Source organism: Streptomyces sp. WAC00040 (assembly GCF_056835925.1).
The window spans coordinates 4,142,417-4,187,461 of the sequence record NZ_JAKQZE010000001.1 but is presented as its reverse complement, the minus strand read 5'-3'; the positions used below and the strand labels follow the sequence as shown (position 1 = coordinate 4,187,461).

At 71.8% G+C, this 45,045-nt stretch carries 36 protein-coding genes and 4 pseudogenes (1 of these 40 running past the window's edge); 21 read left to right on the top strand and 19 right to left on the bottom strand.

Translation table 11 applies throughout. The features are described 5' to 3' along the window. Window positions 1-233 precede the first annotated feature (233 nt). A complete protein-coding gene (locus MDN94_RS19180) occupies window positions 234-1,547 on the bottom strand; it encodes a S1 family peptidase (RefSeq protein ID WP_482726955.1) in 1,314 nt (437 codons plus the stop codon). A gap of 151 nt (window positions 1,548-1,698) precedes the next feature. After that, complete coding sequence (locus tag MDN94_RS19175; protein ID WP_482726954.1) at window positions 1,699-2,229, bottom strand: hypothetical protein; 531 nt, start codon at window positions 2,227-2,229, stop codon at window positions 1,699-1,701. A gap of 172 nt (window positions 2,230-2,401) precedes the next feature. Between MDN94_RS19175 and MDN94_RS19170 the strand changes: the two genes are divergently transcribed. Continuing rightward, complete coding sequence (locus MDN94_RS19170) at window positions 2,402-3,244, top strand: polysaccharide deacetylase family protein (protein WP_482726953.1); 843 nt, start codon at window positions 2,402-2,404, stop codon at window positions 3,242-3,244. 90 nt (window positions 3,245-3,334) lie between these two features. Beyond that, entirely contained in the window at window positions 3,335-4,225 is an 891-nt protein-coding gene (locus tag MDN94_RS19165) for a DMT family transporter (protein ID WP_482726952.1), read from the top strand. A 7-nt stretch (window positions 4,226-4,232) separates the two neighbouring features. Here MDN94_RS19165 and MDN94_RS19160 read toward each other — a convergent pair whose 3' ends face one another. The 5 genes and pseudogenes from MDN94_RS19160 to MDN94_RS19140 all read right to left on the bottom strand — a co-directional run bounded on the left by MDN94_RS19160 (window position 4,233) and on the right by MDN94_RS19140 (window position 7,957). Then, window positions 4,233-5,351 carry an AI-2E family transporter gene (locus MDN94_RS19160; protein ID WP_482726951.1) on the bottom strand — a complete coding sequence of 373 codons (1,119 nt, stop codon included), beginning with the start codon at window positions 5,349-5,351 and terminating at the stop codon, window positions 4,233-4,235. 161 nt (window positions 5,352-5,512) lie between these two features. Continuing rightward, the gene (locus MDN94_RS19155) at window positions 5,513-5,710 is read right to left on the bottom strand and encodes a hypothetical protein (RefSeq protein WP_482726950.1); all 198 of its coding nucleotides are present in this window, start codon (window positions 5,708-5,710) and stop codon (window positions 5,513-5,515) included. 10 nt (window positions 5,711-5,720) lie between these two features. Then, a pseudogene (locus tag MDN94_RS19150) lies at window positions 5,721-6,370 on the bottom strand (ABC transporter). Continuing rightward, window positions 6,367-7,235 (bottom strand): annotated as a pseudogene (locus MDN94_RS19145) (ATP-binding cassette domain-containing protein). The pseudogenes MDN94_RS19150 and MDN94_RS19145 overlap by 4 nt, the downstream one beginning before the upstream one ends. A 44-nt stretch (window positions 7,236-7,279) precedes the next feature. Beyond that, window positions 7,280-7,957 carry an AIM24 family protein gene (locus MDN94_RS19140; protein ID WP_482726949.1) on the bottom strand — a complete coding sequence of 226 codons (678 nt, stop codon included), beginning with the start codon at window positions 7,955-7,957 and terminating at the stop codon, window positions 7,280-7,282. Between the two features lie 71 nt (window positions 7,958-8,028). On the opposite strand from MDN94_RS19140, the gene MDN94_RS19135 reads away from it, so the two are divergent. The 8 genes and pseudogenes from MDN94_RS19135 (at window position 8,029) to MDN94_RS19100 (ending at window position 17,176) form a co-directional block, all read left to right on the top strand. After that, on the top strand, window positions 8,029-8,931 hold the full coding sequence (locus MDN94_RS19135) for an aminoacyl-tRNA hydrolase (protein WP_482726948.1): 903 nt from the start codon (window positions 8,029-8,031) through the stop codon (window positions 8,929-8,931). A gap of 96 nt (window positions 8,932-9,027) precedes the next feature. Then, on the top strand, window positions 9,028-10,461 hold the full coding sequence (locus tag MDN94_RS19130; RefSeq protein ID WP_482726947.1) for a hypothetical protein: 1,434 nt from the start codon (window positions 9,028-9,030) through the stop codon (window positions 10,459-10,461). Window positions 10,462-10,661: 200 nt separating this feature from the next. After that, window positions 10,662-10,988 (top strand): annotated as a pseudogene (locus MDN94_RS19125) (helix-turn-helix domain-containing protein); the annotation flags it as partial. A gap of 238 nt (window positions 10,989-11,226) precedes the next feature. Then, window positions 11,227-11,637 carry an excalibur calcium-binding domain-containing protein gene (locus tag MDN94_RS19120; protein ID WP_482726946.1) on the top strand — a complete coding sequence of 137 codons (411 nt, stop codon included), beginning with the start codon at window positions 11,227-11,229 and terminating at the stop codon, window positions 11,635-11,637. A gap of 305 nt (window positions 11,638-11,942) precedes the next feature. Next, window positions 11,943-12,731 (top strand): DUF4142 domain-containing protein, encoded by a 789-nt coding sequence (locus MDN94_RS19115; protein ID WP_482726945.1) that lies wholly within the window; start codon window positions 11,943-11,945, stop codon window positions 12,729-12,731. 146 nt (window positions 12,732-12,877) lie between these two features. After that, window positions 12,878-14,482 (top strand): MbnB/TglH/ChrH family RiPP precursor modification enzyme, encoded by a 1,605-nt coding sequence (locus MDN94_RS19110; RefSeq protein ID WP_482726944.1) that lies wholly within the window; start codon window positions 12,878-12,880, stop codon window positions 14,480-14,482. A 5-nt stretch (window positions 14,483-14,487) separates the two neighbouring features. Then, window positions 14,488-15,447, top strand: a complete 960-nt coding sequence (locus MDN94_RS19105; protein ID WP_482726943.1) for a TIGR04222 domain-containing membrane protein — start codon at window positions 14,488-14,490, stop codon at window positions 15,445-15,447. A 127-nt stretch (window positions 15,448-15,574) separates the two neighbouring features. After that, the gene (locus tag MDN94_RS19100; protein ID WP_482726942.1) at window positions 15,575-17,176 is read left to right on the top strand and encodes an alpha/beta hydrolase; all 1,602 of its coding nucleotides are present in this window, start codon (window positions 15,575-15,577) and stop codon (window positions 17,174-17,176) included. 79 nt (window positions 17,177-17,255) lie between these two features. Here MDN94_RS19100 and hemQ read toward each other — a convergent pair whose 3' ends face one another. Next, complete coding sequence (gene hemQ, locus MDN94_RS19095; RefSeq protein WP_189471656.1) at window positions 17,256-17,969, bottom strand: hydrogen peroxide-dependent heme synthase; 714 nt, start codon at window positions 17,967-17,969, stop codon at window positions 17,256-17,258. Between the two features lie 4 nt (window positions 17,970-17,973). Beyond that, window positions 17,974-19,401, bottom strand: coding sequence for a protoporphyrinogen oxidase (gene hemG, locus MDN94_RS19090; RefSeq protein WP_482726941.1), 1,428 nt, complete (start codon window positions 19,399-19,401; stop codon window positions 17,974-17,976). A 129-nt stretch (window positions 19,402-19,530) separates the two neighbouring features. Between hemG and MDN94_RS19085 the strand changes: the two genes are divergently transcribed. The 3 genes from MDN94_RS19085 to MDN94_RS19075 are packed head-to-tail and all read left to right on the top strand — an operon-like array spanning window position 19,531 to window position 22,273. After that, entirely contained in the window at window positions 19,531-20,490 is a 960-nt protein-coding gene (locus MDN94_RS19085) for a DUF4349 domain-containing protein (protein ID WP_482726940.1), read from the top strand. 28 nt (window positions 20,491-20,518) lie between these two features. Further along, complete coding sequence (locus MDN94_RS19080) at window positions 20,519-21,898, top strand: FAD-dependent oxidoreductase (RefSeq protein ID WP_482726939.1); 1,380 nt, start codon at window positions 20,519-20,521, stop codon at window positions 21,896-21,898. Between the two features lie 6 nt (window positions 21,899-21,904). Beyond that, complete coding sequence (locus MDN94_RS19075; protein ID WP_482726938.1) at window positions 21,905-22,273, top strand: hypothetical protein; 369 nt, start codon at window positions 21,905-21,907, stop codon at window positions 22,271-22,273. Between the two features lie 58 nt (window positions 22,274-22,331). Here the strand turns inward: MDN94_RS19075 and hemE are convergent, their stop codons facing one another. Then, window positions 22,332-23,393, bottom strand: a complete 1,062-nt coding sequence (gene hemE / locus MDN94_RS19070; RefSeq protein ID WP_482726937.1) for a uroporphyrinogen decarboxylase — start codon at window positions 23,391-23,393, stop codon at window positions 22,332-22,334. 92 nt (window positions 23,394-23,485) lie between these two features. On the opposite strand from hemE, the gene MDN94_RS19065 reads away from it, so the two are divergent. From MDN94_RS19065 to MDN94_RS19055, 3 genes are all read left to right on the top strand, one after another. After that, the gene (locus tag MDN94_RS19065) at window positions 23,486-24,181 is read left to right on the top strand and encodes a DUF3000 domain-containing protein (protein WP_482726936.1); all 696 of its coding nucleotides are present in this window, start codon (window positions 23,486-23,488) and stop codon (window positions 24,179-24,181) included. Between the two features lie 266 nt (window positions 24,182-24,447). After that, window positions 24,448-25,110 carry a helix-turn-helix transcriptional regulator gene (locus tag MDN94_RS19060; RefSeq protein WP_482726935.1) on the top strand — a complete coding sequence of 221 codons (663 nt, stop codon included), beginning with the start codon at window positions 24,448-24,450 and terminating at the stop codon, window positions 25,108-25,110. A 79-nt stretch (window positions 25,111-25,189) separates the two neighbouring features. Then, the gene (locus MDN94_RS19055; RefSeq protein ID WP_482726934.1) at window positions 25,190-26,476 is read left to right on the top strand and encodes an HRDC domain-containing protein; all 1,287 of its coding nucleotides are present in this window, start codon (window positions 25,190-25,192) and stop codon (window positions 26,474-26,476) included. On the opposite strand, the gene MDN94_RS19050 is transcribed toward MDN94_RS19055, so the two are convergent. Then, window positions 26,457-27,311 carry a LysR family transcriptional regulator gene (locus MDN94_RS19050; protein ID WP_482726933.1) on the bottom strand — a complete coding sequence of 285 codons (855 nt, stop codon included), beginning with the start codon at window positions 27,309-27,311 and terminating at the stop codon, window positions 26,457-26,459. The two genes, MDN94_RS19055 and MDN94_RS19050, sit on opposite strands and share 20 nt — an antisense overlap. An 11-nt stretch (window positions 27,312-27,322) precedes the next feature. On the opposite strand from MDN94_RS19050, the pseudogene MDN94_RS19045 reads away from it, so the two are divergent. The 3 genes and pseudogenes from MDN94_RS19045 to MDN94_RS19035 form a co-directional block, all read left to right on the top strand. After that, window positions 27,323-27,514 (top strand): annotated as a pseudogene (locus MDN94_RS19045) (DUF4440 domain-containing protein); the annotation flags it as partial. 198 nt (window positions 27,515-27,712) lie between these two features. Further along, complete coding sequence (locus tag MDN94_RS19040; RefSeq protein WP_453459305.1) at window positions 27,713-28,939, top strand: thiolase family protein; 1,227 nt, start codon at window positions 27,713-27,715, stop codon at window positions 28,937-28,939. Then, the gene (locus MDN94_RS19035; RefSeq protein WP_482726932.1) at window positions 28,936-31,065 is read left to right on the top strand and encodes a 3-hydroxyacyl-CoA dehydrogenase NAD-binding domain-containing protein; all 2,130 of its coding nucleotides are present in this window, start codon (window positions 28,936-28,938) and stop codon (window positions 31,063-31,065) included. The genes MDN94_RS19040 and MDN94_RS19035 overlap by 4 nt, the downstream gene beginning before the upstream one ends. Window positions 31,066-31,157: 92 nt before the next feature. Here the strand turns inward: MDN94_RS19035 and MDN94_RS19030 are convergent, their stop codons facing one another. The 5 genes from MDN94_RS19030 to MDN94_RS19010 form a co-directional block, all read right to left on the bottom strand. Further along, entirely contained in the window at window positions 31,158-32,549 is a 1,392-nt protein-coding gene (locus MDN94_RS19030) for a hypothetical protein (protein ID WP_482726931.1), read from the bottom strand. Between the two features lie 8 nt (window positions 32,550-32,557). Further along, the gene (locus MDN94_RS19025; protein WP_482726930.1) at window positions 32,558-35,422 is read right to left on the bottom strand and encodes a stealth conserved region 3 domain-containing protein; all 2,865 of its coding nucleotides are present in this window, start codon (window positions 35,420-35,422) and stop codon (window positions 32,558-32,560) included. 10 nt (window positions 35,423-35,432) lie between these two features. Next, window positions 35,433-36,377 carry a hypothetical protein gene (locus tag MDN94_RS19020; protein ID WP_482726929.1) on the bottom strand — a complete coding sequence of 315 codons (945 nt, stop codon included), beginning with the start codon at window positions 36,375-36,377 and terminating at the stop codon, window positions 35,433-35,435. Continuing rightward, window positions 36,374-38,170 (bottom strand): stealth family protein, encoded by a 1,797-nt coding sequence (locus MDN94_RS19015; RefSeq protein WP_482726928.1) that lies wholly within the window; start codon window positions 38,168-38,170, stop codon window positions 36,374-36,376. Before MDN94_RS19015 ends, MDN94_RS19020 begins: the two co-directional genes overlap by 4 nt. Before the next feature lie 167 nt (window positions 38,171-38,337). Beyond that, window positions 38,338-39,408: a DUF8189 domain-containing protein gene (locus tag MDN94_RS19010; RefSeq protein WP_482726927.1), complete on the bottom strand. Its 1,071-nt coding sequence runs from the start codon at window positions 39,406-39,408 to the stop codon at window positions 38,338-38,340. A gap of 246 nt (window positions 39,409-39,654) precedes the next feature. Between MDN94_RS19010 and MDN94_RS19005 the strand changes: the two genes are divergently transcribed. After that, a complete protein-coding gene (locus tag MDN94_RS19005; protein WP_482726926.1) occupies window positions 39,655-40,710 on the top strand; it encodes an LCP family protein in 1,056 nt (351 codons plus the stop codon). Between the two features lie 168 nt (window positions 40,711-40,878). Here the strand turns inward: MDN94_RS19005 and MDN94_RS19000 are convergent, their stop codons facing one another. Then, window positions 40,879-41,961, bottom strand: coding sequence for a DUF8189 domain-containing protein (locus MDN94_RS19000; protein WP_482726925.1), 1,083 nt, complete (start codon window positions 41,959-41,961; stop codon window positions 40,879-40,881). Between the two features lie 122 nt (window positions 41,962-42,083). On the opposite strand from MDN94_RS19000, the gene MDN94_RS18995 reads away from it, so the two are divergent. Further along, complete coding sequence (locus MDN94_RS18995) at window positions 42,084-42,485, top strand: NYN domain-containing protein (protein WP_482727113.1); 402 nt, start codon at window positions 42,084-42,086, stop codon at window positions 42,483-42,485. 36 nt (window positions 42,486-42,521) lie between these two features. Here the strand turns inward: MDN94_RS18995 and MDN94_RS18990 are convergent, their stop codons facing one another. Both MDN94_RS18990 and dxs read right to left on the bottom strand, forming a co-directional pair. Further along, a complete protein-coding gene (locus MDN94_RS18990) occupies window positions 42,522-44,033 on the bottom strand; it encodes an amino acid permease (protein WP_482726924.1) in 1,512 nt (503 codons plus the stop codon). A gap of 197 nt (window positions 44,034-44,230) precedes the next feature. Then, window positions 44,231-45,045 carry the final stretch of a 1-deoxy-D-xylulose-5-phosphate synthase gene (gene dxs / locus MDN94_RS18985; protein WP_482726923.1) on the bottom strand. The gene runs 1,099 nt beyond the window's last position, so 815 of the gene's 1,914 nt are visible here — the last part of the coding sequence; its start codon lies beyond the right edge, outside the window; its stop codon occupies window positions 44,231-44,233.

Sequence of the window (45,045 nt, the reverse complement as noted above, 5' to 3'; positions counted from 1 at the left end):
GGGGGGGGGGGGGGGGGGGGGGGGGGGGGGGGGGGGGGGGAGGTGGGGGGGGGGGGGGGGGGGGGTGGGCCCCGCGGGGGGGGGGGGGGGGGCGCGGGGGGGGGGGGGGGGCCCGGGGCGGGGGGGGGGGGGGCCGGGGGGGGGGGGGGGGGGGGCGCCCCCGCCCCGGGCGGGGGGGGGGACGGTCCGCCGACGGGGGGAGGGAGAACCGCCGGCGGGGCAGTGACTACGGGTCAGTTGCCGTCGGAGCCTCCCTGCTGCTGGTCCTGGCCCTGCTGATCCTGGGCGTCCTGATCCTGACCGTCCTGCTGCTGTTCCTGGTCCTGACCTCCCTGGTTTTGGCCGTCCTGCTGCTGGCCCTGGTCCTGACCGTCCTGGCCCTGACCGTCCTGGCCCTGACCGTCCTGCTCGGCCGCGCCGCCGCCGTCGCCCGTGGTGATCTCCGCGCCGACCGCCGCGAGCGCCGTCGTCACCGGCTGGAAGAACGTCTCGCCGCCCGACGTGCAGTCACCGCTGCCGCCCGAGGTCAGGCCGATCGCGGCACCGTCGCGGGTGAACAGGGCGCCGCCGCTGTCACCCGGCTCCGCACACACGTTCGTCTGGATGAGGCCGGTGACCGTGCCCTCCGGGTAGTTCACGGTGGCGTTCAGACCGGTGACCTGACCGCTGTTCAGGCCCGTGGTGCTGCCCATGCGGAACACTTCCTGGCCGACCGCCGCGTCGTCGGCACCCACGATGTCGAGGGTCTGACCGTTGCCGAGGTCGACCGTGCCGGGGGCGTCGGTGGCAGGGTCGTCGTACGTGACGAGTGCGAAGTCGCCCTCGCCGGGGAACGTCGCCGCCTGCACCGTACCGATGGGTGCGCCGTCCGCTTCCTCGGACCACTGGTCGTCCGCGACGCCGCAGTGTCCGGCGGTGAGGAAGCCGGGCTGACCGTCGCCCGTGGTCACGTTGAAGCCGAGGGAACAGCGCGACCCGCCTCCGAAGATGGCGTCGCCCCCTTCGAGGAAGGGCTTGAACTCACCCGCCGACCTCTTGATCCGGGCCATCCCGGAACCGAGGGACTTCACGGTCGATTCCAGACGGTTCCAGCCGTCGCCCGCGACCGTGCGGTCGGCCGTGACCAGGAGCTGGTTGGTCCTGGGATCGACGGCCCAGGCCGTGCCCGGGACCGCGGCCTTACGGGCCAGGGTGTCCGCTGCCGCCTTGAGCTGCCCCATGCTGTTCTCGACGGGCCGCGCGACGGCTCCGGCCTCGTTGACCTGGACGATGACGTTGTTGCTGTCACCGACTACGTTGACGACGACCTGCTGCTTCTGCGCGTCGTAGTACGCACCTGCATACGCGTCACCGAGCTGGGGGCCCAGTTCCGACACAAGGTCCTGGGCGGCCGCGGCGCTCAGGGTTCTCGGGTCGGCCTCCGGCCCGGAACCGGAGCCGGACTGCGATGCGTTGGCGTGCGGCAGCAGCACGGCGGCCGCGGCGATGCCCACCGCCCCGGCTCCTGCAAGCACGGCCTTTCGCTTGGGTATTCGCCTGTGACTCAACTCGCCGCCTCCTGCGGGGATACGGAATCCGGTTGTCGACGACAGACCGGGGGACGCGTCCGACCGTTGATACGGATGAGGCGTGAGTTGTACTCATCGCGATCGCGAAATCGCTGCCTGACTTGTCGTCAGAAGATGCCGGAGGTAAGGCTCATGAGGGCAGCCGGGTGCCGCACCGACTGCAGTAGCGTGCGCCGGGTTCGTCCGCGGGACGATCGCACTCGGGGCAGATGCGGCCGAGCATGCAGGCCGGCTCTCCGCCGGGTGTCTCGCGGGCCGCGGCCGTACCGGCACCGCCGGACGTCTCACGGTTCGCGGTCACGTTGCCGATGGACAGGCCCGGCCGGCGCCGGTGCGCCGTGACGTAGACGAGGCCGTCCGGCCCGGCCGCGACGGAGCGTTCCATGCCGTGCGGCAGCCAGGCCACACATCCCGGTCCGAGCTCCTGCCGCACGCCCCGGGTCACGAGTTCGCCGCTGCCGTGGACAACGCAGAGCAGCACGTCGAGGTCCGGTTCGACATGACCGGGGCGCCGGGTGCCGGGCGGGAGCCGTACGAGATTGGCGTCCAGTTGCCGGGCCGCCGGCGTCAGCCGCCACACGGCACCGCCACGGTCGTCCGGCACGGCGAGCGCGTCCGCCGCCGTGGCGAGCACACCGGCCGTCAGGGGCTGCTCTGCCATGCCGTTCCTCCAGAGCACGCGGGCCAACAGTCGCTCGCATGATTGCACAGTGCAATCCAGGTCGCGGAACCCTGCCCGGCGACCGGACCGAACGGGCATCCTCCGGACGACGCACCCGGACGCCGGGCCCTGGTGACCGTACGCAGAGGCACCGATCACTTACTTTTCGTAAATGATCAGATTTGTCCGTAAAGTTACAGGTTTGACGGTCGCCGGCACTGTACTCGTCGGCTGCGGCTCTTCCGGCGCCCCCGTCCCCGCACCGACGTCGTCGCCGCCGCGCCCTGCTCCCTCCGCCCCCCGTCACAGCGCTCCGACGATGGCCCCCGGGCCCGGCGGCCACACCCCGGTGTTCATGCGCGCCAAGGCGGACGAGGGCACCGCGGACAGGACCGTCGCGCTCACCTTCGACGCCGACATGACCGCCGGTCAGGGCCCGCGCGCCAAACGCGGCGAACGGTTCGACAACCCTGCCCTGATCGAGGCCCTGCGGATCCTGAAGGTCCCCTCGACGGTCTTCATGACGGGCCGCTGGGCCGAGGAGTATCCCGCCCAGGCGAAGTCCATCGGCTCCGACCCCTTGTTCGAGCTCGCGAACCACTCCTACAGCCACCACGCCTTCAGCTCCCCGTGCTACGGCCTCCCCGAGATCGGCGCGCAGGACATGCTCACCGATGTCCGGCGGGCCTTCGCCGCGTTCGAGAAGGCCGGCGCCCGCAACGTCGTGCCGTACTTCCGTTTCCCCGGAGGCTGTTACGACGACGCGGCGCTACGGGCGCTGGCTCCGGCCGGGGTCACCGCGGTGCAGTGGGACGTCGTCAGCGGTGACGCCTTCGCCACCGACGCCGACGCCGTCGCCGAGCAGGTACTCGGCGGGGTGCGACCCGGCTCGCTCGTCGTCATGCACTGCACCCGGAGCGCCGCTCCCGTCACCGAGGAGGCCGTCCGCAGGATCGTCCCGGAACTACGCCGCCGCGGCTACCGGTTCGTCAAGGTCTCCGAGCTGATGCGATAGCCGTCCCCCGGCCGCCCGCCGCATGCCGACCGACGGCGACGGCCACCGAAACCCCCACCGCGACCCCGGCACCCTACGGAGGCCGATCACGTGCACACCCTGCTCCCTGTACTGTTCGCGCTCGGCGCGGCGCTGAGCAACGCGTTCGCCACCGTGCTCCAGCGCAAGGCCGCCCTCGACGTGCCCCGCTCCGAGGGCCTGCGCGCCGGCCTCATGCTCGATCTGCTGCACCGGCCCGTCTGGCTGCTGGGCATGCTCGCCGTCGTCGTCGCGGGCCTGTGCCAGGCGGTGGCGCTCGGGACCGGACCGCTGACGATCGTTCAGCCGCTGTTCGTGCTCGAGCTGCCGCTCGCCCTGATCCTCGCGACGCTGATTCTGCACGGCAGCCTTTCGCGCGCCGGCTGGGTGGCGGTCGCCGCCGTGGTGACGGGCCTGGGCGTCGCCCTCGCCGCCGCGTCGCCCTCCGGCGACCGCACCTCTGTACCCCTGGACCGCTGGATCGTCGCCCTCGCCGTGTGCGGCGGGGCCGTCATCGCGCTCACCGCCGCCGCGCTGCGCCGCCCCGAGGGCCGTGCCCGCGCGGCCTGCTTCGGCTCAGCCACCGCGATCAGCTACGCGCTCACCGCGGCCCTGATGAAGTCGGCGGTGCACACGCTGGACGACCACGGCATCGGCGCTTTCTTCACGGCCTGGCAGACGTACGCGTTCGCGGCGACCGGCGGGTTCGCACTCTTCCTGCTGGAGAACGCGATGCAGGCCGGTCCGCTGGTCGCGTCGCAGCCCGCGCTCACCCTCGGCGACGCGGCGGTGAGCCTCAGCCTCGGCATGCTCCTGTACGAGGAGGACATCCGCACCGGCTGGTGGCTCATCCCGCAGGCCCTCGGCGTGACACTGGTCGTGGCGGGCGTCCTCTCCCTGGCCCGGATGCCGCTCGCCCGTTCGCTGGTCGCGTCCGGCGAACCGGAACGGGCGGCGCCCTGACGGCCGGTCAGCCGCCTTTCCCGAAAGCGTCGTCCCCGGCCGGCCTCAGCGCCTGCCGGACCGACCACAGGACGGCCACCAGCGGCACGGCGGCGACCGCGCCCACCACCCCCGCCGCGACGGCGCCGCCGACGACCGACAGCGCGACGACCACCGGATGCAGCCGGACGGCCCAGCTCATCACGATGGGATGCAGCAGGTGTCCCTCGATCTGCCCGATCACGACGATGAGCGCGACGACCACGGCCGCCGTCAACGGGCCCTTGGCCGCGAGAGCCACCACCGCGGCCACCGCGAGAGCTACCGGGGAGCCGACGAGCGGGATGAACGCCGCGAAGAACTCCAGCAGGGCGAGCGGCAGCGCCAGCGGGACACCGAGGGCGAACAGGGCGATGCCGACCAGGATCGCGTTGGTGGCGGCCACCAGGAGGATGCCGTGCGTGTAGCCGGTGAAGGTCCGCCAGGCGGCCCGCCCCGCCACCGTGGCGCGCCGGCGGGCGTTCGACGGCAACTGACCGCAGAACCATCCCCACTGGCGGTCTCCGGAGTGGATGAAGAAGACCGAGCAGAACAGCGCGAGGGCGATCACCGTCAGCACTTCGACCAGTGTGCGGCCACCGCTCATCGCCTCGCTGATGACGGTGGACCGGTGGCTGGAGAGCCACTGGCCGATGCGGGACTGGATGTCGGTGAGCGCCTCGGGATCGACACGGAACGGTGGCCGCTCCAGCCAGTTCTCGATCCTTTCGATACCGGTACGGAACTCCCGCACCAGAGTCGTCCGCTCCCGCGCGACCGCCTCGCCGACCAGGGCGAGCAGCCCCAGGACGAGCGCGATGGCGGCGAGCAGCGAGACGGCGACGGCGAGCGGGCGCGGCAGTACGCGTGCCACCAGGTCGGCCACCGGCCGGAGCACGGCGGTGACGACGAAACCCAGGAAGACGGCCACGGCGATCTCGTGGAACCGGCCGAGCACGGCGAACACGCTGTAGACGGCGGCGGCCACGACGAGGATCCGCCATGCGTACGCGGCGGCCGTCCGCAGGGCCTCGGGCACCCGCTGCGGGGCTGTGGGCTCTTCCGGGGGGCGCTGCTGCAGGTCGGGCGGCCTTGGTGGCATGCACATCGGCGTACCACCGGAAGGGCCCGGTACCACGCTCGCGACGCCTTGTTCCCCCGAAGGCACCCCCGAGCCCTGCTGCCCGCGAGGGCACCACGCACCACCGACCGCCCCGCCGGCAAGCGGGCGCTCGGGCCGGCGGTCAGGGGAGTTCGCGGGTCACGCGGTCAGCCGGAGCATGCCGTGCGCTCCGCCTCCCGCCACTCGCACACCGGACACAGCGTCGCGCCCTTGACCGTCTCGGGATACTCGGTCGGCGCACGGCACAGGACGCATTCGGCGAAGGGCACCTCGGCCGGGGTCCGGGCCTCCTGCCCTGCCGCCTCCCTCTCCGGGGTCTCGCAGTACGGCTCATACTCGTCCATGCATTCGACTCTAGCTCGCCGTTCTGCCGCCGTCCGCACTCCGAAGCGGCGCCGGCACGGACGTGACGCCGGCTCCCGCGGCGGCGACCAGCGCCGCCGCGAGGAGCGGCAGCAGCGGCAGTGTCACCACGCCGTTCCGTGATCCCGTGACCAGGCCGGTGACGGCGTACCTCGCCGGAGATCCAGCGCAGACCAGGGCCGGCAGCGCCAGCAGGACCGTCGCCGCCAGTGACCAGCCCCGCGCGTGCAGCATCGGCCGGGTGCAGAGCGCCCCGACCGCCAGTCCGGGCAGGACGCAGACCGCGCCGGCGACGAGCCCAGCCTCCGCCGCGGCCGGCCGCGGGACCGCTACCTGCTGAGTGGCGCCGGAAGGGGCACTGACCAGCGCGACGACGATCACGGCGGCGGTGCCCAGGACCGCCGCGCACAGGGCGGCGGCGAGCAGTTGGGCCAGGTGCGCCCGGGGGGCGCCGGCGGCAGCCGCCGTCACGCTCCGCGCGGCCGGCGGCGCAGCGCGGCGACCGTATATCCGAGGGCGTCCAGGACCGGTCCGCCGCCTTGGACGCCGACGGCCAGGAAGGCGCCGTAGAGCAGTACGGGCGGCAGCCGGCGCTGGGAGCGCATGAGAAGGGCGGTGCGGTGACGCAGAAGTGCCGTCATGTCGTCGTGCCGGGTCCTGTCGGGCGCGCGGTCGTCGCTGTGGCCGCTGTCGCGGAGGCGTTCGCGACCGGTTCCACCGCCCCCTCCAGGTGCCGGATGTGCCACGGCGGCCGGGCGGTGAGCAGCGACCGCAGCAGGGCGTCGGAGTGGCCGGCCGGGACGGTGAACACGGTGCAGCCGTCCTCTCCCGCGACGGCCTCCGGATCTCCCGGCAGCCCGCCGGGCAGCGGTGCGCCGGGGCGGCCGACCGCCACGATCCGCGCCCACCTGCCCGGCTCCCGCCCGGCGTCCGACGGACCGTCGGCCGGCAGCTCCTCGACCCGGCCGCCCCGTACGCGGAAGACCGCGTCGGCCGCCTCGGCCGGCCGCCGGGGGTCGCGGTCGACGTGCACCACCGAGGCGCCGGCCGTGAACCAGCTCGGCGACCGCGAGGTCGAGCTGCTCGCGCGCCGGGATGTCGAGGCCGGTCCATGCCTCGTCGAGCACGAGCAGTTCCGGGCCGGCGAGGAGCGCCTGGGCCACGGCGACCTTCTGGCTGGTGCCCTTGGACAGTTCACCGAGAGGCGTACGGGCGTACGCGGCGGCCCCGAAGCGTTCGAGCCACTCGGCGCACCGGCGGCCGCCGCCTGCCGCCCCAGTCCGTGGATGCGGCCCAGATGCGTCAGGTAGCCGGCTGCGGTGAACGGCAGGGCGACGGGGAAGCGTTCGGGGACGCAGGCCGTGCGGAGCCGGCCGGTGATCCGGCCCTCGGAGGGGCGTCGATGCGGGCGAGCAGCCTAAGAAGCGTCGACTTGCCGCTCCCGTTGGCACCCTCGACGCGGGCGAGGGTGCCCGGGAGCAGGTCGAGGTCGACCGCGCGCAGCATCCAGGGCCCGCCGAGGCCGTAACGACGGCCCACCTGCCGGAGCTTCAGTTCTGTGTCGCCTTCTGCGGGGTGAGCTCGCTGGGCCGGACGATGACGAAACCCTCGCCCTCCAGCTTGAGTTGCACCGCTTCGCCCGAACCGCCGCGGATCATCGAACCGACGGACTGCGAGCGGTGCAGCGACGTGTGCAACTGGGCGCTCCAGCCGACGACGGCGTCCGTGTCGACGAAGACCGGCTGCTGGTGGCTGACGGGGATGACGATCGGGCTGCCGTCGCAGATGACGCCCAGTTTCCCGTAGCCGGTGAAGAGGCTGTTGAAGATGCCGCCGCCGGTCATGCCGGCGCCCTTGACCGTCTTGATCTCGTACGACAGCGTCGCGTCGAAGCAGAGCACGTTGCGGCCGTTTATGGTCAGCGCGTCGCCCTGCTCGATGTCGACGATGAAGCAGTTGGCCGCTTCGTGCGCGAACCACGCCTCACCCTGGCCGCGCACGGCCATCAGCGGCAGGCCCTCGCCGGTGACGGCGCGCTTCAGCATGCCTCCGATCCCCTGACCCTTGCGCTCGAACTGCAGATTGCCGCGGAAGGCGATCATCGAGCCCTGCCGCGCGTGCATCTCGCCGTTGACCGCGTACTTGATCGACTTGGCGTTCTGCAGCGTCATTCCGGGCACGGTGGCCTGCTGTGCCATGTTCTCTGTGGAGAAAAGATCGCTCTTCATGGGGGGCATCGTCGCCCGGAGGGCCCCGTTCCGCCAACAACCCCGCAGTGGGCGGCTGGCAGACTGGCGGCGTGAGCAGCGAAGACCTCCGTGAAATCCGGTCCGACAGTCCCTTCGGGCACCGGACAGAGTCCCGTGACGCGGCACCGCAATTCGTCCTGCCCTTGGTGGTGCGCATAGAGAAGTCGGGGCCGCCGTCCCGTACCGACGCACTGGAGACCGCCGCGCGAGCGGTCCTCGAGATCCTCGCCGACGAGCGCTCCACCGGAGAGGGCGAGTGGGCGCAGGCCGTGCGGGACTGGCAGGACGCCCGTATCCGCAAGGTCGTCCGCCGGGCCCGCGGCGCGGAGTGGCGCAAGGCCGGCACGCTCCCGGGGATCACGGTGACGGGCACGGGCGGACCGGCGGCCGGGTCCGTCGGGGCGACGGCGACGGACCCCGCGACCGGGACGCCCGCGGTCGTCGCGGCGGACGCCGCGGACGCGGCCGCCCGACCGGCATCGGCGCCGGCAGCGGTTCCGGCAGAGGTACGGGTCTTCCCGCCGGTGCCGCTGGACGGCTGGCCGAAGGAACTGGCCAAGCTCCAGGTGTCCGGGACGGAGCTCGACGACCCCCGCCCGCCCGCCGCCCCCGACCGGACCCGTCCCGTCCTGTGGCTGAGCCCGGAGCTCGAGATGTCCGCGGGCAAGGCCATGGCGCAGGCCGGCCACGGAGCCCAACTCGCCTGGTGGGAACTGTCGGACGCGGACCGCGAGGCATGGCGGGCATCGGGCTTCGCCCTCTCCGTGCGTACCGCCGATCCGGCGGACTGGCCGGCACTCACGAGGAGCGGGCTGCCGGTCGTGCGCGACGCGGGCTTCACGGAGATCGCTCCCGGCTCGTGCACCGTCGTGGCCGACCATCTCTCGCTGCGCGGCGGGCGGCGCGCCCAGGCCGTCCCTTCCGGATCTTGCCGGCCCGCGGCACCCTCGTGACCGGGCCCGCAGCCGGGCGGTGATCACCGCCCTCCCCGGACCATCTTCGCGAGCAACGGAGTTGGTAGTTTCCGGTGCATGGGGAGAAACGCCTGGGTGACCAGGTCTTTGGGTGGGGGTGCGCTGCTGTTCGCGGTGCTGGCCCTGTGGACGCTGTTGTTCAACGTCGGCATATCGGTGTACCGGCCTGACGTGGCCGTGCTCGGGGCGGTGGCCCTGGCGCTGGCCGCCGGGTGGGTGTGGTCGGCCTCCCGGCCGATCCCGGTCACGCCGCCGAGGCAGGTGGAACCGGTGCCGGCGCCGCCCGCGAAGCTGCCCTGGAAACGGCCGTTCAGGGACTTCATTCCCCTGCTGCTGGCCGTGGTGGTGGTAGTGCCCGCCGTGGCCGTGCTCACCGAGCTGATCACGCGCCCGGACGGCGACGACCTGAAGCGGATCGCGGCGATACAGAAGGCCGGTGCCGAAGTGACGCGGGGCACCATCGTCGAGGTCCACCGGACGAAGTCGGGGAAGAACAAGGAGGTCGCGGACACCGCCGACGTCACAGTCGAGGTGCCCGCCCACGGCCCTGGGGGCGGTAGTGCGGGCAACAGACGGCTCGAGGTCGTGAGCGCGCACATCTCGGACCGTTCCGGGGGCCGCTTCGTGGGCGAATCCGTCCTGGTGCTGCACGCCCCGACGGCGCCCGCACTGGGCGGCGTCGTGGACGATCCCGGTCACGTCGAGCGGTACGTGGAGGCGGCTTCTCCGCTCGCGCTCTCCCTCACGCCATTGACCACCTGGATCGGCCTTGGCATCGGAGCGGTCCTGACCTTCCTCGGCTCGCTGATGTTCGTCCGGATCCGTCCGTCCGATCCCGCCCTGCGGACCCTCCGTGAGGACGCGGCCGCCGGGGCGGCGCTGCCCGCCGTCCGGGCACGGATCATCGCGGCCCGGCGGAACGAACACACCACGTTCGGAACCGTGGACGGCACGGTCCGGGTGAGGTCCGACCACAAGCTGCGCTTCGCACTGGAGGACGGTTCAGAGGTGCTGATCGGCAACCCGACCGTCGAGCCGGCCGGGCTCGCCCTGGTCGCGGCGCGCATGGGAGAACGGCCGGGCTGGCTGTGCGGTGCCCGGAACTGGCGTCTGATCCGCTATGACGAGCAGCCGGTCGTCTTCGTCACCGACGAGGGGGAGGTGGCGTGGCTGAAGATGGACCGCGAGGAATTCCAGCGGGTCATGGAGCCCGCCACCCCGGTACAGCCCGACCCGGAGCGCCGCGCGTGGCTCTCCCCGTGGCCCACCACCGTGGTGCCCGGCGCCCACTGGCCTTGGCTCGGGGGCATGGCGCTGTCCTACGCACTGGTCGTCCTCGTGCTGATGCTGCCGATGTCCTGGCTCGCCGCATGGCTGACGACCGCATTCGCCGCGGTCGTGACCGTGGCGGCCTGCGTGGTGCTGGTGCGGCGCCGGGCGGACCTCTCCGACCGGGCGGGCCGCTGGGAGGTCCGCGCGACCCGCGACCCGGAACTCGGTCCGGCCTGACTGCCCCGAGCAGCCCCGAGGGAAGCGGAGGGCCAGACCGAAGAAGACGACCACGAACGCCACGTCGCGTTCACCGACAGGATCGACTGGTACATCTACCACCGACCCCACACCGGCATCCACGGCAAGAACACCGCCGGCCGTGTCACCAACCTGCCCGGACAACACCCCTGGGGCACCTGCCGGTCCCGGTCGGGCCGATGCCACGACGGCGGCCAGGACATGCCCCTCGAACGCGAGGGCGGACAGGCGCAGTTCATCGTCCACGACCACGCGCCCACCCCGCAGGGCTCCGCACTGGAGCCCTGCTCACCCTGCTCCGGGACAACCTGGGCCGCGACCTCACGTCAGCCGGCATCGCCCACCACGCCGGGACCAGCACCCGCACCCTGATCCGGCACTTCCGCGAACAGACCGGCACTCCCCCGCTCCAGTGGCTCCACCGGGCCCGCATCCGCCGGGCCCGGCACCTTGGAGACCACCGACCACTCTGTCGAACGCATCGCGGCCCAGGTCGGCTTCGGTTCCCCACCGCCTTCCGCGACCGCTTCAAGCGCACCACCGGCGTCTCCCCGAGGACGTACCGCCCGCACCTTCGACTGAGGCCGGATTCAACTACTCCGATTTTCCTCCTATTTGGGCCTCCGACCGCTACGGTGAGTCTTCACACAATCTGCACAAGGGGGGACCTTGAGCAATTGGTACACCACCAGTCCGCCGCCGCCCGGCCCCGTGCCCGCCGGGACACAAAGGCCGCTGTGGAGGATGAAGCGCACCTACGCCGGTGGACTGCTGATCATGGCGCTCGGCTTCGGCTGCGGTGGTGCCGCAGCCTCCGACGACTCCGGGCCGGCCGTGGCGGCCGCGAAGCCGAGCCCCGGCCCGACCGTCACCGAGACGGTCACCGCGACGGCGACCACCACCGCGACGCCCGCCCCCAAGGCCACCGTCACCGAACCCGGTCCCACCGTGACCGTGACGGTGACCAGGACGGAGACCGCCGCCCCCTACGACAGCGGCGACAGCGACTTCGGCAGCGGCGGTGACGCGGACGTCTACTACGAGAACTGCGCCGCCGCCCGGGCCGCGGGCGCCGCGCCCGTCCGCCGGGGCGAGCCGGGCTACGGCAGCCACCTCGACCGGGACAACGACGGCACCGGCTGCGACTGGGGGTGACGGACGACGCCCGCCCGGACCCGAACCCCGCGGCGGGCAGCGGGGTTCGGCCCTCCCGTCGGGCCGAGACCGCGGCGACCGCGGGCGGCCGGTCCCTGAGCGCGACAGGCCGCGCAGCGCACCCGGCGGCCTCACCGGCACCGGACGGGCGGGCCGTTGAACAGCCGGGGCCCCGGCTGCGTACTTCCGGGTACCGCCCAGTAGTTTGACCGGCTAAGTTCGACCGGCAGGCGGCCGGCGGGCCGACCAGCCATTCAGCAGGGCGGTTGGTTGCCGTGTAACGCATCGGCTCTGGAGGCACATTGTTGCGGCGCATCAACGGAACAGCACTCATCATCGCGGCCCTGGTCGTCACGGTCGGGGCGCTCGCGTTCCCCGTGTGGTCCTACGCCGACCGTTCCGGCACCGGGCAGGACAATCTGAACGCCTCGAGCGTGGCGACCCAGTGGGGGCCGCTGTCAGCCACCGACCGCGACTTCCTGGTCAAGGTGCGGCTCGCCGGCCTGTGGGAACTGCCCGCCGGGCAGCAGGCGATAGAACGCGCGCCCACCGAAGCGATCAAGGCGGCCGGCGACCACCTCGTCGTCGGCCACACCGACCTCGACAAGCGCGCGCGCAACGTGGCGGCGCAGTTGGGGGTCGAGCTGCCGAACCAGCCCACCGAACAGCAGCAGGGCTGGCTGCGTGAGCTGTCCGCCGCGCAGGGCGAGGAGTACGAGCGGAAGTTCGCGCAGCTCCTGCGGAACGCGCACGGCAAGGTCTTCGCGCTTGTCGCGCAGGTCCGCCACACCACCCGCAATGCGCTGATCCGCCAGCTCGCCTCGGACGCCAACCAGACGGTGCTCGACCACATCACGATGCTCGAGCAGACCGGCCGGGTCGACTTCGACGCCATCGCCAACGAGGCGGCGGCGGGCGCCACGGCCAGCCCGAGCGGTCCCCCGCCGCCGGACGGCAATCTGCCGCCCGCGCCGGCCCCTGCCACCCCGACCGGAGACCAGTCGTTCACGTCACGCCCGTCGCCGCAGCCCGGTGCGCCGACCGCGGTCAACACCAACCGCCCGGCACCGCAGGATCCCGTCCCGGCGGGGTGACCGGACGGTCCTGAGCGCGGGAGGAGGTTCCGGTCCGCCGGCCGGAACCTCAAATCAACCTCTGAACGTCCCCTCCTTCGGATTCACCCGCTCGTGCGGGGGCCATGACCCTGGCACGTCACACGTCGGGCGTGGAGGAGGGGACCATGGAACTCGGCATCGGAATCGGCTGGCGGCCGGAGATCTCGGACACGGTGGAGCGGCTGCCGGACCTCGACTGGGTCGAGGTCGTCGCGGAGAACGTCTGCCCCGGCCACCTGCCGCCCGCGCTGCTGCGACTGCGCTCGCGTGGCGTCCGCGTCGTCCCGCACGGCGTCTCGCTCGGACTCGGCGGCGCCGAACGGCCGTCGGAGCGGCGCCTGGCCGATCTGGCCGAGCGGGCGGAGGCACTGGAGGCGCCGCTGGTGACGGAGCACATCGCGTTCGTGAGAGCGGGCGGCGCGCTCACCGCCTCCTCCGTGCTGGAGGCCGGTCACCTGCTGCCCGTCCCCCGCACCTGGGACGCGCTCGCCGTGCTCTGCGAGAACGTGCGCATCGCGCAGGACTCGCTGCCGGTGCCGCTGGCGCTGGAGAACATCGCGGCGATGTTCTCCTGGCCCGACGAGGAGCTCACCGAGGGCCAGTTCCTCGCGGAGCTGGTGGAGCGCACGGGGGTACGGCTCCTGATCGACGTGGCCAACCTCCACACCAACCATGTCAACCGCGGCGAGGACCCGTCGGCCGCGCTCGACGAACTGCCGGTGGAGTCGATCGCGTACGTCCATGTCGCGGGCGGCGTCGAACGCGACGGCATCTGGCACGACACGCACGCGCACCCGGTGACGCAGCCGGTCCTGGACATCCTGGCCGACCTGCGGGCCAGGGTGAACCCGCCAGGTGTGCTGCTGGAGCGCGACGACGACTTCCCGGCGAGCTCGGAGCTGGAGGGGGAACTGTCGACGATCCGGGCGACGTTGACGGCCGCGGGTGGGCGGGCTGCTCGCACGCCTGCGGCGGGCCTGCTCCCCTCCCCGCCCCTTCCCGAACAGGGGGCTCCTCTTACGCCCGGCGGCGTGGGGGAACCCCCACCGGACCCCTGCGCCTCAATTGCCGCCCACTGCCCGGCGGCCGGGGGAGGTGCCCCCGGCGAGGCTGATTTCGCGCAGCGGAATCCAGCCCGCCCGGCGAATGAGGGCACCGCGCGGAGCGCGGTTCGGGGTGCGGGGCCTGCCCGCCAGACGGCGCAGCCGCACATCGGTACAGCGGGAAGGGGCGGAGAGGGGAACGGCTCCGCGCAGCGGTACCACCCGCACAGCCCCACCGCCGCCACGGCCACAGCCACCACCCCCACCGCGGCCCCGCCCTCCGCCCGCCAGCACGTCGCGCTCACGCAGGCCGCGCTGCTGTCCGCGCTCGTCGCGGGCACGCCCGCGCCGGAGGGGTTCGACGTACGCCGCCTGCGCGTGCAGAGCCGCGCGCTCGCCGCGAAGCGCGCCGACGTCGTCGCGAAGATCGCGCCGGAGCTGCGAGAGATCCTCGGGACCGGCTACCGGTCCGCCTTCCTCGCCTACGCCAAGAACCGCCCCATGCACGCCGGTTACCGGCGCGACGCACTCGACTTCGCCGAGCATCTGCTGGCGTCCAGGCGCCCGCAGGACAGCGCCGCCCGGCGAAGGCTGAGCCTGTGGTGGCAGGAGCGCAGTGCCCCCCGTCCGCCGGCCGGGGCGACCCGCCTGGTCCGTGTGGCCCGTGCCGCGCTCGCGGCGCGGTGAGCGCCATGGACCTCGTCGCGCTCGCCGTCCACCTGGCCGTCGGCCTGTCGTCCCTGTTCCTGATCATCCGGGTGTCCGCGGCGCAGCCCGCCTCCCCGCACGGCACGGCGAACGTCCACGACGTGTACGAGGCGGCCTTCCTCGCGGGCGGCCCCGGCCGCGTAGTCGACGCCGCGCTCACCGCCCTGCACAGTGACGGCCGGATCGCCGTCGGCTGGCCCGGAGTCATGTCCGTGGTGCGGCCGGTCGCGCAGGACCCGGTGGAGCGTGCCGTCTTCTCGGTTCTCCCCTTCGCCCCGAACGGTGCGCTGCACACCGTGCGCCTCCACACCATGCGCAGCCCCGCCGTGCAGGAGCTCGGTGACGTGCTCGCGGCACGCGGACTGATGGTGCCGCCCGGCCACGGCACGGGGCTCGCGACGTGGGGCAAGGTCCAGAGCGTGGTCTGCTTCCTCGGCCTCCCGGTGGCGTTCGTCGTCACCGTCGCCGAGTTCGTCGGTGACACGCCCGGCGGGCCGGGGGCGCCGTTCGTCCTCCTGCTCTTCCCGATGCTGATCGTGGGCGCGCTGATCGGCGCGACCCAGGCGGGCCGGGCCCGGCGGCGGGTCACCCCGGCGGGGCGGCGCGCGCTGGGGGCGTACCGCCTGGCGCACTCGCGGACACGGGATCCGGCCGGCCTGGTCGCCCTGCACGGGGTGCGCGGCGTGCCGGACTTCGCCCTGCGGCGGCAGCTGGGTGCGGCGGTCCGGGTCCGTGGTTCCGCGGGCGGCGGGGCGGGTGACCCGTCGCTGTCCGCGCTGTACGTGGGCGAGGCCGTATGGTGCGCCGGTTCGTCTCCCGACTCGGGAGGCGGCTTCGGCTGCGGCGCGTCCGGCGGGTCCGGCTGCGGCGGATCAGGGGGTGGCTCCTCCTGCGGCGGCTCCTCCGGCTCCAGCTGCGGCGGAGGCTCCGGCAGCAGCTCCTGACGGGACGGCATCGGGGTCATTGGCCCCGACACCGCCGGGCGGTGCTTTACTTCACGAACCGCCCCTGCCCAAGATCCCTTTCGTCCCGTGGCCGCCGCCCGGCCGCCCCGCGCACGAAGGGAACGCGATGAGAACAGCCGCGAAGTACGGGGCCGTGGCGGGCCTCGGTTCCTTGCTCCTCACCTCGGTCGCCGTCGCCCCCGCCGACGGTACGACGACCACCGACGCCGCGGCCCGGGGCACCGCCCTGGCCGCCCGGCGCGCCGCGGCGGCCGGCATCGACTTCGGTCGCTGCCCCGCCGCCGAGAAGCTGCCCGACACGGTCCTCTGCGGCACCGTCGAGGTCCCGCTCGACTACGCGGACCCGTCGGGCCGCCGGATCGAACTCACCGTCAGCCGGGTGCGGGCCAGCGGCGAGAAGTCGCAGCGGCAGGGCGCCTTCATCTACAACCCGGGCGGCCCCGGCGCCTCCAGCATGTCCTTCCCGCTGGCGGCCGGCCTGCCGGAGTGGAAGCGGATCGCCGAGGCGTACGACATCGTCGGCTACGCGCCCCGCGGTGTCGGCCGGTCCGCCCCGCTGTCCTGCCAGGAGCCCGCGGACTTCCTCAAGGCCCCCACGCAGGCCCCGACGCACCCCTCCCTCTCGTACAAGAAGGAGCGCATCGCGCAGGCGCGGGCCTACGCGAAGGGCTGCGCCGACAGGACCGGCGCGGCGCTGCGCCACTACACGTCACTGAACAACGCCCGTGACCTGGACGTGCTGAGGGCGGCGCTCGGCGAGAAGAAGCTGACGTTCATGGGCGCGTCCTACGGCACCTACTTCGGCGCCCTGTACGCGACGATGTTCCCCTCCCATGTGCGCCGCATGGTCTTCGACTCGGCAGTCGACCCCGACCCCGAGCAGATCTGGTACCGCAACAACCTGGACCAGTCGGAGGCCTTCGAGAGCCGTTGGGCCGACTTCCGTGCCTGGGTGGCGAAGCACGACAGGAAGTACGGGCTCGGTGCGACCCCCGAGGACGTGGCGCGCAGCTATGAGGAGGTGCGGGCCCGCCTCGAACGGGAGCCCGCGGGCGGCACGGTGGGTCCGGGCCAGCTGCACGCGGCCATGCTGGGGGCCGGGTACTACGACGCCTACTGGCCGCTGCGGGCCGGCGCGCTGTCGGAGTATCTGAAGGGCAACCCGGAGCCGCTGATCGAGCAGGCCGCGCCCAGGCCCGGCAGGGCGAAGGAGGCGGAGAACGGCAACGCCGTCTACACGGCGGTCGAGTGCAACGACGCCCCGTGGCCCAAGGACTGGCTCACCTGGAACCTGGACAACTCGCTGCTGGCGAAGCGCGCGCCGTTCGAGACCTGGGACAACGTGTGGATGAACCTGCCGTGCGCCTTCTGGCAGGAGCCCCGTCAGCAGCCGCTGGACGTCCGCACGGAGCCCGGGCAGCTGCCTGCGACCCTGATCCTGGCGGCGGAGCGGGATGCGGCGACCCCGTACACGGGAGCGCTCGAACTTCAGCGGCGGCTGGCCGGCTCGGTGCTGGTCACTGAGGAGGACGCGGGGACGCACGGCATCGGCGGCGGCAGCAACACCTGCGTCAACAAGCACCTGGAGGACTATCTGCTGCGGGGTGAGACGCCGGTGCGGCGCGCATCGTGCGCGCCGCACCCGGAGCCCGACCCGGTGTCGCTGGACCGGCGGGCGGAGCAGCGGAGGCTGCCGCACGCCGTCTGATCTTCCGGGCCATATGGACGGCTGGGTATCCGCTTCGCAGAAGCGGAAACCCAGCCGTCAGGTCGTTCGCCGAAGGAGGTTACGCGAGACCCGCCACGAGGTCCGCCACGTCCTTGCGGCGTCCGGTGTAGAACGGGACCTCCTCGCGGACGTGCATCCGCGCCTCGGAGGCACGCAGGTGGCGCATCAGGTCGACGATGCGGTACAGCTCGTCCGCCTCGAAGGCGAGGATCCACTCGTAGTCGCCGAGCGAGAACGAGGCGACCGTGTTGGCGCGCACGTCCGGGTAGCCGCGGGCCATCTTGCCGTGGTCGGCGAGCATCCGGCGACGGTCCTCGTCGGGGAGCAGGTACCAGTCGTAGGAGCGCACGAAGGGGTAGACCGAGACGTAGTTGCGGGGAGTCTCGTCGGCCAGGAACGCCGGGATGTGCGACTTGTTGAACTCGGCGGGGCGGTGCAGCGCCATGTTCGACCACACCGGCTCGAGTGCGCGGCCCAGACGGGTGCGGCGGAAGCGGTTGTACGCGTCCTGGAGCTCGTCCGCGGTCTCGGCGTGCCACCAGATCATGACGTCGGCGTCGGCACGCAGCCCCGAGACGTCGTACGTGCCACGCACGGTGACGTCCTTGGCGGCGAGCTGGTCGAACAGCTCCTGGACCTCCTCGGCGTAACCGGAGCGGTCCTCGGGCAGCACATCGCGCAGCTTGAAGACGGACCACAGCGTGTACCGGATGACCTCGTTGAGGTCCTTGGCCTTCTTGCCTGCGTTCGGGATCTTTTCTGGCGCACTCATACGGCTATTGTCCCGCCTTCCGATCGGTGCCCCGCGCCAGGGTCGGCGTGGCGAGGATCTCGTCCGCGGCGCGCTGTCCGCTCGCGATGCAGGCCGGGATCCCGACGCCGTCGTACACGGCGCCGCAGACCCGCAGGCCCGGCAGCCCGGCGACCTCGTCGCGGATGCGGGCGACGCGGGAGAGGTGGCCCACGGGGTACTGCGGCAGGCCGCCGGTCCACCGGGTGACCTCGGTGGCGACGGGCCGGGCCGTGAGCCCCACGGCCGCGCGGAGGTCCGTCAGCGAGGCGTCGACCAGTTCCGCGTCCTCGCGTTCGAGGGCCTGCTCCTCGCCGTAGCGGCCGACTGAGGTGCGCAGCACGAACAGATCGCCGGCGCCCCGCGCGACCCAGGCCCACTTGTTGGAGGCAAACGTGGACGCCTTGATGGTCCGCCCGTCCACCGGCGGGACGAGGAATCCGCTGCCTGCCGGCATCCCCGCCACGTCGGCGCTCCGGAACGCCATGGTGACCAGTGCCATCGAGGCGTACTCGACACGGCCGAGCTCGGCCGCGGCGGCCGGCGACTCGGACTCCAGCAGGGCGGACGCGGACCAGGCCGGCGTCGCGAGGACCACGGCGTCGGCGTCGAGCGTCCCGCGGTCGGTGCGGATCCGCCAGCCGTCCGCGGCGCGGCTCAGGCCGAGGACGGGCGTCTCGGTGCGGATGTCGCCGCCCTGGGCGCGGACGGCGTCGGCGACGGCGTCCGGCAGAGTGCCGATGCCGCCGTCGAGGCCCATGAAGACCGGTCCGCCCGTCTGCTGCGCGGCAGCCCTCGCCTGGATGTCCCGCACTCCCTCGAGCAGCGAGTCGTGGGACCTGGCCGCCTCGAAGAGCTGGGGGACGGCCGCGCGCATCGAGATGCGGTAGGCGTCGCCCGCGTAGACGCCACCGAGCAGCGGCTCCACCAGTCGGTCGACGACCTCCCGCCCGAGGCGCTCGGCGACGTACGCGCCCACGGCCACGTCGTCGCCCACGGCGGTCGGCGCGAGGTCCTTCTCGTGCGCGATGCGGGCGAGGCCCTCGGCGGAGAGCAGCCCGGCGAGCGCCGACGCGTCGCCCGGGACGCCCATCACATGGCCCTTCGGCATGGGCCGCAGCGCGTCACGGGTCCAGACCGTCGAGGTCGCCGTGGCCGGCGGTTCCAGCCGGTCGCCGAGGCCGACGGCGCGGGCGAGGGCGGTGCCCTCCGGGCGGCGGGCGAGCATCGACTCTGCGCCCAGGTCGACCCGTACGCCCTCGATCTCGCCCGACCGGAGTTTGCCGCCGACCCGGCCGGTCGCCTCGAGGAGGGTGACGCGCACGCCGGAGGCGAGCAGCCGGTGTGCGGCGGCGAGCCCGGCGATGCCGCCGCCGATGACGACTACATGGCGCGCTCGTGTGTCCACGTTCATGGTCCAACTCTCTCAAACGCCTTTCCGAGTCCTGACCGTGACCGCTTCGGAACCACGAACCGGCAACCTCCGGCGGGGCCGCGGCGTCGAATGTGCGACAAGTTCACGACTCATCCCCGGGGGGCCGGTATGCGTGCACGGCGTGCGTTCGCGGTACTACTTCTCACTGCCTCACTCGGCCTCGCCGGGTGCGGCGCAGGCGGTTCCGACTCCGGCGACGGCGCGCAGAGCGCGGCGAAACCCGCCGCGCGTGACGCGGAGGGCGCGGCCGGCTCCGGACAGGCGGCCGACGAGGCGGCGGGGGCGCCCGCCGAGGACGGCGCGGACCGTGACACCGCGGCGAAGCCGTCGGCGCTGCCGAGCACTCACGTCATCCGCACGGCCACGCTGGAGGTGGAGGTGGAGGACGCCGCCAAGGCGCTCGCCGCGGCCCGCAGGGCGGCGGCGAACGCGGGCGGACACGTGGAGAACGAGAGCACCGAGCGGATCGACGACACGCACGTCACGTCGAACGTCGTGCTGCGCGTGCCGCAGGAGCGTTACGAAGCGGTGCTGGCCGAACTGGCGGGAGCCGGAAAGCTGTTGTCCCGCACGGCAGACGCGAAGGACGTCACCGGCCAGGTCGTGGACGTCGAGAGCCGTATCGCGACCCAGCGGGCGAGCGTCGCCCGGGTGCGGGCGCTGATGGACCGGGCGACGAAGCTGTCGGACGTCGTCACGCTCGAGGCGGAGCTGAGCACCCGTCAGGCCGACCTGGAATCCCTGCTCGCACAGGAGGCGACGCTGAAGGACCGCACCTCGCTCGCGACGATCACGCTGACACTGTCGGAGAAGGAGCGCGAGGAGACGAGGGAGGAGGACGACGGCCCCGGCTTCCTCGACGCGCTCGGCGGCGGCTGGGACGCACTGGTCGCGACGTTGCGGTGGATCGCGGTTGCGGTCGGCGCGGTGGCTCCCTTCGCGACGCTGGGCGCGGTGCTGTACGCGGTGTGGCGGTGGCTGGTCCGGCCCCGGCTGCCCAGGCGTCCGGCCGGGCCCACGGCTCCCCCGACCCCTCTCCCGGCCGCTCCCCCGGTCAGGGAGGACTGAACGACCCCTCCCCCGTAGCGTGTTCCCCATGACGGCGACCGAACGGCTGGTGATCATCGGGGGCGACGCGGCGGGCATGTCCGCCGCGTCGCAGGCGCGCAGGATGAAAGGGCCGGACGAGCTGGAGATCGTGGCGTTCGAGCGCGGCCACTTCAGCTCCTACTCGGCGTGCGGCATCCCGTACTGGGTGGGCGGCGATGTCGGGGACCGCGACGAACTGATCGCGCGCACCCCCGAGGAGCACCGCGAGCGGGCCATCGACCTGCGCATGCGCACCGAGGTCACGGAGATCGACGTCGCGGGCGGCCGGGTGCGCGCTCGCGACGCCGTGACGGGCGCCGAGACGTGGACCGGCTACGACAAGCTGGTGATCGCGACCGGCGCCCGGCCCGTCCGCCCCGCGCTGCCGGGCATCGACGCGCCCGGCGTGCACGGTGTCCAGACCCTCGACGACGGCCAGGACCTGCTGGACACCCTCTCGCGCACCGAGGGCCGGCGCGCCGTCGTCGTCGGCGCCGGCTACATCGGCGTCGAGATGGCCGAGGCGCTCCTCAAGCGCGGCTACGAGGTGACCGTCGTCGACCGCGGGGAGCAGCCGATGGCGACCCTCGACCCGGACATGGGCCGGCTGGTCCACGAGGCGATGTCGGGCATGGGCATCATCACCGTCTCCGGCACGGCCGTCACCGGGATCCTCACCGGTGACGACGGCCGGGTCCGTGCCGTCGTCACTGACGGCGCCGAGCACCCGGCGGACGTCGTGGTCCTCGGCATCGGCGTCGAACCGGAGACGTCCCTCGCCCGCGCGGCCGGCCTGCCGCTCGGCCGCCACGGCGGCCTGCTCACCGACCTCGCGATGCGGGTCCGCGGCCACGAGAACATCTGGGCGGGCGGCGACTGCGTCGAGGTCCTCGACCTCGTCTCCGGCCGCGAACGCCACATCGCGCTCGGCACGCACGCCAACAAGCACGGACAGGTCATCGGCGCGAACGTGGGCGGCGGCTACGGCACGTTCCCGGGTGTCGTCGGTACCGCGGTGAGCAAGGTCTGCGAACTGGAGATCGCCCGCACGGGCCTGCGGGAGAAGGACGCCCGCGCGGTGGGCCTCCAGTACGTGACGGCGACCATCGAATCGACGAGCCGCGCCGGCTACTACCCGGCCGCCGCTCCGATGACGGTGAAGGTGCTGGCCGAACGCCGCACGGGCCGTCTGCTGGGCGTCCAGATCGTGGGTCGGGAGGGCGCGGGCAAACGTGTGGACGTCGCGGCGGTGGCGCTGACCGCAGGCATGACCGTCGAACAGATGACGGCGCTGGACCTCGGCTACGCGCCTCCGTTCTCACCGGTCTGGGACCCGGTCCTGGTGGCGGCGCGCAAGGCCTCGGCGGCGGTGCGGGCAGGAGCGTAGACGAGGATGGGCGGGGCGCCCTCTCTGTGCGACCGAACGGCCGCGTTCGCCCCGGCTGTCAACGGCACGACCGTGAACGGCACCGCCGGCAGTGACGTCATCCGCTGCGCCGCGGTCGGCGCCGACGCCACGGTCGACGGCCTGGGCACCATCACGGGCCCGGTCGCGGGCACCGTCAACGGCGGCGCCGGCAGCGACCGCGTCCCCGTCTCCTCGACCGCCGGCGTGACGACCACCGGCGACATCCTGGGCGGCCCCGAGAACGACTTCCTCCCAGCCGGCGCGAACGCCGGCCTCGTCGACGGGGACGACGACTTCGACCACAGCGTCGTGGCGTCGGGCAACGACACCGAGAACTGCGGACACCTCTTCTGAGCCGACGGCTCGCCGCGGTGCCGGCCGGCACCGCGGCGAGCCGCGTGTCCGGGCGGTCTCAGCCCGCGGTCTGCTCGTGCACGTACGCCACCAGTCGCGTCAGCGCGTCCGGGTCCGTCGTCGGCAGCACCCCGTGCCCGAGGTTGAAGACGTGGCCCTCCAGCCCCGCCGCCGCGTCCAGCACCTCACGGGTCTTGGCCTCGACCGCCTCCGGCGTGGAGAAGAGCACCGCCGGGTCCAGGTTCCCCTGGAGCGCCTTGCCGGGGCCGACCCGTCGCGCGGCCTCGTCCAGCGGGACGCGCCAGTCGACGCCGACCACGTCGGCCCCCGCCTCGCCCATGAGGCCGAGCAGCTCGCCGGTGCCGACGCCGAAGTGGATCCGCGGGACGCCGTAGGAGGCGACGGCCTCGAAGACCTTGGCCGAAGCGGGCATCACCGACCGCCGGTAGTCGGCGGGAGCCAGAGCGCCCACCCACGAGTCGAAGAGCTGTACCGCGGACGCGCCGGCCTCGATCTGGACCTTCAGGAAGGCGGAGGTGATCTCCGCGAGGCGGTCCAGCAGGTCGGCCCACAGCTGCGGGTCGCCGTACATCAGGGCCTTGGTGTTCTCGTGGTTGCGGGAGGGCCCGCCCTCCACGAGGTAGCTCGCGAGGGTGAAGGGCGCGCCGGCGAAGCCGATGAGGGGGGTCCCGCCGAGCTCGCCGGTGAGCATCCCCATGGCCTCGGTGACGTACCAGACGTCCTCAGGATCGAGGTCACGCAGCCGGTCGAGGTCGGCGCGGGTGCGGATCGGCTCCGCGATCACCGGTCCTACGCCAGGCTTGATGTCGAGGTCGAGGCCGATGGCCTTGAGCGGCACCACGATGTCGCTGAAGTAGATCGCCGCGTCGACCTTGTGCCGCCGGACGGGCTGCAGCGTGATCTCCGTGACGAGGTCGGGTCGCATGCACGACTCGAGCATCGGGACGCCTTCGCGGACCTTCAGGTACTCGGGCAGTGAGCGGCCCGCCTGACGCATGAACCAGACCGGCGTGTGCGGCACCGGCTCGCGGCGGCACGCCTTCAGAAAAGCGGAGTCGTACGTCGTCTGGTGGCCCGGGGGGCGGTTGTTGGCGCTCACGCACTGAATCTTCGCATGTGCGCGGGAAGTGCCCGCCCCGGCCCGGGTGTCCCTCCCTGCGCGAAGCCCCCGTTCCGCCTACTCTTCCCCGCATGGCTGCGGCTCAGGGACATTTTTCCGATCATTCCAAAAGCGCTGACGAGAAGGGGAATCCCGAACCGAGCAGTGACCCGGGTTCCGAGGCGGGTGCTGTTCCGCTTGCGTTCCGTCATGCGGTGGAGGCGCTGCGGTCGGCACGGCTGCGGCCGGAGATCGAGGTCGAGACGACCCGCCCTCCGCAGCGGCTCGCCCCCCACTCTTACGCTCTGGAGGCGGCAGTCATCGACGGCGAGGACGATCTCGCGGACGGCCGTCTGGTGCTGCTGCACGATCCCGCCGGCCACGACGCCTGGAACGGCACCTTCCGGCTGGTGACCCTGGTGCGGGCGGAGCTGGAGCCGGAAATGGCGGCCGATCCGCTGCTGCCGGAGGTGTGCTGGTCCTGGCTGACGGGCGCGCTGGAGGCGCGCGGGCTGTCGTACGGGGTGCCGAGCGGCACCGTCACCCGTGCGGGGTCTCACTATTTCGGAGGACTCTCCGACAGGCGTCCCGCGACCCAGATCGAGATCCGTGCGTCATGGACGCCCCGCGAGGGTCCGGACGGCGTGCCGGACACCGCCGCACACCTCGCGGCCTGGTGCGATCTGCTCTGCCAGATCGCCGGACTGCCGCCGTCCCCGGCGGGCCCGGCGGACAACGCGACGGGTGTGGTGACCCTTCCGCAGCGCCGCGGCCCCCAGCAGACCTGACCGGCGGGGGCGTCGCCGCGGGGAGACTGGGCGGGGCCGTGCGCCGGAGCAGTGGGCTCCGACCGCCCGTGACCGCCCGCCGGAACGGTTCGCTCGTAGGATGATCGATCGCCTGTCCGAATTGCCCGGATTATTACTCACCAAATCGTGATCATTCTCTAAAGGCGGACGGGTTCGGTGCCGAAGAGGTCAATGACCCAACTGCACGGTTCGCCCCGGCTTCACCCCCCGAGCCGGCTCCGTCCCGCACCTTTCCAGGAGGCCTGGTGTCCGTTCTTCTCGAGCAGCCCGCAAGCCTGGTCGCCTACCGCCCGAACAAGCCGACGGCCATGGTCGTCGTGGCCGACCCGCGCGTCCGTTCCACCGTCACCCGCCACCTGTGGGCACTCGGGGTCCGTGACGTCATCGAGGCGTCGTCCATCGCGGAGGCACGTCCCCGCGTCGGCAACCCGCGCGACATCTGCGTTGCCGACGTTCATCTGCCCGACGGTTCCGGGCTGACCCTCCTGTCCGAGACCCGCGCGGCGGGCTGGCCCAACGGCCTGGCCCTGTCCGCCGCCGACGACATCGGCGCCGTGCGCAACGCCCTGGCCGGCGGCGTCAAGGGTTACGTCGTCACCGGCACCCGAACCAACATCGGCCATCCGGCCCGCCCCGGCGCCGCCCCCATCGGTGCCGCGGCGAACCGCATGCACCGCCGCCCCCCGGGTGCCCCGAGCCACCCGGGCGGCTACCGCGAACTGTCCGGCCGCGAGGTCGAGGTCCTGCGCCTCGTAGCGGAAGGCCAGTCCAACAAGGCCATCGGCGTCTCCATGGGCCTGTCCGCACTGACCGTCAAGAGCCACCTCGCCCGTATCGCGCGCAAGCTGGGTACGGGTGACCGTGCCGGAATGGTTGCCGTGGCGCTGCGCACCGGAATCATCCACTGACCGCTCCGACATTCTTTCCGCGCCCGTCGACGGAACGTTCCGTCGACGGGCGCGTTCCGTTCACAGATACCCTTGACACGTGACCGACGCCCAAGAGACCGCAGCAGAGACGACACTGCATTCCACCGGGGGCGCCCCCTCGGACGACGAGGTCCCTGCCGCAGGGCTGCCGATCCCGTTGCTGGAGCCCCGTGAAGGCATTCCCCCGGTGGTCGCCGACGAGGACGCGCTGGCCGAGGTGATCGCCGCCTTCGCGGCGGGCACCGGCCCCGTGGCCGTCGACGCGGAGCGCGCGTCCGGCTACCGCTACGGACAGCGCGCGTACCTCGTGCAGCTGCGCCGCGCGGGCGCCGGCACCGCGCTCATCGACCCGGTCGGCTGCCCCGACCTCTCCGCGCTCGGCGACGCGCTCGCCGACACGGAGTGGATCCTGCACGCCGCCACCCAGGACCTTCCCTGCCTGCGGGAAATAGGCATGGTCCCCGCGCGGATCTTCGACACGGAGCTGGCCGGGCGGCTCGGCGGCTTCCCGCGGGTCGGGCTCGGCGCGATGGTCGAGGGCGTCCTCGGCTACGCCCTCGAGAAGGGCCACTCCGCCGTCGACTGGTCCACCCGGCCCCTGCCCGAGCCGTGGCTGCGCTACGCGGCCCTCGACGTGGAGCTGCTGGTCGACCTGCGCGACGCGCTGGAGAAGGAACTGGACCGGCAGGGCAAGCTCGACTGGGCGCACCAGGAGTTCGACGCGATCGCGTCCGCCCCGCCCCCGCCGCCGCGCCGCGACCCCTGGCGCCGTACGTCGGGGATGCACAAGGTGCGCCGCCGCCGCCAGATGGCGGTCGTACGCGAGATGTGGACGGTGCGCGACCGGGTCGCCCAGCGCCGGGACGTGTCTCCGGGCAAGGTGCTCGGAGACGCCGCGATCGTCGAGGCCGCGCTCGCCCTGCCCGCGAACGTGCACGCCCTCACCGCGCTGCCCGGCTTCGGGCACCGGATGGGCCGGCGTCAGCTCGAGCAGTGGCAGGCCGCGGTCGACCGCGCCAAGGCCCTGCCCGACTCCGAGCTCCCACAGCCCGGCCAGCCGCTGAACGGTCCCCCGCCGCCACGGTCGTGGGCCGACAAGGACCCGGCCGCCGCCGCCCGACTGTCCGCCGCGCGCGCGGCGGTCTCCGTGCTGGCCGAGGAACTGAACATGCCGCAGGAGAACCTGATCACTCCGGACACCGTCCGACGGGTGTGCTGGGAGCCGCCCGCGCCGGTCACGGTCACGACGGTGGCCGACATGCTGGAGTCTCTCGGCGCGCGTGAATGGCAGCGGCAGCTCGTCGCGCCGCTGCTGGCCGGGGCGATCACGGCCCGCCCGGCGTAGCGGCCGCGTCCACCGCGGCCGGGCCCGGCGTCCCGGTGAAGGCCCCGCGGCAGTGGGCGCTCAGCGCCCGCACCGCGGGGTTGCCCGTCCGCCGCCGGACCAGCGCGAGCTGCGCGCATGTCCGGACGTCGTCGATGAGCCGGGCGGTCAGTCCGTCCTGACGACCGGCGGCCATGGATTCGCTCAGCACCGCGACACCGAGTCCGCGCCGCGCGAGGTCCACGACGGCGTCCGCGGCGCTCGCCTGGAGCGCGATCCGGGGTTCGATCCCCTGATGGGCGCAGGCGCTGTCGAGCAGTGTGCGCAGGCCGGTGCCCGGCGGCATGCAGACGAGGGGGTGGGCCGCGGCGTCCCGCAGTGTGACGCGGCGGCACCGCGCGAGAGCGTGGTCATGGGGGACGGCGACGACGAGCCGCTCGCTGATCACCGTCCATGTGTCGAGGCCCGCGACCGCCGGGGCCGCGGTCCCGACGAGGGCCAGATCCACGCCACCCGCGCGTACAGCTTCGATCAGCCGGTCCGAGTGGTCCTCCAGCAGACGCAGTTCCACGCCCGGGTGCGCCCGGTGGAAGGCGGCGAGTCCGTCGAAGAACGGGGTGACGGTGCACCCCGCCACCATGCCGACCGTCAGCCGGCCACGGATCAGGCCGGTCAGCTCCCCCACCGCTCGGCCGACGGCCCCGGCTGCCTCGAGTGCGGCCCGTGCGTGCCCGAGTGCCGCCTCCCCGGCCGGGGTGAGCGTGACACTGCGGGCCGTCCGGTCGAACAACTCGGCGCCGACCTCGGCCTCGAGGCGGCGGATCTGGGCACTGACGCCGGACTGGCTGACGTGCATCCGTGCGGCGGAAGGTGCTGGCGGACGCGCCCACGTTCCGTCCCGAGGCGCCGCTGCCCACACTGATCAGCGGAGATCTCGCACTGACCTCCACCCCGCCGTCGGACGGTGCCGGGGCCCGCGCGCAGGTCGCCCGCCGCCAGCCGGACGGGAGCTGGCTGCGGGTGCTGGACCAGCCGGAGTTCGTGACCCCGACCCACTGAGGGACCGCCGGGACGGCGCGTTTCACGCCTGACCGGGACGGGGAAGGGCTCCGCGCAGCCGCCTGCGACGTGTGACCTTCGCCGCTCCCGCCCCAGGGGGTGGGCAGCCTGGTTACCCACAAGTAGCATGGGGCGAGCAAGCGCACGCTCAGCGTGCGCCCGCAGCAGTGCAACCCCGCACCCTGGAGGAGAGCCATCGTGCCTCGTACCGTCAGGGACGTCGTCTTCGTCGACGGCGTCCGCACCCCGTTCGGCAAGGCGGGCCCGAAGGGCATCTACCACGAGACCCGCGCCGACGATCTCGTCGTGAAGGCCATCCGGGAGCTGCTGCGCCGCAACCCGGCCCTCGACCCCGCGAAGATCGACGAGGTCGCCATCGCCGCGACCACGCAGATCGGTGACCAGGGTCTGACTCTCGGCCGTACCGCCGGCATCCTCGCCGGGCTGCCGCAGTCCGTGCCCGGCTACTCCATCGACCGGATGTGCGCCGGTGCGCTCACCGCCGTGACGAGCGTCGCCGGTTCCATCGCGTTCGGCGCGTACGACGCCGTCATCGCCGGTGGTGTCGAGCACATGGGCCGCCACCCCATGGGCGAGGGCGTCGACCCGAACCCGCGCTTCGTCAGCGAGAAGCTCGTGGACGAGTCCGCCCTCTTCATGGGCATGACCGCGGAGAACCTGCACGACCGGTACCCGCAGATCACCAAGCAGCGCGCCGACGAGTACGCCGTGCGTTCGCAGGAGAAGGCCGCCAAGGCGTACGCCAACGGCAAGATCCAGCAGGACCTGGTGCCGGTCTCCGTCCGCCGCACCAACCCCGAGGCCGGCGAGACCGGCTGGGGCCTCGTCACCGCCGACGAGCCGATGCGCCCGGGCACCACGCTCGAGTCGCTCGCGGGCCTGAAGACGCCGTTCCGCGTCCACGGCCGCGTCACCGCCGGCAACGCCGCGGGCCTGAACGACGGCGCCACCGCCTCGATCATCGCGTCCGAGGAGTTCGCCCGCGAGAACAACCTCCCGGTCAAGATGCGTCTCGTCTCGTACGCCTTCGCCGGTGTCGAGCCGGAGGTCATGGGCTACGGCCCGATCCCCGCGACCGAGAAGGCCCTCGCCAAGGCCGGCCTGTCGATCGAGGACATCAACCTCTTCGAGATCAACGAGGCCTTCGCCGTCCAGGTGCTGGCGTTCCTCGAGCACTACGGCATCGCCGACGACGACGCGCGCGTCAACCAGTACGGCGGCGCGATCGCGTACGGCCACCCGCTGGCCTCCTCCGGTGTGCGTCTGATGACGCAGCTGGCCCGTCAGTTCGAGGAGCAGCCGGAGGTCCGCTACGGCCTCACCACGATGTGCGTCGGCTTCGGCATGGGCGCCACGGTCATCTGGGAGAACCCGCACCACAAGGACGCCGGAGGCGACAAGTGACCACCACCGCTGAACTTCTGAAGGGCGCGGCCGAGCTGTTCCCCGACGAGGTCGTCACGCAGGCGCACGTACGCCACCTCGACCTCCCCGCCGGCGCCGGGCGCTTCGCCCTCATCACGCTGGACAACGGCCTGGACCACACCAAGCCGACCACCTTCGGCCCGCAGTCGCTCTCGAATCTGAACACCGCGATCGACCAGGTCGAGGCGGAGGCGGCGAACGGCGACATCGTGGGCGTCGGCGTCACCGGCAAGCCGTTCATCTTCGCCGTCGGCGCGGACCTCAAGGGCGTGGAGCTGCTCAAGGAGCACTCCGACGCGCTCGCCATCGGCAAGGGCGGCCACGACGTCTTCAAGCGTCTCTCCGCCCTCGCGGTCCCGACCTTCGCGTACTACAACGGCGCCGCCATGGGCGGCGGCGTCGAGGTCGGTCTGCACTGCTCGTACCGCACCGTCTCCAAGGCGATCCCGGCCTTCTCTCTGCCCGAGGTCTTCCTCGGTCTCGTCCCCGGCTGGGGCGGCTGCACGATCCTGCCGAACCTGATCGGCGCCGAGCGCGCGGTCTCGGTCATCATCGAGAACTCGCTCAGCCAGAACAAGCAGCTCAAGGGCGCCCAGGTCTTCGAACTCGGCATCGCCGACGCGATCTTCGAAGGCGCGGACTTCCTGGAGCAGTCCCTCGCCTGGACGGCGTCCGTCCTCAAGGGCGAGATCGCCGTGGATCGTCCCGCGATCGACCGCGGCGAGGCCTGGGACCAGGCCGTCGCCAAGGGCCGGTTCGTCGCCGACTCCAAGGTGCACGGCGCGGCCCCGGCCGCTTACCGCGCCCTCGACATCATCGAGGCGTCCAAGGACGGCGACCTGCAGAAGGGCTTCGACGCCGAGGACCAGGCCTTGGCCGACCTCATCATGGGCGGCGAACTGCGCTCCGGCATCTACGCCTTCAACCTGGTCCAGAAGCGCGGCAAGCGCCCGGCCGGCGCGCCGGACAAGAGCCTGGCCCGCCCGGTCACCAAGGTCGGCGTCGTCGGCGCCGGTCTGATGGCCTCGCAGCTGGCGCTGCTGTTCCTGCGTCGCCTCGAGGTACCGGTCGTGCTGACCGACATCGACCAGGAGCGCATCGACAAGGGCGTCGGCTATGTCCACGCCGAGATCGAGAAGCTGCTCGGCAAGGGCCGCATCAACCAGGACAAGGCCAACCGCCTCAAGGCCCTGGTGACGGGTGTGCTCGACAAGGCCGAGGGCTTCGCGGACGCGGACTTCGTCATCGAGGCCGTGTTCGAGGAGATGAGCGTCAAGCAGAAGGTGTTCGCGGAGGTCGAGGCGGTCGCCCCGGCGCACGCGATCCTCGCCACCAACACCTCCTCGCTGTCGGTCTCCGAGATGGCGTCGCAGCTGAAGCACCCCGAGCGGGTCGTCGGCTTCCACTTCTTCAACCCGGTCGCGGTGCTGCCGCTGCTGGAGATCGTCCGCGGTGAGAAGACGGACGACGCTTCGCTGGCCACCGCGTTCGGTGTCGCTAAGAAGCTGAAGAAGACCGCGGTGCTCACCAAGGACGCCCCGGCGTTCGTCGTGAACCGCATCCTGACCCGCTTCATGGGCGAGATCCAGAACGTCATCGACGAGGGCACCCCGGTGGCCACCGCCGAGAAGGCCATCGAGCCGCTCGGCCTGCCGATGTCGCCACTGGTCCTGCTGGAGCTCGTCGGCCCGGCGATCGGCCTCCACGTCTCCGAGACCCTGAACCGCGCCTTCCCGGAGCGCTTCAAGGTCTCCGAGAACCTGGCCGCGGTCGTCAAGGCCGGCAAGCGCGGCTTCTACGTCTACGACTCCGGGAAGCCGGAGCTGGACCCGGAGGTCGCCGCGCTCCTCAAGCAGGGCGACACCGTCCTGACGGAGGAGCAGGTCCGCGACCGCGTCCTGGACGCCGTCGCGCAGGAGATCGGCCTGATGCTCGAGGAGGGTGTCGTGGCCGAGGCCCAGGACATCGACCTCTGCCTGATCACGGGCGCCGGCTGGCCCTTCCACCTGGGCGGCATCACGCCGTACCTGGACCGCGAGGGTGTCTCCCAGCGGGTGAACGGCAAGCCGTTCCTGGCTCCGGGCGTGGCGAGCGTGCCGGCGTAACGCGCACACAGTCCTCCGCCCCGGCGCCGCTGACGCGGTGCCGGGGCGGTGGCGTTCCCGGGTCCGTGGCCCGGGGGCTCACCGGCGGGCGTTCACCAGGCGGGTTGGTGCGGAAGGTGCTCGCACGCGCTCCCGCAGGTGCGGCGGGCCCGCGCGGACCCGCTCAGCCAGTTGTCCCGAGGGATGCCGTGGACCTTGAGGGTCAGCCCGGTCGGGTCGGAGCGCAGTGCGCTGAAGACGGAGACGAACTCGAGGTGGTGGACGCCCGGTTCCCAGTCGTGCGGGTGCCTCAGGCTCCAAGTGCCGTCCTCCTTGACGGGAGCCTCGGCGATCAGCCGTCCGCTCTCCAGGACGACGACCTTGCTCACGCCCTCGGCCGCTGTGCCGGAGAACCTCGGCCGGGGGCCGCTCCACACGCCGTCCTTCGGACCGAGGACGACCGGCGCCTCCACCTGGTCGCGGACGACGAAGCCGACGGCGGACACCGGCGACATGCCGTGGTCAAGGAGCCCGACGGCCTGCAACACGTGCTCACCCGCAGGCCAGCCGACAACCCGCCGCCACAGCCACCCACCCTCGGCGTTGACCGAGGTGCCGCCGACATACTCGCCCGCGCCGTTGAAGAACAGGAGGTACGAGGTGCCGGGGTCGGCCTGTCCCGTGAACTTCGGGTAGGCGCTGACCATCCGCCCGTGCACCGGCGAGGAGACGATGGGCGGCGCGCCGACGCGGTGCTGCTCCGCGAGAGCCGCCTCCGGGTTCTGGACGGTGAACTCGGGCAGCAACGGCGGGTAGTGGCCGGGCGCCAGACGCGCCAGGTCCACCACTCCGGGGGCGATACCGGGGGTGTCCTGGAGCGCCTCGGCGAACAGCCTCGCCACTTCGCGTGCGCCCAGGTCGTTGAAGTGCGCCGAGTCGATGATGCCTTCGGGGTGGTTCGGGTGCGCGCCGGCGTCCTCCCATCGGAACAGGCCGCGCGCCCGGGAGCAGCCGAGCCGCTGGAGCATCCGGGTCGTGATCAGGTTCATGTCGATGAGCGCGGCTCCGGCCTCCGCGGCGGCCTCCCGTGCGTACTGCGGATAACCGCCGTGGGTGTCCACCACGTTGCCGTGCACGTCGAAGACGCAGCGCGCGGCCGGGGTGAGCACGAGCGGAATCGCGCCCTCGCCGCGGATGGCCTCCACGTAGAGCTTCAGGTACTCCTTGAACTCGCGGGGGCCGTGGAAGCGGAGCGCCACATTGAGGCGCTGCTCCACGGCGCCGAAGTCGATGGCCACGAAGTCGCCGGGCTCGAGCAGGTTCAGGAGTTTCACGAACCGGCCGGTGAAGTAGGCCCGCAGCGTCATAGCGTCACGGGCGTAGTTCTTGACCTCGTACCCGGGGCCCAGGAATTCCTGGACGTACTGGCCCCAGCCGGCCATGGGGGATTCTTCCGGGCGACGTGAGGTCGCGACGGAATTGCCCAGGATGCAGAACTTGTTCACACTGTTCCTTACAGAGGCCAGCCGGGAAGTTGGCCGGCATGGAAGAGTCGGTTGCGCGCCGATCCCGCCTCGAACTGGCTGGCGATCGGGAAATAGCTGGGAAGGAAGGCGGCGAGCGTCGCGTCCTGTTCGTCCTCCGAGACGTCGCCGTCGTGGAAGTCGTTCAGACAGAACACGTCGTTGGAGCGCGCCGAGAGCAGGTGGTTGAGCTTCTTGACCTGCTCGCTGATACCGACGTTCACGAAGCCGCTGGAGATACTGCCTGGCACGCTGCGTTCGGTGTAGTAGCCGAAGTAGTGGTGCAGCGACGAGGCGACCGACACGTCGGAGCGGTCCCTCAGCTGGCTCGCGGCCGTGGCCCGCAGATGGTCGGGGAAGGTGCGTTCGAGGTCGTACATCACGCTGCGCCGCAGCGGGTGCGGCGCGTGGATGAACGAATTGACGAGAAGACGCCCGAACGCCCAGGAGATGAGTTCCCTGTTGTTCTTCGCGGCGCTGCGGCTGTACTCGTCGGTGAGCCGGACCGGGTTCATCGGGATGGCGTTCGACGACATGAAGTGCTTCGACTGTCCGTTACCGAGGAAGAAGAGGCTCGGCTGGATCGGCTTGGCCACGAAGACGTCGTCGTTGAAATACAGGAACTGCTCGGAGAGATCATCGATGTGGTGCATCCGGCTCTCGATGGCGTGCGAGTTGTACGTGGGCAGCACGCCGTCGTCGCCGAATATCTCGGTGTGGTCGACCACCCGCACCCGCGGATGGTCCGCGTCGAGCCAGGCCGGCACCTGGCGGTCCGTCACGATGTAGATCTTGCGAATCCACGGCGCGTACATGTCCAGTGACCGCAGGGAGTAACGCAGCTCGTCGCGGTTGCGGAAACGGGCGGCGCTGGCCGCCGCGTCCTCCGTGTCCATGCCCTTCGCGGCGAGCACCGCGTTCTTCCGCTCCAGCCAGTCGACGTCCGACCCGTCGACCCAGGTGTAGACGGCGTCGATGGGGAAGGCGACGTCGTGGTGCAGGGTCTGCTCGAACGGGGTGATCGTCGGGTACCGGCGTCCGCCCAAAACCGTGGGGACCCGGGTCAACGCCTCCCTGGGAATCCGGGAGCCGATCAGGGTGCGCAGCGGTGAGGTGATGTAGTCGGGCTCCTCCGGGTCCTCCTCCCAGAAGGAGATCGTGCACCCGTACGCCGCCCCGAGCCGCAGGGTGCGCGCAGGAGTGACCACATTCTGGTAGACCCGCACGCCGGCGCAGGGCATGTTCACATGATCGGTGGCCAACGAGGCCAGCGTCGTCGTCATCGCGGCGTCGGAGTCGTTGAGCAGGGCCATGTACACGGCCTGGCCCTGGCAGCTGTCGGCGAGGGCCTTGAGCGCCGCCTCCCTCTGGCCCACGAAGACGGCGATGCTGTGCCTGATCTTGGACGTCCGCGTCACGAAGTACGGGATTCCGCCCTGCTCGAGGGCGTTCGCCGCCAGGGCCAGGTTGGCCTGCATCACGTCGAACGGCGTCTCGGCGTCGGCGACCCGGCAGATCTGTCCCCCGTCCCTCACGAGCCCCGTCGCGCCCTGTAGGACGCGCTGCTCCGCGTTCGCGAGACGGCGGGAGTGCCGGGTGCTCGGCGGCGCGGCGGCGGCGGGCCGGCCCTTGCCGTCGACTCCACAGTGCAGGGCGTACGCCGCCACACGCTCCGCCTTCATCAACTCGCGGCGGCCGGAGGACAGATCGGCCCGCAGCGCGGCGAGCAGCGTCTCCCAACCGCCCGTGGGCCGGAACCTGGCGGCGTACGCGGCGGCCGACCGGCCCATCGAGTGGCGCATCTCCTGCTGCTCGATCACCGCGGTCAGGACCGACGCGAGGGCCTCGACATCCCCCGGGGTCACCAGCAGGCCGCTCTGGCCCTCCATCACGACATCGCGGGTGACGCCCGGCGCGTCGTAGGCGATGACCGGGACCCCCGCTGCCTGCGCCTCCATGAGGGAGAGACCGACGGCGTCCTCGTCGGCGATGCTCACCGCGATGCTGGCCTTCGCCCACTCCTCCGCCAGGTGGGGCGCCTCGCCGATGAACTGCACACTGCTCTGGAGACCCAGCTGGTCCCGGCGCTGCCGCAGGGCCCTGCCGTTCGGCCCGTCACCGAGGATGCGCAGCGTCCAGGTGGGGTGGAGGCCGCTGACCTTGGCCCACGCGCCGAGCACGTCGCCCGTCCGGGACGCCTTCTCCAGCCGGGAAGCCATGGTCACCATGCGCGTCTCCAGGGTGGAGCGCGGCCGAAAGCCCTCGGGCAGGCCCGGCGGGAGGTGCGTCAGCCTGGCCGCACCGGGGCCGAAGGTGTCGGCGAACCACTGCTCCGAGCGCGCGCCGGAGAAGGTGAGGGCGTCGCACCGTGCGCCGTACAGGGCCAGCGGCTCCCGCTCCACTCCCCCGCTCTCCACGGCTCGCTGCTCATGGTGGACGGTGAGCACGCGCGACGGCGCGAACCGGGCCACGTAGGCGAGCAGCGCCGGAGAGGTGGGGACGACGACGTCCGCGTCGATGTCCTGGAGGAAGTACTCCAGTTCGATGTCGGCGAGCCGGTGGTACAGGCCGTCCCAGCGCCGCTCGACGATCTCGCTGGGCATGGCGGCCAGCGCCGCCCCGGTCGCGGCGTCCGGTCCGGAGCGGCGTACGGCCTGGTGGACCGCGTCCGCCGCCTCGACGAGGAACTGGACGGCGATCCGCTCGTCCGGGGACACGAAACGCCTGCGCCGCGCCTTGAAGACGCTGACGACACGAACCTCGTGGCGGTCGGCGAGCAGGGACGCATGCTGGAACACGGCGCGTTCGGCATCGCTCATGACATCCGCACGCGCCAGCAGGAACGCGATCTTCATAAAGAACCCTCTACTTGCCCTCTGCCTCGCGGCTGCAGGTGAGCCGGAAGTTGCCCGCCGGCGTGTAGCGGGGCTCGACCACCATCAGCCGCTCCCGCTGCGGAGCGACCGTGACCTTGCGCATGCCGAACACCTTGCCGGGGTCGCGCACGTCGTGCAGTCGCCTGGCCAGCCGCAGCGGACTCCTGCGGCCCCCGGGGTGCACCATGACATCCCAGTGCACACGCCGGCCGCTGTCGGGGACCATCTCTGACAGCGGCACCAAAACCCGCCACAGTCCCGGGACCGTCTGGAACAGGGGCCGCTCGATGCTCTGTCCGGCGGCGACGAACTCGGCCACCGGGCTGTCGGCACGCACGCCGTAGAGGTAGAGGTCCAACTCGACCCCGGAGTGCGCCGTGTGGACGTTCGCGACCTCGGCCGCCGGTCTGGCCTCGCTGCACACGACCCGCGCGTCGCCGCGCACGGTGCGGCCCACGCGGTAGCGGTCGGCGGTGACCGGCGAGACGCTCATCGCCCCGGTCGGGCCGCCGGTGGGAGCGGGAAGCTCACGGAGCAGCAGGGGCAGCCGGCGCGACCTGTTCCCGGCAGCGACCCGCAGCCGCAGCTTCCAGCGTCCGCGCCCGACCGGCAGCCCGCCGGCCTGCTCCCCGAAGAGGACGGCCGCGTCCATCAGCAGACGGCCTCCGCTCTCGTACACCGTCGCGGGCACCCGGTGGCGGATGCCCCGGCGTCGGACGAGGATCTCAGCGCTGTCCGCCGCCCCGAGGGACGCCGGCAGCACGGCGTGGAGGTTGAGTGTCTGGCCGTCGAGGAGTGCCGCGTAGCGCAGCACAGCGGTGCTGCTCTCCCGCCGGGGCAGGAAGAAGCGGGTCATCACCCTCAGGCGGACGGCGCCGAAGCGGGCACGGACGCCACGGCGCACGGCGCCCAGGCGCCTGCGAAGACGGCTCATGCGCTCAGCCCCAGGCCGCCGGTACGCGGGGCCTCGAGCGCGTCGACGCCGGCCTGCTCGTACGGGCTGGGAACGGGGAAGTACGTGTTCAGGAACGTGTCGATCATGCGCGCCTGGGCATCGGGATCGTCGGCCACGACGGTGTCGTTGATGCAGAAGGTGTCGAAGTCCCGCTTCGCCAGCAGCGAGTTCAGACGCCGCTGGGCGAGCTTGTCCGCGAGGTCGATGTAGACGTACCGGATGTCGCCGACGGTCGCCCGGGCGGAGTGGTACGCGTAGTAGTGGTGCAGCGACGAGGCGATGGGCACATCGTGCGGTGAGCGGAAGCGGGAGTGCTGGGTGACCCGGTGCGCCTGGGCGTAGACCTGCTCGATCTCGTCGAGGACGCTGCGCCGCAGGGCGTGCGGGGTGTGCTTCATCTTCTGTGAGATGACCGTGCCGAACTGCTGGGCGATCAGACCTCTGCTGTTCTTGCCGGCCGCGTTGACCGGCAGGTCGTCGGGGCCCGCGCTGCCCGAGGGGATCAGCGCCTTGGACATGAAGAACTTGGTCAGTCCGTTGGGGTGGAAGAACTGCCCGGGCCGGACGGGACGGCCGAAGAAGACGTCGTCGTTCAGGTACAGGAAGTGCTCGGCGAGGTCCGGTATGTGGTGCAGTTGGCTCTCGATCGCGTGCGAGTTGAAGGTCGGCAGCGCGTCCGGGTCCGAGAAGATCTCACGGTGGTCCACGACCCGCAGTCCTGGGTGGTCGGTGTTCAGCCACCGCGGCACCTGGCCCGCGGTGACGAGGTGGATCCGGCGTACCCACGGGGCGTACTGGTGGAGGGCGCGAAGGGAGAAGAGGAGTTCGTCGCGGCTGGTGTAGCGGGAGTCGTTGGCGGCCTGCTCGTGCAGGGGCTGCGCGTCGGCCGCGGTCTTCCCGTCGCGGACCGCGTCCCTGACGGCACGCCACTTCGGGTCGTCGCCGTCGACCCACGTGTAGACGACGTCGATCGGGAAGAGGTGGTCCTCGGGGAGTGGTGCCGCGAACTCGGGCAGCGTACGGGCGTAGCCGGTCGTGTAGGCGGGCGGGACGGTGCTGAACAGCGTCTGAGGAGCCCACCCTGTCTCCCGGGCCGCCGGCACCTCCGTCACCACGCGGTTGGGTCGCGGGGCGACGAGCCGGCCGTCGGACTCCGTCCAGAACTCGAGGTCACAGCCGGACTCCCCACCGAAGACGAGTTCGCCGGTCGGGTCGCACACGTACCAGGCCAGGCGCAGGACCTTCTGCGACGTCAGCCGGCGCCAGGTTTTCGCGGAGGCGCCCGGGTGCATCCGGGCGGCGGTGGTACCGACGTAACCGGGGTTGCGTCCGAACACGAGCCGCAGCACTTCCTCCACGTCACCTCTGGAACCGGAGGGCACGGCCACGCAGGGAAGGGGGCCGGACACGCCGCGGACGCAGAAGTAGTCGATGTCCGCGGCCTCGAGGGCGGCGACGACGATGTGCAGGTTCCGCGCCCGCGCGGCCCACGCGGTCGCTCCGGGCACAAGGGTGGCGCGGGCGTGCCTGCCGCCCACCTTCACGACCTTGAGCATCGCTGCGGCGCTGTGGCGGGCAGGCTTGCGGCGCCCGCCGAGCATCCAGACGACCGTGGCGGTTCGCACGGCGTCGGCGAGCGCCAGCGCGGCCATGACCGCGTTACGCAGTGGCTGCGGGACCCGCCGGACAATCTTCCTGCGCGCACGGACCGGCACGAGAGATCGATAAGTCGACACAAGCGCACTGGCCTCGGGGTTATCGAGGCTGACCACTGAACTACCGCACCATCCCAGACAAGGCACGCCGCGTTTCTGCCAGCGGCGCTGCTGCAGATTGACGGCCCGGCGCGGTCGTCACGGCCCCCCCATGAGACGCACACCCAAGATCGACAGAGAAACCGATCACCTCACTCTGAAGTGATCGATCACGCGCAGGATCTTCACATTTTCTTGCGCCATTTGTCCAGCAGAAAACCTTCATCCGACACCTTCTGTCGGGTAAGCCACAACTGATGCCGATCCGCCAGTGCGGCCGCGACCATGCGGCCGTCGGTTCCCGTACACACGGCCGGCACCACGGAAGGCGCCCCGGTGTCGGTCTCCGACCACCACGCGCCCGCCGATTCCTGCTCGGTGGGATGGGCCGTGAAGGAGACCCGCCCCGGACCCGACTCCTGCGCCAGGACCGTGCAGTCGTATCCGCCGATCACGGCGCGGGTCGCCACCAGCGGCCCGGCGCCGACGGCCTGCACGAGCGGGTGCGCGTAGGGCGAACGCCCCGGGGCCCAGACGTTGACGACTCCCCGGCCGTCGAGGAAGTACAGCGAGACGGAGCCGGAGCTGGTCGCGAGGGTGGTGAACGCGCCCGGCGACGCGACGGCGTCGAGTTGACCGCTCAGGACGAACTTGCCGCCGTCCTCCTCCTGCGTGAACCAGCGGATCGCGCGCGCTCCCGGCACGAAGAGCTGCACCCGGCCCGCGCCGTCGGTCGCCGCGGCCAGAAAATCGCCGGTCCTCGCGCCACCGAGGTCCTGCCAGCCGCGCCAGCCGTGACTGCTCTGCACCCGGCAGCTCACACCGCCGCCGCCGTTGCGCACGAAGACACAGAGCCGGCCGTCGGCGTCGACGGCCGCGGCGGGATGCCCCGTCCACGGACCGGTCCTGTTCGGATGCCCCAGCGACGTCCACCCCAGCACCGGCCGTCCGGTCTGGAACTGCACGGCGTGCGTCAACTCCACCTCGTCGCCCGCGCCGGTACGACGAATGGCTACGAGATGGACATATCGATCCACACCCTGAGCGACCGTCAGGTCGGCGGTCAGCCCGTCATGGGCCAGCCGGTCCGGCTCCGACCACCCCGAGCGGCCTTCGGTCCAGCGCAGCACCGCACCCTCGGCCGGTGCGTAGGCACTGAACAGCCCTTCTTTTCCGCAGGTCAGCCACGAACCCGTCAGAAGAGAGGCACCGAGCGTGCCGCCCTCGCGGGACGGGCGGGTGCGTGCAGTAGCCATGTCAATCCAGTGCGTAGAAAGGACCGGTCGGATTTCATTCACCCGTTGATCGTTGGATCACCATAGTCTGTTCACTGTACGATCACTTCCGCCGCTGCCCTGCTCTGGGTACGCACCTCGGAAATCGAATGCCGTCCCCACCGGCCCGATCGTGCGCCTTCGCGACAGCAGCCTCCCCCATGAACGGCCATCACGGCGACGCGATGACACATGCCCGGACGGGCTCAGCACGAAGGTTGGACGACGATGACTGACGAAGGCGGCCGCAAGAAACGTGGCCGATCCCGGAAGCGACCCGTGCTCCGGATCGTTCTAGGGACGCTGCTGGTACTCGTCCTCGCGGCGGCCGGAACCGGATACTGGCTGTACACCCGCCTCGACAGCAACATCGAGTCGATCGACATCGATGACGCCGTCAACGGCGAGCGGCCGGAAAAACTCGCCACCGGCGCCCGGGACATCCTCGTGCTCGGCTCCGACTCGCGCTCGGGCGACAACAAGGACCTGGCGGGCGGCGACGTGGGTGGCACCGCGCGTTCCGACACGGCGATGGTCGTCCACATACCCGAGGGCCGGCAGCAGGCCGTCGCGGTCAGCATTCCGCGCGACACCCTGGTGAGCCGGCCCGAGTGCACCAAGAAGGACGGCTCCAAGCTCCCGGCCGCGGAGCGCGTGATGTTCAACTCCGTCTACACCAGCGCCGGTCCTGCCTGTGTGATCAACACAGTGGAGAAGATGTCCGGCGTCCGGATCGACCACTACATGGAGATCGACTTCTCCGGCTTCAAGGACCTGGTCGACGCGATAGGCGGCGTGACCGTCGAGGTGAAGGAGCCCATCCACGACAAGGAGTCGGGCCTCGACCTCACGGTCGGCTCCCACAAGCTCGACGGCACGCAGTCACTGGCGTTCGTCAGGACCCGGCACGGCATCGGCGACGGCAGCGACCTCGGCCGCATCGGCCTCCAGCAGCAGTTCATGATGGCACTCCTCAGCGAGGTCAAGTCGCAGGACCTGCTGGGCAGTCCGGCCAAGTCGTTCAAGATCGCCGATTCGCTGACCCAGTCGCTGACGACCGACTCCGAGCTGGATTCCCTCACGAAACTCGCCGACTTCGCCCGCAGCATGGACGGTGTCGACCCCGCCTCGATGGACACGATCATGCTGCCCGTCGCCTACGACAAGGTGGACCCGAACCGGGTGGTGGCCGCCGAACCCCAGGCGACAGAGCTGTGGAAGGCGATCCGCGAGGACTCCCAGATCCCGGAATCCGCGAAGAAGTCGCCCGCCACGGGCGGCTGACGGACCGTCGGCACGGAAGCCACGGCCGCGCCTCGCGCGCGCCGTGGCTTCCCGCGTACCGCGTCCTCCGGACATCGACCCGGGTGCAGGCGGATCAGCGGCCGCTCTCTGTCGCCTCCTCCCCGCCCACGAGCCTGTCGCGGGGCGCAGTGGCGGACAGCGGCAGCCTCACCGCAGGGGCTTCCAGCTCCCCAGCGCGAACCCGCCCGCCTCGGTCTTCTGCCTGCTGACGATCGGCTCGCCCGTGCCCGAGAGAGCCATGGCGATCAGCCCGCTCCCGCCGCGCTTCTGGAGGGCCAGCGGCGTCCGGCCGGCGCCCGTCTGCGTGTGGGTCCACCATCCGCCGGCCTCCTCGTCCTCGGCCGGATAGGCGGCGAAGGAGACCTGCCCCTGGTCCGCCTCCTGGGCAAGGACGGTGCAGTCGTGGCCGTCGATCGTCAGACGGGACAGTGCCAGGGGGCCGTCGCCCGCGGCCTTCATCAGCGGACGGGGAGCCATACCCCGGCTCGGCGCCCATACCTGGATCACGCCGTCCTCGTCCGTGAAGAACAGGGACACGGTGCCGGAGGTCGTGGCCATCGCGGAAAAGGCTCCGGGCGCGGCAGCCCTCGTCTCCAGCCGCTCCGCCAGCTTGAAGGGTGCGCCCGGCTTCTCCTGGGTGAACCAGCGGATCGCCTTCCCGTTCGGGACGAAGAGCTCCACGCGTCCGTCGGCATCGGTGGCAGCCGCCAGGTGGGTCGTTCCGGTGTCGCCGAGGTCCTGCCAGTTGCCCCAGCCGCCGGTGGCCCCCTGGATGCGCAGGCTCACACCCGTGCCTCCATTGCGCGTGAACACGCAGAGCCGACCTTCACCGTCGACCGCGGTCGCAGGGTCGCCGGTCCAGGGCCCGATCTTGTTGGAGTGCCCGAGCGACCGCCAGCCGAGCAGCGGCCGACCCGTCTGGAACTGCACGGCATGCACCAGTTCCACGTGCTGCTTGTCGGTGCCGGTGTCGGTCCGGCGCAGGCCGATCAAATGGACGTATCCGTCGGCGCCCTGTGCGACGCTCAGCACGGGGAGCAGCCCGGGTACGTCGATCCGCTCCACGGCGCCCCATCCGGACGGTGTCTCGGTCCAGCGCAGTACCGCACCGTCGGCAGGTGCGTAGGCCGTGAGAAGGCCTTCCGTTCCAAGGGTCAGCCAGTTGCCCGAGAGCCGTGCGGCCGCGGCACGGTCTTGGTCTCGGAGTGGGGTCGCAGGCGCAGTTGCCATCGGAAGTCCAGTGCGTCGGAAGGGGAGTGGGCTGTTCAGTCCTTCATTCTTTCAGCCCGTGGACCCGGGATCTCCGCGGGTACCCCGTGCCCGCGATCCTGCTCACCTGCGACCCTGACGTCATGGACACCCTGCCCGTACTTCTGGTCGTCGACGGCGCCAACGTCGTCGGCTCGGTCCCGGACGGATGGTGGCGGGACCGGCTCGGGGCCGCCGAGCGGCTGCGCGACCGGCTCGTCGCTCACGCGCCGGCCGGGATCGCCGGGCTGCCCGGGCCCGTCGAGATCGTGCTCGTCGTCGAGGGTGCCGCCCGAGGGCTCGGATCCGTGCCGGGCGTCCGGGTGGAGCCGGCCGCCGGGAGCGGTGACGACCTGATCGTGGAGACCGTGGCAGCGGCGGCCGGGCGGCTGTGTGTGGTCGTCACCGCCGACCGGGAGCTCCGGCGGCGGGTCGAGGCGTACGGCGCGCGGTGCGTGGGGCCGCGCGCCGTACGGCCGGCGGACCCGGACCGGTCCGAGGGATGACGGACCGGTCCGGGTCCGCAGGGGCCCGTCCGGCGGCTACCTGAGGTCGGTACCGCTGCGGCCGAGACGGCTGTTCCGGCGGCCGTACAGGGCGTACACGACGATCCCGATCGCCATCCAGACGGCGAACCGGAACCATGTCTCACCCGGCAGGTTGAGCATCAGCCACACCGAGGCCGCGACCGACAGGATCGGGACCAAGGGCACCAGCGGGGTACGGAACGTGCGGGGCAGATCGGGCCGGGTGCGGCGCAGGATGACCACGCCGATGGCGACGACGACGAACGCGAAGAGCGTGCCGATGTTCACCAGGGTGGCCAGCTCGTTGATGCTGGTGAAGCCGGCGACGACGGCGATGATCACGCCGAGGAGGATGGTCGGACGGTACGGGGTGCGGAACCGCGGGTGGGTCTTGGAGAAGAACCGCGGCAGAAGGCCGTCGCGGCTCATGGCGAAGAACACACGGGTCTGCCCCAGCAGCAGGATCATGCACACCGTCGTCAGGCCGACCGCCGCGCCGAAGCTGATGACGCCCGCGAAGAACGGATGGCCGGTGGCCTTGAAAGCGTCCGCCAGCGGGGCACTGATCGACAGTTCGCTGTAGTGCTGCATGCCGGTCACCACGAGGGACACGGCGACGTAGAGCACGGTGCAGATGAACAGCGACCCCAGGATGCCGCGCGGCATGTCGCGCTGCGGCAGCTTGGTCTCCTCGGCCGCCGTGGCCACGACGTCGAAGCCGATGAAGGCGAAGAAGACGATGGACGCGGCGGTGAAGATGCCCATCACGCCGAAGTTCGTGGGCTCGTAGCCGAACAGCAGCTGCACCAGGGGCGCGTCCCAGCCGCTGCCCTCGATCTGGCCCTGCTTCTCGGGGATGAAGGGGTCGTAGTTGGCGGCCTTGACGAAGAACAGGCCCGCGATGATGACGATCAGCACCACGCCGACCTTGATGGCCACAACCACAGCGGTGATGCGTGCGGAGAGCTTCATGCCGACGACGAGGATCGCCGTCAGCAGCAGGATGAGAACGAAGGCCAGCAGATCGAAGGTGCCGCCCTCCACATCAGGGCCTTGCAGCCCGGCGGGCAGGTTCCACCCCACGTTGTCCATCAGCGAACGCACATAACCCGACCAGCCGACGGCCACCACCGCCGTGCCGAGCGCGAACTCCAGCACCAGGTCCCAGCCGATGATCCAGGCGGGCAGTTCGCCGAGCGAGGCGTACGCGAAGGTGTAGGCGGAGCCGGCCACAGGGACGGTGGACGCGAACTCGGCGTAGCACAGTGCGGCCAGGGCACAGACGATGCCGGAGGCGACGAAAGCGAGTGCGGTCGCCGGGCCGGCGTTGTTCTTGGCGACGGTGCCGGTGAGGACGAAGATGCCGGTGCCGATGATGACACCCACGCCGAAGACGGTGAGGTCCAGGGCGGAGAGGGACTTCTTGAGTGCGTGCTCCGGCTCTTCGGTGTCCTGGATCGACTGTTCGACGGGCTTGGTCCGGAAGACGCCTCGCCTGCCGCCGGACGGGTCAGTATCTGTGCTCACCCCTGCTACCTCCACACTTGTCGTCCTCGCCATGATCGGGACGGCGTGTGGTCCACGGAGAGCCGGAACGGGTGGATTTCAGCCGAATGGGCCGAAGGGACCACCCTTTCAGGGTTACCCTCCGGCCCCGGGTCGGCACGTGGTGCACACGATCCGTCCCGTTCGTGCACGGATCTGTCGCATCGTGCCGCGGCGGCTCAGTCGCGGGCGGGCTGGACCGCCTCGCTGTCGAGGCGGCCGTCGAGCTTGGAGACCAGACCGGTGACCTGACGGGCGATGTCCGGTGCGGTCAGGCCGATCTCCGCCATGACCTCGTTGCGGGAGGCGTGGTCGAGGAAGCGGGGCGGGATACCGAAGTCACGCAGCGGCACATCCACTCCCGCGTCGCGCAGCGCCTGGGCGACGGCGGAGCCGACGCCACCGACCCTGCTGTTGTCCTCGACGGTGACGACGACCCGGTGCTGCTCGGCGAGCGGCGCGAGCGCCTCGTCGACGGGCTTGACCCAACGGGGGTCGACGACGGTGGTCGAGATGCCCTGGGCGTCGAGCAGGTCGGCGATCTCCAGGCACATCGGGGCGAGGGCGCCGACGGAGACCAGCAGGACGTCGGGCCGGTCGGCCTCCGCCCGGCGCAGCACGTCCATGCCGCCGGCCTTGCCCACGGCCTTGACGGCCGGCCCGACCGCGCCCTTGGAGAAGCGGACCACGGTCGGCGCGTCATCGACCTCGACGGCCTCGCGCAGCTGGGCGCGGACCTGGTCGGCGTCGCGCGGGGCGGCGATCCGCAGGCCGGGGACGACCTGAAGGATGGACATGTCCCACATGCCGTTGTGCGAGGCGCCGTCGGTGCCGGTGACGCCGGCCCGGTCCAGTACGAAGGTCACGCCACACTTGTGCAGGGCGACGTCCATCAGGACCTGGTCGAATGCGCGGTTGAGGAAGGTGGCGTAGACGGCGAAGACGGGATGCAGACCGCCGGTCGCGAGGCCCGCGGCCGAGACCGCGCCGTGCT

Coding starts and splice junctions, on each gene's coding strand:
- MDN94_RS19175 (WP_482726954.1), bottom strand. CDS start 2,229: ATGGCAGAGCAGCCCCTGACGGCCGGTGTGCTCGCCACGGCGGCGGAC.
- MDN94_RS19170 (WP_482726953.1), top strand. CDS start 2,402: ATGATCAGATTTGTCCGTAAAGTTACAGGTTTGACGGTCGCCGGCACT.
- MDN94_RS19160 (WP_482726951.1), bottom strand. CDS start 5,351: ATGTGCATGCCACCAAGGCCGCCCGACCTGCAGCAGCGCCCCCCGGAA.
- MDN94_RS19155 (WP_482726950.1), bottom strand. CDS start 5,710: ATGGACGAGTATGAGCCGTACTGCGAGACCCCGGAGAGGGAGGCGGCA.
- MDN94_RS19140 (WP_482726949.1), bottom strand. CDS start 7,957: ATGAAGAGCGATCTTTTCTCCACAGAGAACATGGCACAGCAGGCCACC.
- MDN94_RS19120 (WP_482726946.1), top strand. CDS start 11,227: ATGAAGCGCACCTACGCCGGTGGACTGCTGATCATGGCGCTCGGCTTC.
- MDN94_RS19110 (WP_482726944.1), top strand. CDS start 12,878: ATGGAACTCGGCATCGGAATCGGCTGGCGGCCGGAGATCTCGGACACG.
- MDN94_RS19105 (WP_482726943.1), top strand. CDS start 14,488: ATGGACCTCGTCGCGCTCGCCGTCCACCTGGCCGTCGGCCTGTCGTCC.
- MDN94_RS19100 (WP_482726942.1), top strand. CDS start 15,575: ATGAGAACAGCCGCGAAGTACGGGGCCGTGGCGGGCCTCGGTTCCTTG.
- hemQ (WP_189471656.1), bottom strand. CDS start 17,969: ATGAGTGCGCCAGAAAAGATCCCGAACGCAGGCAAGAAGGCCAAGGAC.
- hemG (WP_482726941.1), bottom strand. CDS start 19,401: ATGAACGTGGACACACGAGCGCGCCATGTAGTCGTCATCGGCGGCGGC.
- MDN94_RS19085 (WP_482726940.1), top strand. CDS start 19,531: ATGCGTGCACGGCGTGCGTTCGCGGTACTACTTCTCACTGCCTCACTC.
- MDN94_RS19080 (WP_482726939.1), top strand. CDS start 20,519: ATGACGGCGACCGAACGGCTGGTGATCATCGGGGGCGACGCGGCGGGC.
- MDN94_RS19075 (WP_482726938.1), top strand. CDS start 21,905: ATGGGCGGGGCGCCCTCTCTGTGCGACCGAACGGCCGCGTTCGCCCCG.
- MDN94_RS19065 (WP_482726936.1), top strand. CDS start 23,486: ATGGCTGCGGCTCAGGGACATTTTTCCGATCATTCCAAAAGCGCTGAC.
- MDN94_RS19050 (WP_482726933.1), bottom strand. CDS start 27,311: ATGCACGTCAGCCAGTCCGGCGTCAGTGCCCAGATCCGCCGCCTCGAG.
- MDN94_RS19025 (WP_482726930.1), bottom strand. CDS start 35,422: ATGAAGATCGCGTTCCTGCTGGCGCGTGCGGATGTCATGAGCGATGCC.
- MDN94_RS19020 (WP_482726929.1), bottom strand. CDS start 36,377: ATGAGCCGTCTTCGCAGGCGCCTGGGCGCCGTGCGCCGTGGCGTCCGT.
- MDN94_RS19010 (WP_482726927.1), bottom strand. CDS start 39,408: ATGGCTACTGCACGCACCCGCCCGTCCCGCGAGGGCGGCACGCTCGGT.
- MDN94_RS19005 (WP_482726926.1), top strand. CDS start 39,655: ATGACTGACGAAGGCGGCCGCAAGAAACGTGGCCGATCCCGGAAGCGA.
- MDN94_RS19000 (WP_482726925.1), bottom strand. CDS start 41,961: ATGGCAACTGCGCCTGCGACCCCACTCCGAGACCAAGACCGTGCCGCG.
- MDN94_RS18995 (WP_482727113.1), top strand. CDS start 42,084: ATGGACACCCTGCCCGTACTTCTGGTCGTCGACGGCGCCAACGTCGTC.